General features: G+C 70.2%; 50 protein-coding genes and 3 rRNA genes (2 of these 53 cut by a window edge). 34 read left to right on the top strand and 19 right to left on the bottom strand.

Features of this window, described 5'->3' with window-relative positions; translation table 11 throughout:
• The 3 genes from BJ965_RS16815 to BJ965_RS16805 all read left to right on the top strand — a co-directional run.
• Nucleotides 1–1469 carry the 3' portion of an MDR family MFS transporter gene (locus BJ965_RS16815; RefSeq protein ID WP_184909421.1) on the top strand. The gene continues 115 nt to the left of window position 1, outside the view, so only the last 1469 of its 1584 coding nucleotides appear in the window; the start codon falls outside the window, past its left edge; its stop codon occupies nucleotides 1467–1469.
• A gap of 117 nt (nucleotides 1470–1586) precedes the next feature.
• The gene (locus tag BJ965_RS16810) at nucleotides 1587–2021 is read left to right on the top strand and encodes a helix-turn-helix transcriptional regulator (protein WP_184909420.1); all 435 of its coding nucleotides are present in this window, start codon (nucleotides 1587–1589) and stop codon (nucleotides 2019–2021) included.
• 137 nt (nucleotides 2022–2158) lie between these two features.
• Nucleotides 2159–2605, top strand: a complete 447-nt coding sequence (locus BJ965_RS16805; RefSeq protein ID WP_184909419.1) for a VOC family protein — start codon at nucleotides 2159–2161, stop codon at nucleotides 2603–2605.
• Between the two features lie 15 nt (nucleotides 2606–2620).
• Here the strand turns inward: BJ965_RS16805 and cseC are convergent, their stop codons facing one another.
• The 5 genes from cseC to BJ965_RS16780 form a co-directional block, all read right to left on the bottom strand.
• Entirely contained in the window at nucleotides 2621–3970 is a 1350-nt protein-coding gene (gene cseC / locus BJ965_RS16800; RefSeq protein ID WP_184909418.1) for a two-component system sensor histidine kinase CseC, read from the bottom strand.
• Between the two features lie 14 nt (nucleotides 3971–3984).
• Nucleotides 3985–4686 (bottom strand): two-component system response regulator CseB, encoded by a 702-nt coding sequence (cseB, locus tag BJ965_RS16795; RefSeq protein ID WP_184909417.1) that lies wholly within the window; start codon nucleotides 4684–4686, stop codon nucleotides 3985–3987.
• A gap of 127 nt (nucleotides 4687–4813) precedes the next feature.
• A complete protein-coding gene (locus tag BJ965_RS16790) occupies nucleotides 4814–5467 on the bottom strand; it encodes a hypothetical protein (protein ID WP_184909416.1) in 654 nt (217 codons plus the stop codon).
• Nucleotides 5455–5994 (bottom strand): SigE family RNA polymerase sigma factor, encoded by a 540-nt coding sequence (locus tag BJ965_RS16785; protein WP_184594831.1) that lies wholly within the window; start codon nucleotides 5992–5994, stop codon nucleotides 5455–5457. Before BJ965_RS16785 ends, BJ965_RS16790 begins: the two co-directional genes overlap by 13 nt.
• Nucleotides 5995–6277: 283 nt before the next feature.
• Nucleotides 6278–7219, bottom strand: a complete 942-nt coding sequence (locus BJ965_RS16780) for an A/G-specific adenine glycosylase (RefSeq protein ID WP_184909415.1) — start codon at nucleotides 7217–7219, stop codon at nucleotides 6278–6280.
• Between the two features lie 396 nt (nucleotides 7220–7615).
• Here BJ965_RS16780 and BJ965_RS16775 point away from each other — a divergent pair, with 396 nt between their 5' ends.
• Complete coding sequence (locus tag BJ965_RS16775) at nucleotides 7616–8473, top strand: hypothetical protein (protein WP_184909414.1); 858 nt, start codon at nucleotides 7616–7618, stop codon at nucleotides 8471–8473.
• Nucleotides 8474–8627: 154 nt separating this feature from the next.
• Here the strand turns inward: BJ965_RS16775 and disA are convergent, their stop codons facing one another.
• Together disA and radA are read right to left on the bottom strand one after the other, a co-directional pair.
• Complete coding sequence (disA, locus tag BJ965_RS16770) at nucleotides 8628–9752, bottom strand: DNA integrity scanning diadenylate cyclase DisA (RefSeq protein WP_062928382.1); 1125 nt, start codon at nucleotides 9750–9752, stop codon at nucleotides 8628–8630.
• Nucleotides 9753–9832: 80 nt separating this feature from the next.
• Nucleotides 9833–11242 carry a DNA repair protein RadA gene (gene radA / locus BJ965_RS16765; protein WP_184909413.1) on the bottom strand — a complete coding sequence of 470 codons (1410 nt, stop codon included), beginning with the start codon at nucleotides 11240–11242 and terminating at the stop codon, nucleotides 9833–9835.
• Between the two features lie 196 nt (nucleotides 11243–11438).
• On the opposite strand from radA, the gene BJ965_RS16760 reads away from it, so the two are divergent.
• The gene (locus BJ965_RS16760) at nucleotides 11439–13169 is read left to right on the top strand and encodes a BACON domain-containing protein (RefSeq protein ID WP_184909412.1); all 1731 of its coding nucleotides are present in this window, start codon (nucleotides 11439–11441) and stop codon (nucleotides 13167–13169) included.
• Between the two features lie 8 nt (nucleotides 13170–13177).
• On the opposite strand, the gene BJ965_RS16755 is transcribed toward BJ965_RS16760, so the two are convergent.
• On the bottom strand, nucleotides 13178–13996 hold the full coding sequence (locus BJ965_RS16755; protein ID WP_184909411.1) for a hypothetical protein: 819 nt from the start codon (nucleotides 13994–13996) through the stop codon (nucleotides 13178–13180).
• 71 nt (nucleotides 13997–14067) lie between these two features.
• Here BJ965_RS16755 and BJ965_RS16750 point away from each other — a divergent pair, with 71 nt between their 5' ends.
• The 4 genes from BJ965_RS16750 (at nucleotide 14068) to ilvD (ending at nucleotide 18599) form a co-directional block, all read left to right on the top strand.
• The gene (locus BJ965_RS16750; RefSeq protein WP_184909410.1) at nucleotides 14068–15000 is read left to right on the top strand and encodes a Ppx/GppA phosphatase family protein; all 933 of its coding nucleotides are present in this window, start codon (nucleotides 14068–14070) and stop codon (nucleotides 14998–15000) included.
• A gap of 82 nt (nucleotides 15001–15082) precedes the next feature.
• Nucleotides 15083–15907: a sugar phosphate isomerase/epimerase family protein gene (locus tag BJ965_RS16745; protein ID WP_030845804.1), complete on the top strand. Its 825-nt coding sequence runs from the start codon at nucleotides 15083–15085 to the stop codon at nucleotides 15905–15907.
• Nucleotides 15904–16536: a TetR/AcrR family transcriptional regulator gene (locus BJ965_RS16740; protein WP_184909409.1), complete on the top strand. Its 633-nt coding sequence runs from the start codon at nucleotides 15904–15906 to the stop codon at nucleotides 16534–16536. Before BJ965_RS16745 ends, BJ965_RS16740 begins: the two co-directional genes overlap by 4 nt.
• 209 nt (nucleotides 16537–16745) lie before the next feature.
• The gene (gene ilvD, locus BJ965_RS16735; protein WP_184909408.1) at nucleotides 16746–18599 is read left to right on the top strand and encodes a dihydroxy-acid dehydratase; all 1854 of its coding nucleotides are present in this window, start codon (nucleotides 16746–16748) and stop codon (nucleotides 18597–18599) included.
• 67 nt (nucleotides 18600–18666) lie between these two features.
• Here the strand turns inward: ilvD and BJ965_RS16730 are convergent, their stop codons facing one another.
• A complete protein-coding gene (locus BJ965_RS16730; protein ID WP_184909407.1) occupies nucleotides 18667–20763 on the bottom strand; it encodes a serine/threonine-protein kinase in 2097 nt (698 codons plus the stop codon).
• A 181-nt stretch (nucleotides 20764–20944) separates the two neighbouring features.
• Here BJ965_RS16730 and BJ965_RS16725 point away from each other — a divergent pair, with 181 nt between their 5' ends.
• Together BJ965_RS16725 and BJ965_RS16720 are read left to right on the top strand one after the other, a co-directional pair.
• Nucleotides 20945–21271: an SH3 domain-containing protein gene (locus BJ965_RS16725; protein WP_184909406.1), complete on the top strand. Its 327-nt coding sequence runs from the start codon at nucleotides 20945–20947 to the stop codon at nucleotides 21269–21271.
• Between the two features lie 42 nt (nucleotides 21272–21313).
• Nucleotides 21314–21814 carry an EamA/RhaT family transporter gene (locus tag BJ965_RS16720; RefSeq protein ID WP_184909405.1) on the top strand — a complete coding sequence of 167 codons (501 nt, stop codon included), beginning with the start codon at nucleotides 21314–21316 and terminating at the stop codon, nucleotides 21812–21814.
• A gap of 25 nt (nucleotides 21815–21839) precedes the next feature.
• Here the strand turns inward: BJ965_RS16720 and BJ965_RS16715 are convergent, their stop codons facing one another.
• Entirely contained in the window at nucleotides 21840–22418 is a 579-nt protein-coding gene (locus BJ965_RS16715) for a TetR/AcrR family transcriptional regulator (protein ID WP_184909404.1), read from the bottom strand.
• Nucleotides 22419–22489: 71 nt separating this feature from the next.
• On the opposite strand from BJ965_RS16715, the gene BJ965_RS16710 reads away from it, so the two are divergent.
• The 5 genes from BJ965_RS16710 (at nucleotide 22490) to proC (ending at nucleotide 26607) form a co-directional block, all read left to right on the top strand.
• Nucleotides 22490–23092 carry a dihydrofolate reductase family protein gene (locus BJ965_RS16710; protein WP_184909403.1) on the top strand — a complete coding sequence of 201 codons (603 nt, stop codon included), beginning with the start codon at nucleotides 22490–22492 and terminating at the stop codon, nucleotides 23090–23092.
• Between the two features lie 77 nt (nucleotides 23093–23169).
• On the top strand, nucleotides 23170–24036 hold the full coding sequence (locus BJ965_RS16705) for a class I SAM-dependent methyltransferase (RefSeq protein WP_184909402.1): 867 nt from the start codon (nucleotides 23170–23172) through the stop codon (nucleotides 24034–24036).
• 32 nt (nucleotides 24037–24068) lie between these two features.
• Complete coding sequence (locus tag BJ965_RS16700; protein ID WP_184909401.1) at nucleotides 24069–24902, top strand: ABC transporter ATP-binding protein; 834 nt, start codon at nucleotides 24069–24071, stop codon at nucleotides 24900–24902.
• The gene (locus BJ965_RS16695; RefSeq protein ID WP_184909400.1) at nucleotides 24899–25678 is read left to right on the top strand and encodes an ABC transporter permease; all 780 of its coding nucleotides are present in this window, start codon (nucleotides 24899–24901) and stop codon (nucleotides 25676–25678) included. Before BJ965_RS16700 ends, BJ965_RS16695 begins: the two co-directional genes overlap by 4 nt.
• 116 nt (nucleotides 25679–25794) lie before the next feature.
• Nucleotides 25795–26607: a pyrroline-5-carboxylate reductase gene (gene proC / locus BJ965_RS16690; protein ID WP_053673892.1), complete on the top strand. Its 813-nt coding sequence runs from the start codon at nucleotides 25795–25797 to the stop codon at nucleotides 26605–26607.
• 43 nt (nucleotides 26608–26650) lie between these two features.
• Here the strand turns inward: proC and trpS are convergent, their stop codons facing one another.
• Entirely contained in the window at nucleotides 26651–27691 is a 1041-nt protein-coding gene (gene trpS / locus BJ965_RS16685) for a tryptophan--tRNA ligase (protein ID WP_184909399.1), read from the bottom strand.
• Nucleotides 27692–28525: 834 nt separating this feature from the next.
• Here trpS and BJ965_RS16680 point away from each other — a divergent pair.
• The 11 genes from BJ965_RS16680 to BJ965_RS16630 all read left to right on the top strand — a co-directional run bounded on the left by BJ965_RS16680 (nucleotide 28526) and on the right by BJ965_RS16630 (nucleotide 40704).
• Nucleotides 28526–30051, top strand: a 16S ribosomal RNA gene (locus tag BJ965_RS16680).
• Nucleotides 30052–30358: 307 nt separating this feature from the next.
• Nucleotides 30359–33478, top strand: a 23S ribosomal RNA gene (locus BJ965_RS16675).
• An 86-nt stretch (nucleotides 33479–33564) separates the two neighbouring features.
• Nucleotides 33565–33681: ribosomal RNA gene (gene rrf, locus BJ965_RS16670) — 5S ribosomal RNA — on the top strand.
• The 16S, 23S and 5S rRNA genes sit together here, the layout of an rRNA operon.
• 62 nt (nucleotides 33682–33743) lie before the next feature.
• A complete protein-coding gene (locus tag BJ965_RS16665) occupies nucleotides 33744–34388 on the top strand; it encodes an HAD family hydrolase (protein ID WP_184909398.1) in 645 nt (214 codons plus the stop codon).
• Between the two features lie 88 nt (nucleotides 34389–34476).
• Entirely contained in the window at nucleotides 34477–35700 is a 1224-nt protein-coding gene (locus BJ965_RS16660) for an MFS transporter (protein WP_184909397.1), read from the top strand.
• Entirely contained in the window at nucleotides 35651–36823 is a 1173-nt protein-coding gene (locus tag BJ965_RS16655) for an acetoin utilization protein AcuC (protein WP_184909396.1), read from the top strand. The genes BJ965_RS16660 and BJ965_RS16655 overlap by 50 nt, the downstream gene beginning before the upstream one ends.
• 110 nt (nucleotides 36824–36933) lie before the next feature.
• Complete coding sequence (locus BJ965_RS16650) at nucleotides 36934–37749, top strand: phosphatase (protein WP_184909395.1); 816 nt, start codon at nucleotides 36934–36936, stop codon at nucleotides 37747–37749.
• Between the two features lie 129 nt (nucleotides 37750–37878).
• On the top strand, nucleotides 37879–38091 hold the full coding sequence (locus tag BJ965_RS16645; RefSeq protein ID WP_004984898.1) for a helix-turn-helix domain-containing protein: 213 nt from the start codon (nucleotides 37879–37881) through the stop codon (nucleotides 38089–38091).
• A 154-nt stretch (nucleotides 38092–38245) separates the two neighbouring features.
• Nucleotides 38246–38344 (top strand): 30S ribosomal protein bS22, encoded by a 99-nt coding sequence (locus BJ965_RS16640; RefSeq protein ID WP_003948845.1) that lies wholly within the window; start codon nucleotides 38246–38248, stop codon nucleotides 38342–38344.
• Between the two features lie 228 nt (nucleotides 38345–38572).
• Nucleotides 38573–39634 carry an NAD-dependent epimerase/dehydratase family protein gene (locus tag BJ965_RS16635; RefSeq protein ID WP_184909394.1) on the top strand — a complete coding sequence of 354 codons (1062 nt, stop codon included), beginning with the start codon at nucleotides 38573–38575 and terminating at the stop codon, nucleotides 39632–39634.
• A 14-nt stretch (nucleotides 39635–39648) separates the two neighbouring features.
• Nucleotides 39649–40704 carry a lysophospholipid acyltransferase family protein gene (locus BJ965_RS16630; RefSeq protein ID WP_184909393.1) on the top strand — a complete coding sequence of 352 codons (1056 nt, stop codon included), beginning with the start codon at nucleotides 39649–39651 and terminating at the stop codon, nucleotides 40702–40704.
• A 111-nt stretch (nucleotides 40705–40815) separates the two neighbouring features.
• On the opposite strand, the gene BJ965_RS16625 is transcribed toward BJ965_RS16630, so the two are convergent.
• The 3 genes from BJ965_RS16625 to BJ965_RS16615 form a co-directional block, all read right to left on the bottom strand.
• Nucleotides 40816–42066 carry a DUF5667 domain-containing protein gene (locus BJ965_RS16625; RefSeq protein WP_184909392.1) on the bottom strand — a complete coding sequence of 417 codons (1251 nt, stop codon included), beginning with the start codon at nucleotides 42064–42066 and terminating at the stop codon, nucleotides 40816–40818.
• A 236-nt stretch (nucleotides 42067–42302) separates the two neighbouring features.
• Complete coding sequence (locus BJ965_RS16620) at nucleotides 42303–43073, bottom strand: ECF subfamily RNA polymerase sigma factor, BldN family (RefSeq protein WP_030840376.1); 771 nt, start codon at nucleotides 43071–43073, stop codon at nucleotides 42303–42305.
• A gap of 349 nt (nucleotides 43074–43422) precedes the next feature.
• On the bottom strand, nucleotides 43423–44340 hold the full coding sequence (locus tag BJ965_RS16615; RefSeq protein ID WP_184909391.1) for an HAD family hydrolase: 918 nt from the start codon (nucleotides 44338–44340) through the stop codon (nucleotides 43423–43425).
• 163 nt (nucleotides 44341–44503) lie between these two features.
• Between BJ965_RS16615 and BJ965_RS16610 the strand changes: the two genes are divergently transcribed.
• From BJ965_RS16610 to BJ965_RS16590, 5 genes are all read left to right on the top strand, one after another.
• The gene (locus tag BJ965_RS16610; protein ID WP_184909390.1) at nucleotides 44504–44782 is read left to right on the top strand and encodes a glutaredoxin family protein; all 279 of its coding nucleotides are present in this window, start codon (nucleotides 44504–44506) and stop codon (nucleotides 44780–44782) included.
• 324 nt (nucleotides 44783–45106) lie between these two features.
• A complete protein-coding gene (locus tag BJ965_RS16605) occupies nucleotides 45107–45871 on the top strand; it encodes a redox-sensing transcriptional repressor Rex (protein WP_030840369.1) in 765 nt (254 codons plus the stop codon).
• Nucleotides 45868–47643, top strand: coding sequence for a glutamyl-tRNA reductase (locus BJ965_RS16600; protein ID WP_184909389.1), 1776 nt, complete (start codon nucleotides 45868–45870; stop codon nucleotides 47641–47643). Before BJ965_RS16605 ends, BJ965_RS16600 begins: the two co-directional genes overlap by 4 nt.
• Nucleotides 47640–48605: a hydroxymethylbilane synthase gene (hemC, locus tag BJ965_RS16595; protein ID WP_184909388.1), complete on the top strand. Its 966-nt coding sequence runs from the start codon at nucleotides 47640–47642 to the stop codon at nucleotides 48603–48605. Before BJ965_RS16600 ends, hemC begins: the two co-directional genes overlap by 4 nt.
• A complete protein-coding gene (locus BJ965_RS16590; protein ID WP_184909387.1) occupies nucleotides 48602–50308 on the top strand; it encodes a bifunctional uroporphyrinogen-III C-methyltransferase/uroporphyrinogen-III synthase in 1707 nt (568 codons plus the stop codon). Before hemC ends, BJ965_RS16590 begins: the two co-directional genes overlap by 4 nt.
• Before the next feature lie 240 nt (nucleotides 50309–50548).
• Here the strand turns inward: BJ965_RS16590 and BJ965_RS16585 are convergent, their stop codons facing one another.
• The 4 genes from BJ965_RS16585 to BJ965_RS16570 all read right to left on the bottom strand — a co-directional run bounded on the left by BJ965_RS16585 (nucleotide 50549) and on the right by BJ965_RS16570 (nucleotide 53406).
• Nucleotides 50549–50950, bottom strand: a complete 402-nt coding sequence (locus BJ965_RS16585) for a hypothetical protein (protein WP_313666902.1) — start codon at nucleotides 50948–50950, stop codon at nucleotides 50549–50551.
• A 1-nt stretch (nucleotide 50951) separates the two neighbouring features.
• Nucleotides 50952–51719: a hypothetical protein gene (locus BJ965_RS16580; protein WP_184909385.1), complete on the bottom strand. Its 768-nt coding sequence runs from the start codon at nucleotides 51717–51719 to the stop codon at nucleotides 50952–50954.
• A gap of 66 nt (nucleotides 51720–51785) precedes the next feature.
• Nucleotides 51786–51980 (bottom strand): hypothetical protein, encoded by a 195-nt coding sequence (locus BJ965_RS16575; RefSeq protein ID WP_184909384.1) that lies wholly within the window; start codon nucleotides 51978–51980, stop codon nucleotides 51786–51788.
• 46 nt (nucleotides 51981–52026) lie between these two features.
• Nucleotides 52027–53406, bottom strand: a complete 1380-nt coding sequence (locus BJ965_RS16570) for an FAD-binding oxidoreductase (RefSeq protein WP_184909383.1) — start codon at nucleotides 53404–53406, stop codon at nucleotides 52027–52029.
• Nucleotides 53407–53685: 279 nt separating this feature from the next.
• On the opposite strand from BJ965_RS16570, the gene hemB reads away from it, so the two are divergent.
• Entirely contained in the window at nucleotides 53686–54684 is a 999-nt protein-coding gene (gene hemB / locus BJ965_RS16565; RefSeq protein WP_184909382.1) for a porphobilinogen synthase, read from the top strand.
• Between the two features lie 7 nt (nucleotides 54685–54691).
• Here the strand turns inward: hemB and BJ965_RS16560 are convergent, their stop codons facing one another.
• Entirely contained in the window at nucleotides 54692–55420 is a 729-nt protein-coding gene (locus tag BJ965_RS16560; protein WP_184909381.1) for a DUF4232 domain-containing protein, read from the bottom strand.
• 229 nt (nucleotides 55421–55649) lie between these two features.
• Between BJ965_RS16560 and BJ965_RS16555 the strand changes: the two genes are divergently transcribed.
• Nucleotides 55650–56773 carry the 5' portion of a helix-turn-helix domain-containing protein gene (locus BJ965_RS16555; protein WP_184909380.1) on the top strand. Its footprint extends 334 nt past the window's final position, so 1124 of the gene's 1458 nt are visible here — the first part of the coding sequence; its start codon is at nucleotides 55650–55652; its stop codon lies beyond the right edge, outside the window.

Below are 56773 nucleotides of genomic sequence, written 5' to 3'. Positions count from 1 at the left end.
TGATCATCGGCACCGCGATGCCGACGATCGTCGGTGAGCTGGGCGGACTCGAACACCTCGCGTGGGTCGTCACCGCCTACACGCTCGCCACCGCGGCCTCCACCCCGCTGTGGGGCAAGCTCGGCGACATGTACGGCCGCAAGGGCACGTTCATGACGTCCATCGTGATCTTCCTGGTCGGTTCCGCGCTCAGCGGCATGGCCCAGAACATGGGTGAGCTGATCGGCTTCCGTGCCGTGCAGGGCCTCGGCGCCGGCGGTCTGATGGTCGGTGTCATGGCGATCATCGGTGACCTGATCCCGCCCCGCGAGCGCGGCAAGTACCAGGGCATGATGGCCGGCGTCATGGCGCTGGCGATGATCGGCGGCCCGCTGGTCGGCGGCACGATCACCGACAATTGGGGCTGGCGCTGGGCCTTCTACATCAACCTGCCGCTCGGAGCGGTGGCGCTCGCCGCCGTCGGTGCCGTGCTGCACCTGCCGAAGAAGCGCTCCGAGGCACGGATCGACTACCTCGGCGCCGCGCTGCTGACCGTCGGCATCACCGCGATCGTGCTCGTCACCACGTGGGGCGGCACGGAGTACGCCTGGAGCTCCGCGCGGATCATGGAGCTGATCGGCATCGGCATCGCCGCGCTGGTCGGGTTCGTGTTCTGGCAGACCAGGGCCGCCGAGCCGATCCTGCCGCTGCACATCTTCCGCAGCCTCAACTTCACGCTGATGTCGGTCATCGGCTTCATCACCGGCTTCGTGATGTTCGGCGCGACGCTCTTCCTGCCGCTGTACCAGCAGTCCGTGCAGGGTGCTTCCGCGACCAACTCCGGGCTGCTGCTCCTGCCGATGCTCGGTGCGATGCTCGTGACCTCGATGGTCGCCGGGCGGGTGACCACGAACTCCGGCAAGTACAAGGTCTTCCCGATCGCCGGCAGCGCGCTGATGATCGTCGGCCTGTACCTGCTGTCCACGATGGACACCGGCACCTCCCGACTGACCTCCGGTGTCTTCATGGCCGTGGTCGGACTCGGCATGGGCTGCCTGATGCAGATCACCATGCTGGTCGCGCAGAACAGCGTGGAGATGAAGGACATGGGCGTCGCGTCCTCGTCGTCCACCCTGTTCCGTACGCTCGGCTCCTCCTTCGGCGTCGCGATCATGGGCGCGCTGTTCAACAACCGCGTCCAGGACGTCATGAGCGAGCGGGCCGGGGCGCTGGGCTCCAAGGTGACCGAGCAGTCGGCACAGCTCGACGCCAAGAGCCTGGAGAAGCTCCCGGTGCTGATCCGGGAGGCGTACCAGCACGCGGTCTCCGCCGGCACGCACACGGCGTTCCTGCTCGGAGCCGTGGTGGCGGTGGTCGCCCTCGTGGCGGCCGTGTTCGTCAAGGAGGTGCCGCTGAAGGGAGCGGGACCGAAGGAGGACGGCAAGCCGGACACCCCGGCGGCGCAGCCGCCCATGGTCGAGGCCGTCTGACCGCACCGTACGAGGCCCCCGGGAGTGTCCGCCCGGGGGCCTTCGTCATGCCCGGCCGCGAACTGCCCGGCCACCGGCGAGGGGCCGCTGTCACACCCCCGTGCCACCATCGGTCCCATGGACAGGACGCGGCGGATGCGGCTCGCCAAGGACGTCATGGACCGGGACTGGGCCGACCCCGAGCTGGACCTGGACACCGTCGCCGCACACGCCGGGTACTCGCGGTATCACTTCATCCGTGCCTTCAGGGAGGCCTACGGTGAGACCCCCGGCCAGTACCTGACGCACCGCCGCATCGAGCGCGCCGAGGACCTGCTGCGCACCGCGAACCTGTCGGTGACGGAGATCTGCCACCTGGTCGGCTTCAGCAGCGTGGGCACGTTCTCGGCCCGCTTCAAGGCCTGGACCGGGCTGACACCGAGCGAGTACCGCACGAAGCACGTGGGCCGGGGGGCCGCCCTCATACCCGGCTGCTACGCCATGCTCTGGGCCGGCGGCTTCCGTTCCGCGCCCGGCACCGGCGAGAAGCGCAATTCCGGAGAAGCGGGCTGACACCCCCGCTGCCTACCGTGGCAGGGCGGGCACAACCGGCCGCAGCCGCAGCCGCAGCTACAGCCACCGCCACCGCCACCGCCACCGCCACCGCCACCGCCACCGCCACCGCCACAGAGTCAGAGCAGGAGCACGCCATGATCAAGGGTCTCGCCATCTCGACCGTCTGGGTCCTCGACCAGGACCGCGCCAAGGAGTTCTACACGGAGAAGCTGGGCCTGGAGGTCCGTACGGACATGACCATGGGCGAGGGCGGCATGCGCTGGCTCACGGTCGGCTCGCCGAACCAGCCCGACGTCGAGCTGACACTGATGGTGCCCGGCGGGCCCGCGATGGACCCCGAGTCCGCCGAGATGGTCCGCAAGCTGGTGACGAAGGGGGTGCTCGGCGCGGGCGTGCTGACCACCGACGACATCCAGGGCGACTACAAGAAGCTCAAGGACCGCGGCGTGGAGTTCCTCCAGGAGCCGCAGGAGCGCCCGTACGGCACGGAGGCGCTGTTCCGCGACGACTCGGGCAACTGGTTCTCGTTCACACAGCCCCGCGAGGGCGGACTCGACATGGACCAGGACTGGTCCTGCTGATCCGCCGCGCCACCCTCACGACCCCGGCAGCATCGGGTAGCTCCCGGTGTTCGTCGGCGCGTGCTCCGGCAGCCACAGCACGGCGACCGCACCCTCGGCCGGGAGGTGCTCCGGCGTGCCGGGGGTGCGGACGTTGCGGAAGGTCAGCCGGGCGCCCAGCACCCGGGCCTGCCCGGCCGCGATGGTCAGGCCGAGACCGTGGCCGTGCCCGGCCCGGTCCGCGCTGCCGGTGCGGAAGCGGCTCGGCCCCTCGGCGAGCAGGTCCTCGGGGAAGCCGGGTCCGTGGTCGCGCACGCGGATGACCCGGCCCTCGACGCTGACCTCGATGGGCGGCTTGCCGTGCCGGGCCGCGTTGGCCAGCAGGTTGAACAGGACGCGCTCCAGGCGTCGCGGGTCGGTGGTGACCTCCGACTCGTGCACGATGCGCACCTTGATCGCCGGATCCTTGGCCGCCACCCGCCGGGCGACGAACTCCCCCAGCATGATGTCCTGAAGCTCCGCCCGCTCGGAGGCCCCGTCCAGCCGGGCCACCTCCAGCACGTCCTCTACCAGCGTGCGCATGGCCTTCGCCCGGTCCAGCACCAGCTCGGTCGGGCGTCCGGGCGGCAGCAGTTCCGCCGCGGTCAGCAGCCCGGTCACCGGGGTGCGCAGCTCGTGCGCGATGTCGGCGGTGACCCGCCGCTCGGCCTCGATGCGCTGCCGCAACGCGTCCGCCATGGCGTCCACCGCGCTCGCCAGATCGTCCGTCTCGTCCCGTACGACCCCGCCCATGGCGTCCCGCACGCGCACGTCCGTCTCGCCGCCGGCGAGCTGGCCCGCGGCGATGGCCGCCTTGCGCAGCCGCCGCGACAGGTGCCCGCCGATGAGCACCCCGAGCGCGCTGCCGCCGAGGACGACGGCGATGGACCCGATGAGCAGGGCCTGGTCGAGGTCCTGGAGGATGTCCGAGCTGCGGTCGGTGAAGCCCGAGTGCAGCGACATGACCTGCCCGTTCTTCAACGGCACGGCGGCCCATATGTCGGGCACCTCGCCCGGCCGGTCCGCCACGTAGGTCGCCCGCTGGCCCGCCTCGACCCGGTCCCGCAGCGCATGGGGCAGATCCGGGTCGTTGATCTTGGTGTTGGGGAAGTTCATCCGCCCGGACAGCTCGAAGTTGCGCTGGGCGATCATGATCCGCTCGTCGGCGAGGTCCCGCGCGTTGTCCAGCATCGAGACCCGGGCGGCGTTGTGCACGACGAGGCTCAGCGCGATCGCCACCAGCGCGCCCACCAGCGCGATGGCCGCGCTCAGCTTCCATCTGAGGCCCGTGCGGATGCCCGCCCGCTCCAGACCAGCGGCGACCAGGCGCCGGAAGTGCCCCCTCATACCCCTGCCCCTGCTCAGGCCTTCAACTTGTAGCCGAACCCGCGGACCGTCTCGATCCGGTCCTGGCCGATCTTCTGCCGCAGCCGCTGCACGTGCACGTCGACGACGCGGGTGTCCCCGCCCCAGCCGTAGTCCCACACCCGCTCCAGCAGCTTGTCGCGGGAGAGCACCGTGCCCGGCGCGGAGGAGAACTCCAGCAGCAGCCGCATCTCGGTCGGCGTCAGCGCCACCGGCTGACCGGCGCGGCGGACCTCCATGCCCTCGGTGTCGACCTCCAGGTCCCCGAAGACCAGCAGGCCACCGTCGGCCGAGGTCTCCGGCTCCTCGCCCCGGCCGCCGCCGGCGTGCCCGAAGCGGCGCAGCACCGCGCGGATCCGGGCGACCAGGACGGCACCGTCGAACGGCTTGGTCACATAGTCGTCTGCACCCGCTTCCAGGCCCAGCACGACGTCGATGGAGTCGGCCCGTGCCGACAGCATGATGACCGGCACGGTCGACTCGTCGCGGATGCGGCGGCACAGGCTGACACCGTCGAGGCCGGGGAGCATGACGTCCAGCAGCGCGATGTCGGGGCGGTCCGTCCGGAACGCCTCCAGGCCCGACAGCCCGTCGGGCATGGCGGTGACCACGAAGCCGTCCCGTTCCAGGGCGAGCTGCGTGGCCTCGCGGATGACGTCGTCGTCCTCGACGAACAGGACGTGGGTCTGGTCTGCCATCCCGGTGCTCTCAGTCCTCTGTGATCCGTGGGGTGCGTTCTACTGCTGGGACGCACTTTCCCGGCGTTGCGTTCACCGGGGGATCGGTCCGAACGGCCCGATCGGTTCACGCGGCCTTGGCCCGCGTTCAGCTCGCGGGCACCGGCGTGGCGCTGTCGCCGACGACCTTCCCGTAGTCGTTGTGCGTGCGGTACTTCTCGGCGAAGTGGCCGGCGGTCCATCTGTACGTGATCACGTTCTCCCCGGAGGGACTCGACACCGGGTCGCCCTTCTCGTACACCTGCTTGGTCACCACCAGGTCCCCGCGGTCGATCTCCGCGTAGACCGGAGGCTCCTCCGCCGTGAACACGTTCTCGTACGAGCCGTCCTGCTCGCGGTACACGTAACTGCCGACTCCGACCGCGTCGCCGCAGGTCAGCACGTTGACGACGACGTCGTCCGACGAGCCTTTCGTCAGATTGCCGTAGGAGACGTCGACCGGGTACTCGTCGGCGACGCACGGTTTCAGCTCGCGCTTCACCTCGGGTGCGACCTTCGGATCGTCCTTGACGAGCTTGACCGCGTTCACGGTGTCGGGCGACTTCGACGGCGCGGCGGACGGTGTGGCGGCGGCGCCGGCCACCGAGTCGGCGTGCGCCGGGCCCTCGTCACGGGCGCCGGTGCCGCCGGCACCGCACCCGGACACCAACAGGGCGAGGGCGGTGGGCACGGCCAGTGCCGCGCTCACCGCCTGGATACTGCCCCGGGTCCGTGCAGAACCCTCGCCGGTCAGGCCGCGCACCGCTCCCGCTCCTCACGCTCCAGCGCGCGTGCGTCCAGATCGCGGGACTCCAGCTCCTCACGGAGCCGGGCGAGCGCCCGGTGCAGCGTGCTCTTGACCGTTCCGGCCGACATGCCGAGGGCGGCGGCCGTCTCCTCCGTGGACATCTGCTCCCAGTGTCGCAGCACCACGACACTGCGCTGCTTCGGGGCGAGCACCTTCAGGATGTCCATCAGCAGGGCGCGGTCGGCGTGCTGCTCGGTGGCGTCGTCGACCGAGGCGTCCGGCAGCTGCTCGGTCGGGACCTCTTCCAGCTTCCGCGCCCGCCACCACTCCGTGCGGGTGTTGATCATCACCCGGCGCAGGTAGGCGTCCGCCAGCCGCTTGTCCTCGATGGTCTCCCACCGGCGGTACGTCCGTACCAGTGCCGTCTGCAGCAGGTCCTGTGCATCCGTCGGGTCCGGGACCAGGCGGCGGGCACTGCGCAACAGCGCGTCCTGCCGGGTGCGGACGTACTCCTCGAACTCGAGCACCTCGCCCTGCGCCATGGTGAACCGCCTCCCGTTTCCCCGTTCGGGCCGGCTCCCCGCCGCCCGTGTACTGCCTGTGGTCTTCAGTCGTCCCGTGTCTTCCGGGAACGCATCTGAAGGTACGGAGGCGTTGTCACGGCGCTGTCCGAAGCAGCCTTCGGCCAGCGCTCGGCTGTCCGTCGGTTGTGTAACGGACGCCCGAACAGGGCCAAGCGATGGGGGCGTTGAGGCTAGTTTGGGGTGATTTGTCCACCCTGACTCTGTGACGGACGGTGGCCCGCGGCTGTGACCTGTCCGTGTGTCAGGTCAGCGGCAGCCGGTACGAGCCGCCCGCGAGCGGCTCCACCAGACCGTCGGCGACGAGGCCGTCCAGGGCGCGGGCCCGCTGCACCGGCTCGTGCCACACCCGGTCCAGCGCCGCCTGCGGAACGGCCCCGTGGGCCTCCCGCAGCACGGCGAGCAGCCGCCCGCGCACCTGCCGGTCGGTGCCCGCGTAGGTCTGGCCGCGGCGCGGCGGCCCGTCGTGCTCCGGCTTGCCCGCCAGCCGCCACGCGCACAGCGCGGCGATCGGGCAGCGGTGGCACGACTCGCTCTTCGCCGTGCACACCAGCGCCCCCAGCTCCATGGAGGCGGCGGCCCAGCGAGCGGCGGTCGGTTCGTCCTCGGGCAGCAGTGCGCGGGCCAGCTTGCGCTCGGCGGCCGTGGTGGCGTTCGGCGGGTACTGCACGCCGGTGACCGCGCGGGCGAAGACCCGCCGCACGTTGGTGTCGAGCACCGGGTGCCGCTGGCCGTAGGCGAAGGAGGCGACGGCGGCGGCCGTGTACTCCCCGATGCCGGGCAGCGCCAGCAGCTGGGCGTGGTCGGCCGGTACGTCACCGCCGTGCCGTTCCGTTATGGCGACGGCGGCGCCGTGCAGCCGCAGCGCGCGGCGCGGGTAGCCGAGCCGCCCCCAGGCGCGGACGGCCTCGCCGGGCGCGTCCTTGGCCAGGTCGGCAGGGCGCGGCCAGCGCTCCAGCCACTGCTCGTAGACGGGCAGGACGCGGCTCACCGGCGTCTGCTGGAGCATGAACTCACTGACCATCACCCCCCACGCCCCGGCCTCGGGGCGCCGCCACGGCAGGTCACGGGCGTGTTCGCCGAACCAGTCGATGACGGGGGAGTGCAGATTCTCTCCGAGGGGCGGCCCGGAGGGGGCGTCGGCGGGGGCGTCGGCGGGGCGCGGGGGCTTCGTGGGAGCAGTCATGGCCCTTTGATGGTGCCACGCAGAGGTGCCGAATCGGGCACACCACCACCCCGCCGGGGCGGTTACCCGACGATCGGCAGATCTCTGTTCGAGCCGCCGATCGTCAGCGGGCGCTGCCCCGGCCTCCCCTGTTGTCCCCAACGGCCCCTCCGTCGAGGGAGGTTCACCTCACGCATGTGTCCCAGCCTCGCGCTGCACCCGCATCGGGTCGTGCTGTGCGTCATCACGGAGGGTAAGGGGCGGGCCGATACCGTCACGCCCTGCGATCGCCGCGTCCCGTACCCGACGAAAGTCCAGGGTGGGAGCGTCATTTCCGGGATGATGATCTGGAAAAGTTGTCGCTCCGAGCGGCGGGTGGGACGGGCGAACGCGTCGATCTCTCGTAAGGTTTGAGCCGTGGGATCTCTGCGCAATCCGGTCGGGCCGCTTCCCTCCTCCATCTATTGGCGTCGGAGGGTCGTACTGGTGTCTGTGGTCGCCGTGTTGGCGCTGCTGACCCTCTGGATCGTGACCATGGGCGGCGGAGGCGGCAAGGACGGCGACAACGGCGCCAACGGCAAGAATCCCGCGCCCTCCATCACGCCCGGCCCGTCGAGTTCGGGCCCTGCCATCAGCCAAGCGCCGGGCGGACGTGACGAGTCGGGGGACGAGGGCTCCGGCGGTTCGGGAGACGGCTCCGGGAACGGCTCGGGAGACGGCTCCGAGGACGGTTCCGGCTCGGGATCCGGCGACGGTTCCGGGTCCGGCGGCTCGGGCGGTTCCGAGGGTGCGGGCGGCAGCGGCGGCTCCGGGGGTGGTACCGCCGCGGGCGGCGTGGGCGCGGGCGACACACTGCCGGCCGGCTCCACCCTGCCCAACTGCACCGCGAGCGCCGTGAAGTTCAGCCTGCGCAGCCGCCACAACACCTACGACCCCGAGCAGACGCCCACGTTCCTGCTGGCCGCGCGGAACGTCTCCGGCAGCGACTGCAAGATCGATCTCGGGCCGAAGAACGCGGTGTTCACGATCGCCCCCGCGAGCAGCGACGACGACTACTGGTCCTCCGAGGACTGCCCCAAGGCCGCCGCGCACCAGCTGTACCGGGTCGCCGCCGGCAGCGGCATCACTTACACCGTGAAGTGGGACCGCAAGCCGAGCGCCCCCGAGTGCGCCACACCTCCCGCGGGCTCGGCCGGGTCGGGCACGTACCTGGTGGAAGCCAAGGCTCCGGGCTTCGCGAAGGTGCAGACGTCGTTCGTGCTCTCGGCCGACTAGGGCCGCGACGCCTGGGACGACGTCCGAGAGAACGCCCAAGAGAAGGCCGAGAGAACGCCCGAGAGAAAGACTGACGGAACGCCCGGAGAACGGCTGAGGGCGGCACCCCTTCCCGGGTGCCGCCCTCAGCCGTTCCAGCCGCTGTCCCTGCGCGCTAGACGTACCGCTCCAGAATCGACGACTCCGCCAGCCGCGACAGCCCCTCGCGGACGCTGCGGGCCCGGGCCTCGCCCACGCCGTCCACCGTCTGGAGGTCGTCGACGCTCGCGGCGAGCAGCTTCTGCAGTCCGCCGAAGTGCTCGACCAGGCGGTCGATGATCGCGCCGGGGAGCCGGGGCACCTTGGCGAGGAGGCGGAAACCGCGCGGGGACACCGCCGAGTCCAGCGTCTCGGGCGCGCCGGTGTAGCCCAACGCCCGGGCCACCGTGGACAGTTCGAGAAGCTCGGCGTGGGTGAGGGCGTCGAGTTCGGCGAGGGCCTCGTCGACCGTGCGGGAGCGTTTGGCCGTGGGCTCGGGGACGTAGTCCCGCACGACCAGCTCGCGCTCGGGTTCCACGCCCGCGATCAGCTCGTCGAGCTGGAGGGCAAGGAGCCGGCCGTCCGTGCCGAGCTCCACCACGTACTCGGCGATCTCCGTGGCGATGCGCCGCACCATCTCCAGGCGCTGGGCGACCGCCGAGACGTCCCGGACGGTCACCAGGTCCTCGATCTCCAGCGCCGACAGGGTGCCCGCGACCTCGTCGAGGCGGAGCTTGTAGCGCTCCAGGGTGGCGAGCGCCTGGTTGGCGCGGGACAGGATCGCCGCCGAGTCCTCCAGGACGCGGCGCTGGCCGTCGACGTACAGGGCGATCAGCCGCATCGACTGCGACACGGAGACCACCGGGAAGCCGACCTGCTTGCTGACGCGGTCGGCCGTGCGGTGCCGGGTGCCCGTCTCCTCCGTCGGGATCGTCGGGTCCGGGACCAGCTGCACGCCCGCCCGCAGGATCTTCGACAGGTCGGAGGACAGCACGATGCCGCCGTCCAGCTTGCACAGCTCGCGCAGACGGGTCGCGGTGAACTCGACGTCCAGCACGAAACCGCCGCTGCACAGCGTCTCGACCGTCTTGTCGAAGCCGAGCACGATGAGTCCGCCTGTGTTGCCGCGGAGCACGCGCTCCAGGCCGTCACGCAGGGCGGTGCCGGGTGCCACGGCGCTCAGCGAGGCGCGCATCAGGCCATCGGTACCGGCGCTCCCGCCGGATTTTCCGGGAGCAGATGCCCGGTCGTTGGCTGCCACTGCACTCCTCCGGTCGCAGGTTCTGGGCGCCCCCGTGTCGCGCGCTCGGTTCGCACGGACGGGCGAGACCAGGGCAAAGTCTACCGGCGACCCTCCTCGTCCCGTGGGGCCTCTCTGCGACGGGAGCGGGGAAGGACCCGCAGGGCGTCCCCTATGTCCGCGACCTCCAGGACCTTCATGCCCGCCGGGACCTTGCCCGGGTCCCCCGGGACCAGCGCGTGCGTGAAGCCCAGACGGTGGGCCTCGGCCAGTCTGCGCTGCACTCCGGTGACCCGTCTCACCTCGCCCGCGAGGCCCACTTCGCCGATCGCGACGAGGTTCTTCGGGAGAGGTGTGTCACTCGCCGCGCTCGCCAGGGCGAGGGTGACGGCCAGGTCCGCGGCCGGCTCGGTGAGCTTCACCCCGCCGACCGTCGCGGAGTAGATGTCCCTTTTGCCCAAGGCGCTGATCCGCCCCCGCTGTTCCAGCACCGCGAGCATCATCGAGACGCGGGAGGTCTCCAGACCCGAGGTGGTGCGGCGCGGGGAGGGGATCTGCGAGTCGACCGTGAGCGCCTGGACCTCGGCGACCAGCGGGCGGCGGCCCTCCAGGGTGACGGTCAGGCAGGTGCCCGGGACCGGTTCGGCCCGGCGGGTCAGGAAGAGCCCGCTCGGGTCGGCGAGGCCCGTGATGCCCTCGTCGTGCAGCTCGAAGCAGCCGACCTCGTCGGTGGTGCCGTAGCGGTTCTTGACGCCTCGCACGAGACGCAGGCGGGCGTGCCGGTCGCCCTCGAAGCTCAGGACGACGTCCACCAGGTGCTCCAGCAGGCGCGGGCCCGCGATCGCGCCGTCCTTGGTGACATGGCCCACCAGCAGCGTGGACATGCCCCGTTCCTTGGAGGCGCGGATGAGGGCTCCGGCGACCTCCCGCACCTGGGCCATGCCGCCGGGCGCGCCGTCGATCTCGGGGGAGGCCACCGTCTGTACGGAGTCCATGATCAGCAGCGACGGTTTGACCGCGTCCAAGTGGCCCAGCACCGCGGCCAGATCCGTCTCGGCCGCCAGATACAGGTGGTCGTCGATGGCGCCGATGCGGTCGGCGCGCAGCCGGACCTGGCTCGCCGACTCCTCGCCCGTGACGTACAACGTGCGGTGCTCGTCGCTCGCGGACTTGGCCGCCACGTCCAGCAGGAGCGTGGACTTGCCGACGCCCGGCTCGCCCGCGACCAGCACCACCGCGCCGGGGACCAGCCCGCCGCCGAGCACGCGGTCAAGCTCGGGAACGCCGGTGGGGCGGGCGGTGGCCTGGCGGCCGTCCACCTGGCCGATGGGCAGGGCGGAGGTGGTGACCCGGCCCGGTGCCGTCGTACGCACCGCGGGCGCGCCGTACTCCTCGACCGTCCCCCAGGCCTGGCACTCGGGGCAGCGGCCGAGCCACTTCGCCGTCTGCCAGCCGCATTCCGTGCAGCGGTAGGACGGGCGGTCCTTGGTGGTCTTCGTACGGGCAGCCATGGACGAAACCGTAGCCGCCGGCACTGACATCGCGGGACCGGCCGACGGCGGCCGCCTGCGCGCCAGGGGTTCGCCACCCCGCGCCAGCCGCGGAACGACCGGTTCGTGTCCCCGATTGAGGGATCGTTTCACCCGTACGGATTAAATGTGCTCAAGCCGCCTGAAGGTGCCACTCCCGGCCCCCTACGGTCGCCGAATGATGAGCAGTACTCCGGAGATCTCGACCCGCTCGGCCCGCACGGCCGGTACCCACCGGGCGCACCGGGAGGCGCGCGACCGCGGGGCGGCGCGCACGCTGGCGCAGCGGCCGCCCGCGCGCTACGAGCCCTACCTGGACGGCCTGTTCACCTACTGCCTCTCCGTGCTGTGCGACCACGAGGCCGCGACCGCCGCCCTGGGCGACGTCCTCGCACTCGCCGAACGCCGCGGCCGGCACGTCCCCCAGGCACCCGCGGACCGCAGGGCCTGGCTGTACGCGCTGGCCCGCTGGGCGTGCCTGCGCAAGCTGGCCGAGGCCAAGCAGAAACGTCAGAGCAGTCATGCCGCGGGCCGCGCCGACCGGCGGCGCGCCGACCGTCCGGCTGCCCCGGCCGCCTCCGAGGAGGTCCAGGAGCGGCGCCGTCGCGAACTGGCCCTGCTGGCCTGGCCGGAGGCCGCCGGCACCACCCCCGAGCAGCGCGAGGCGCTCGAACTGGCCGTACGCCACCACCTCGCCGCCCGCGAGGTCGCCGCAGTCCTCGGCATGGACCCGGCCGCCGCCCGCGATCTGCTCGCCTCCGCCGCCTGCGAGGTGGAACGCACGCGTGCGGCCCTCGCCGTGGTCGAGTCCGGGGCGTGCCCGAGCGTGTCGCGCCTCGCCGGAGACGACCGGCTCGTGCTCGGCACGGCCCTGCGCGGCGAACTCGTCCGGCACGTCGACGACTGCCCCCGCTGCCGCCGCACCGCCGAGCGCGCCATCCCCGGCCGCTGGCCCGGCACCAGCGTCACGCCCGCCGAACTGCCCGTCCTGCCCGCGCCCCGCGCGGCCCTGCACGTGGCGATGGCCCACCACCCGCGCACGCGGAACGCCGCACCGCGCTTCGACCGGCGCGGCTTCCCGATGGACCCCAAGGACCACGCCGCCCGCAGGGACCGCCTGCGCGCGCGTGCCGTCACCACGACCGTCGTCGCCACCGTCGTCGCCGCCCCCGTCCTCGCTCTGTGGGCCGCCTACCGGGGCACCCCGATCGGCGAGGGCCAGGACGGCCGCTCGGCCTCCGCGCGCGAGGCGGACGACCCGTTCGGCCTGGACGGCGAGATGGCGGGCGGCGGCTACGAGAACACCGGCAATGCGAGCACCCGCCCCGGCCCCCGCTTCGGCAAGGACGGCAAGGCCGACGTCTCCGTCGAGGTCATCGGCGTCGCCGGCGCGGGACGCGAGAGCGCCCTGGAGGTCACGGCCGACAACAGCGGCGACACCACCCTGGTCACGCTGACCGCGAGCGGCCCGGCGCCGGTCCGCTGGTCCGCGTCCACGGGAGCTCCCTGGCTCTACCTCAGCCAGTCCTCGGGCACGCTCCGGCCCGGCGAGTCGGTGACGATCAAGGTGTACGTCGACCACCTGCGGGAGCCCGCGGGCCCCTGGCACGCGCAGGTCGCCCTCGCCCCGGTGGGTGCCGTCGTCCACATCGAGGGCTACGGCACCGCGCCCAGCCCCTCCGACCCCGGCCCGGACCCCCGCCCCAGCGGCCCGGGTGACCCGCACCCGACCCACCCCGACCCGACGCCCACGACCTCCGCCCCTGACCCGGACCCGACGCCGACCACCCCGCCCCCGTCGACCGACCCGGACCCCACGCCCACGCCGACGGACCCGGCCCCGACCGACCCCACGGGCTCGACGCCCCCGCCGTCGGACAGCGGCGACCCGAGCCCGGTCACGTCGTAGCCGCGCCCTCAGGCCCCAGGGCTCGCCGGATGCGCGGGATCCGCGGGGTGCGGTGCCAGCAGCGGCAGCTGGGAGGCCAGCCGCTCCTCACACAGCTCGACCAGCCGGTCGTAGCCGGCCTTGCCCATCAGCTCGATCAGTTCGGGCCGGTAGGAGACGTACACGGGATCGCCCGCGCCGTGCGCCGAGGTCGCCGACGTGCACCACCAGTGCAGGTCGTGGCCGCCCGGACCCCAGCCCCGGCGGTCGTACTCACCGATCGACACCTGAAGGACGCGGGTGTCGTCGGGCCGGTCGATCCACTCGTACGTCCGCCGCACCGGCAGCTGCCAGCACACGTCCGGCTTGGTCTCCAGCGGCTCGCGGCCCTCCTTCAGGGCCAGGATGTGCAGCGAGCAGCCCATGCCGCCCTTGAAGCCGGGCCGGTTCTGGAAGATGCACGAGCCCTGGAAGGGCCGCGTCTGCCGCTCGCCGTCCTCGTCCTCGGAGACCCAGCCGCCCCGCGTGCCCTCGGCGTGGTGCTGCCAGATGTCCGGCGTGAGCCTGGCCACATACCCGGCGACGCGCTTCTCGTCGTCCTCGTCGGAGAAGTGGGCACCCAAGGTGCAGCACCCGTCGTCCGCGCGGCCCGCCTGGATGCCCTGGCAGCCGCTGCCGAAGATGCAGTTCCAGCGAGAGGTCAGCCATGTCAGATCGCAGCGGAAGACCTGCTCGTCGTCCGCCGGATCAGGAAACTCCACCCATGCGCGAGCGAAGTCGAGGCCCTTCTCGTCGGATTCCACGACAGCCGGTGATTTGTCGCGCTTCGCCTTTTTCGTCTTTGGCACGAGTCCAGGGTACGGGCCTCGTGCCCGCACCGAGGACGGCGGAGGGCCCGGCGGGCAGTAGCGTTCCGTACATGAGACTCGGTGTCCTCGACGTGGGATCGAACACGGTGCATCTGCTCGTGGTGGACGCGCACCCCGGCGCGTGCCCGCTTCCCGCCCACTCGCACAAGGCGGAACTGCGCCTCGCCCAGCTCCTCGACGACGACGGCGCGATCGGCCCCCACGGCGTCGACCGGCTGATCTCGGTGATCAAGGAGGCGCTCCAGGCCGCCGAGGACAAGGGTGCGGAGGAGGTCCTCCCGTTCGCGACCTCCGCCGTACGGGAGGCCCGCAACGCCGATGACGTCCTCGAACGCGTACGCGCCGAGACCGGCGTCGAGCTCCAGGTCCTCACCGGCTCCGAGGAGGCCCGGCTCACCTTCCTCGCCGCCCGCCGCTGGTTCGGCTGGTCGGCCGGGAAGCTGCTGGTCCTGGACATCGGCGGCGGCTCCCTGGAGGTCGCCTACGGCATCGACGAGGAGCCCGACGCGGCCGCCTCGCTGCCGCTGGGCGCCGGACGCCTCACCGCCGGCTGGCTGCCCGGCGACCCGCCCGATCCGGACGACGTCCGCGCCCTGCGCCGCCATGTGCGGACCGAGATCGCCCGCACGGTCGGCGAGTTCAGCCGCCTGGGCACCCCCGACCACGTCGTCGCCACATCGAAGACCTTCAAGCAACTGGCCCGCATCGCCGGCGCCGCCCGCTCCGCCGAGGGCCTCTACGTCCAGCGCGAGCTCAAGCGGGAGTCCGTGGAGGGCTGGGTTCCGCGTCTGGCCGCCATGACCGAGCGGGAGCGCGCGGAGCTGCCGGGCGTCTCCGAGGGCAGGGCCGGCCAGCTCCTGGCGGGCGCCCTGGTCGCCGAGGCCGCGATGGACCTGTTCGGCGTGGAGCGCGTGGAGATATGCCCCTGGGCGCTGAGGGAAGGCGTGATCCTGCGTCGCCTGGATCACATGGAGTCCGTGTAGGAGCCCGCTCGTCTATGGCAAACACCACAACCGCCAAGAGGCCCCCCACGCCACCCCGACCACACCCCGTAATCTGTCCTGCATGGCAGAGCCAGCCGTGAAGATCCCGGACGCGAAGGTCGCCCTGTCGACGGCCTCGGTCTACCCGGAGTCGACGGCCACGGCCTTCGAGATCGCCGCGCGCCTCGGCTACGACGGAGTCGAGGTCATGGTCTGGACCGACCCGGTCAGCCAGGACATCGAGGCCCTGCGCAGACTCAGCGACTACCACCGGATCCCGATCCTGGCCGTGCACGCCCCCTGCCTGCTCATCACGCAGCGCGTCTGGTCCACCGACCCGTGGACCAAGCTCCAGCGGGCCCGCGCGGCGGCGGAGAAGCTCGACGCGAGCACGGTCGTGGTCCACCCGCCGTTCCGCTGGCAGCGCCAGTACGCCCGGGACTTCGTCACCGGCATCTGGCGCATGGCCAACGAGACGGACGTACGGTTCGCCGTCGAGAACATGTACCCCTGGCGCTACCGCGACCGCGAGATGCTCGCGTACGCACCCGACTGGGACGTGACGAAGGACGACTACCGGCACTTCACGATCGACCTCAGCCACACCGCGACGGCCCGCTCCGACGCGCTGGACATGGTCGACCGCATGGGGGACCGGCTCGGCCACGTCCACCTGGCCGATGGCCGGGGTTCCGCCAAGGACGAGCACTTGGTGCCCGGCCGCGGCACCCAGCCCTGCGCCGAGGTGCTGGAGCGGCTCGCCCTGACCGGCTTCGACGGGCACGTCGTCATCGAGGTCAACACCCGCCGCGCGATGTCGAGCGCGGAGCGCGAGGCCGATCTGGCGGAGGCCCTGGCCTTCACCCGCCTGCACCTGGCCTCGGCGGTGAAGGTGCCCCGGTCGTGACCGGCCGGCCCCCGGCCGGCAGCGGGTCCGGCACCGCCGCCCGCCGTCGCGGCCGCCCCCCGCGCACGGAGTCGGCGGACACCCGAGACCGCATCCTGACCGCCGCCCGCGACGAGTTCTCCGAGCGCGGCTACGAGAAGACGTCCGTGCGCGGCATCGCCAAGTCCGCCGGCGTCGATCCGGCCCTCGTGCACCACTACTTCGGCACGAAGGAGCAGGTCTTCGAGGCGGCGATCACCCTGTCCTTCGGACCCGCCCTGCAGGCGCCGAAGGCCATCGAGGAGGGCCCGCTGGACGGAGTGGGGGAGCGCCTGGCCCGCTTCTTCTTCGGCGTCTGGGAGAACCCGGCGACCCGCGCGCCGCTGCTCGCCATCGTCCGGTCCGCCCTCACCAACGAGACCGCGGCCGCCGTCTTCCGGCGGATCATCGCCACTCAGGTGCTGCGCCGCATCGCGGTACGACTGGAGCTGCCGGACGCCGAGCTGCGGGCCGAGCTCGCCGCGGCACAGCTCGTGGGCACCGCGATCCTGCGGTACGTCCTCAAGATCGAGCCGCTGGCCTCGGCGGACCCGGAGCAGGTCATCGCGCGGCTGGCGCCCGTCGTACAGGGCCATCTGACCGATCCGTAAGGCGGGCGGGTGCCCGATCCGCAGGGCGTACGGGTGCCGTTCCGCAAGGCGTACGGTGCCCGATCCGCAAGGTGTACGGGTGCCGTCGCCCGAGACGGCTGTCCCGCATTCCGGACGCACCGTCCCGCCCACTGGATGACCGGCGTACGCTCGGTAGCAGTCAGAAATCTCCGAATCCTCTGACGCAGTCTCTGAAGGAGCGAGCGACGATGCCCGAGCTGAGGTCCCGCACAGTCACCCACGGCCGCAACATGGCGGGCGCCCGCGCCCTTATGCGCGCCTCCGGTGTACCGGGTGGGGACATCGGCCGCAAGCCGATCATCGCGGTCGCCAACAGCTTCACCGAGTTCGTCCCAGGGCACACGCACCTGGCGCCGGTCGGCCGGATCGTCAGCGAGGCGGTCGTCGCCGCCGGCGGCATCCCGCGCGAGTTCAACACGATCGCCGTCGACGACGGCATCGCCATGGGTCACGGCGGCATGCTGTACTCCCTGCCCTCCCGCGACCTGATCGCGGACAGCGTGGAGTACATGGTCGAGGCGCACTGCGCCGACGCCCTGATCTGCATCTCCAACTGCGACAAGATCACCCCGGGCATGCTGAACGCCGCCCTGCGGCTGAACATCCCCACGGTCTTCGTCTCCGGCGGCCCGATGGAGTCCGGCCGTGCCACCCTGGTCGACGGCACGGTCCGTACGCTCGACCTGGTCGACGCGATCTCCGACGCCGTGAACGACAAGATCTCGGACGAGGACATCCTCCGTATCGAGGAGAACGCCTGTCCGACCTGTGGCTCCTGTTCCGGCATGTTCACCGCCAACTCGATGAACTGCCTGACCGAGGCCATCGGCCTCTCCCTGCCGGGCAACGGATCGGTGCTCGCCACGCACACGGCCCGCAAGCAGCTGTACGTGAACGCTGCCCATACGGTCATGGACATCACCCGCCGCTACTACGAGCAGGACGACGAGACGGTCCTGCCCCGCAGCGTGGCGTCCGTCGCGGCGTTCGAGAACGCCATGGCCCTCGACATCGCCATGGGCGGCTCGACCAACACGATCCTGCACCTGCTGGCCGCCGCCCAGGAGGCCGGCGTCCCCTTCGGCCTGGACGAGATCAACGCGGTCTCGCGCCGTGTGCCGTGCCTGGCCAAGGTCGCCCCGAACGTCGCCAAGGACCGCACGTACTACATGGAGGACGTGCACCGCGCCGGCGGCATCCCCGCCCTGCTCGGCGAGCTGCACCGGGCCGGCCTGCTCAACGAGGACGTGCACTCCGTGCACAGCCCGTCCCTCGCGGACTGGCTGAAGACCTGGGACGTGCGCGGCGGTTCCCCCTCCGCCGAGGCGATCGAGCTGTGGCACGCGGCCCCCGGCTGCGTCCGCTCCGCCGAGGCCTTCTCCCAGTCCGAGCGCTGGGAGGCCCTGGACGAGGACGCCGAGGGCGGCTGCATCCGCTCCGCGGAGCACGCCTACTCCAAGGACGGCGGCCTCGCGGTCCTCAAGGGCAACCTGGCCGTGGACGGCTGCGTCGTGAAGACGGCCGGCGTCGACGAGTCCATCTGGACCTTCGAGGGCCCGGCGGTGGTCTGCGAGTCGCAGGAGGAGGCCGTCCAGAAGATCCTCACCCAGCAGGTCAAGGACGGCGACGTCGTCGTCATCCGCTACGAGGGCCCCAAGGGCGGCCCCGGCATGCAGGAGATGCTCTACCCGACCTCGTACCTGAAGGGCCGCGGCCTCGGGAAGACCTGCGCGCTGGTCACCGACGGCCGCTTCTCCGGCGGCACCTCGGGTCTGTCCATCGGCCACGCCTCGCCCGAGGCGGCCGCGGGCGGCACCATCGCCCTGGTCGAGGACGGCGACCGCGTCCGCATCGACATCCCGAACCGCTCCATCGAGCTGCTGGTGGACGACGCCGAGCTGGCCCGCCGCGAGCAGGCGCTGAACGGCGTGTACGCCCCGAAGAACCGCGACCGCAAGGTCTCGGCGGCGCTGCGGGCCTACGCGGCGATGGCGACGAGCGCGGACAAGGGCGCGGTGCGGGACGTGTCGAAGCTGGGCTGATCCGGTTCGTCCGCCGAGTCCGAGTCCGAGTCCGAGGGGCCGCCAAGGGTGCGGCCCCTCAGCCGTGTCACCAGGCGGCGGGGTTGCCCGCGGGGACGGAGAAGACGGTCCCGTCGGGCGCGGTGGCGTAGAGGCGGGCGTCGGCGAGCACGGGGGCGGGCACCGCGTCGGCGACCCGGTCCGCGTTGGTCCCGAGCCGTGGACGTGTCTGCCCGAGAAGGCGGCCGTCGCGCGCGTCCACGCCGAGCAGTCGCCCGTCGGGAGCGGAGAGGCAGACGTACCGGCCGTCGGTCACCGGCGCGGAACCCCGTGTCACCGCGGTCTCCAGGCTCCACATCTGCTTCCGCGCGTCCATGTCGACCGCCACCAGCGATCCGCCGCTCCCCACGAGGTACACGAGGTCGCCGCGCACCGTTGCCTGCGGCTGCTCGAGCGGGACGGGCAGCGCCACCCGGCGGGAGACCCCGTCGTCCGGCGTGTAGCGCACCACGGCCCTCGCCTCTCCGTAGACCGCGTCGACGGAGACGAAGAAGACCGAATCGCCGGCCGTGCCGACGGGTTGCAGTGATCCCTTCAGCCGTACGTCCCAGCGCACCTTGCCCGTATCCGGGGCGACCGCGGTGACCCGTGTACTCGCCCCGTCTTCCGACGTGCTCGTGACGTAAGCCAGCGGGTCTCCGGCGAAGGAGGTGAAGTACGGGCTCCGGTGGCCCTGGATCCGGTGGCTCCATCTCGTCCGCCCCGAAGCGCTGTCCACGCCCGTGACCGAGCCGTCGACGCCCGTGACCAGGAGCGTGGCACCCGCGTACGCCAGCCCGTCGTACGACGGCACGGTCTGCCGCCAACGAGTCCTGCCCGAACCGGGGTCGAGGGCCTCCAGGCGGGTGCTCCGGTCCAGCGCGGGCTGTACGAGTCCACCGGAGAACACGGGCCGTCCACCCTGCGCCTCGGCGACGGTCCGCCGCCACAGCTGACGCCCGTCGGAGGGGTCGAGCGCGAAGACCCGGCCCTTCTGCGCGCAGACCAGTGTCTCTTTCCCGTACGAGCACTGCGGCGTTCCCTTCTCGGGCGCCGACGTCGTCTCCCACGGGCTGAACGCGGCCGGCGTGGTGCGCGGATCGTGGCCGCTCACCGGGGACGGACCGTCACCGCCGAGCACGTACACCGAGCCCAGCGCGACGGCGGTTGCCACGCCGAGGAGCCCCGCCCCGACGAGCGGCCACCTGCCGCGGCGCCTCCTGGGCCGTCGTCGGCTCTCCTCGACGGGCGGCTCCGGTCCGGGGTGCGGAGTCTCCACCGTCCGCTGCGCCGGTATGAACGCCTGCGTGTCGTACGAGGCGGCCACCGACCGCAGCTCCCGCATCAACTCGTCCGGGGTCGGCCGGTCCTCCGGCTCCTTGGCGAGGCACCGCACCACCAGCGGTGCGAGACTCGCGGGCACCCCGGTCAGATCCGGCTCGTCATGCACGACTTGATAGGCGACGACGTACGGGCTGTCCGAGTCGAACGGCCCGCGGCCCGTGGCGGCGTGCACCATCACCGACCCGAGCGCGAAGACGTCGGCGGCGGGCCCCACCTCGCGGGGCTTGCGGAACTGCTCCGGTGCCATGAAGGGCGGAGTGCCTATCAACTTGCCCGTCTCGGTGCGCAGTTCGCTGTTCTTGGGCCGGGAGATACCGAAGTCGATGACCTTGGGGCCGTCCTCGGCGAGGAGCACGTTGCTCGGTTTGAGGTCCCGGTGCACCACGCCGACCCGGTGGATGTCACGCAGCGCCTCGGCCAGTCCGGCCATCAGGCGGCGCAACTCGGCGGGACTCATGGCCCCGTTCCGCTTCACATGGCCGGAAAGGGTCGGCCCGGGGATGAACAGGGTGGCCATCCAGGGCCGTTCGGCCTCCGAGTCGGCGTCGACGACGGACGCGGTGAAGGCACCGCTGACCTGTCGCGCGGCCGCCACCTCCTGTCTGAAGCGCCCTCTGAACTCGGGATCCCTGGCGAACGCGGCGTGGACGACCTTCACCGCCAGCTTCATCCCCGAAGTGCTGCGCGCGAGATGCACGACGCCCATGCCCCCGGAGCCCAGAACCGACTCCAGCCGATAGTGACCGGCGTAGTCGGGAAGTTCCGCTTCCGCGCCCGCCCCGGTGTTGCTCTGCGGCGCCATGGAACCACCCCCGTGATCTTCGTCCGCGCGCGCGACGCACGGAGCCTAATCGATGACTCGTACGCCACAGAGGCGGCTTGCTAGTCTCCGCGTGCGAGTTACGTACGTGTGTTTTACGACGTGACTCAGGGGAATCAACGGGGCCCATGAAAGTCATGGGGTCCAACGGGGGAGGTTTTCCATGTCTGTCGACCGCGCCGAGGAAACGGTGAGCGGGCAGGGGGCGGAAGCAGTCACCGCAGAGGCCACCACCACGGCTCTGCGCTACTACTCCGTCGCGCCGGGCGTCCGTGTCAACGTCCGCAGCGGCCCCGGCACCAACTACACCGTCGTCCGGGTCCTGCCCGAGGGGGCGAAGGTTTCGATCTTCTGCCAGTCGCCGGGTACCAGGGTGACGGGCCCGTACGGCACGACGAGCATCTGGGACAACATCGACAACGGGCAGTACATCTCGGACGCCTATGTGCAGACCGGCAGCGACGGCTACATCCGCCCGCGCTGCAGCTGAGCCACTCGGAGCCCGCAGCCACCCCGGGGTCATAATCGACGCGTGAGCGACGACACCGGCACCCAGGAAACCCCTGCGGGCTCCACCGGCCCCCGCCCCGAGCCGATCCGCTTCTTCGGCACCACCTGGGTCGACCACGGCAACGGCTACACCGCCCGCCGCATCGCGGTCGCCGCCGGTTCACTGGCCGCCGCCGCCGTCTCCTGCCTCGTCCTCCGCCTCGCCTACCAGGGACTCCAGATCGCCGCGATCGGCGGCTTCGTCACGCTCCTCATGGTCGTGATGTTCGCGATCTGCAGCGCGATGGCCTTCCGCCACACCTGGGACGGCTTCACCCGCCGCCACGACCCGGACCGCCAGGCCTCCCTGCGCGGCCTCCTGGCCGTCGGCTTCGTCGGCTCGCTCCTCGCCCATTTCTTCCGCTCCCTCACCGAGGCCCCCGGGGAGAAGCTGCACCGCGAGGAGTACGAAGAGGCCCGCAAGCAGTACGAGAAGCGCACGACCCGCCGCTCGGGCAACCCGAAGAACCGCCGCCGGGCCTAGCCACCACCGCGAGAGGCCCCGCCGCCTACCGCTCCGCCACGATACGTTCGACCGCCGCCGTCACCAGCTGCTCGCGCTCGGCCTCGCTGAAGACGTCCGGCAGGGTGAGCTGTTCGACGATCAGCCAGTTCAGGGTCAGCATGAGCAGCTTGACGGCCATGGCGTCACCGGGGAGACCGGAGGCCTCATGGTGGGCGACGTTGGCGTCGACATCGGCGCGGACCCGCTCGGTGAGAACCTTGCGCAGTTCGGGACGGCGGGTGGCCTCGAGGCGCAGTTCCAGCAGGGCGAGATAGCCGGTGCGGAACCCCGCGACGCGGCCGACGAGCTCCCGCATCAGCACCGCGTAGGCCTCCCGGTCGCGGCCGGCGGCCTGCCGGCGGGCGATCATCGCGTCGTCGGGCTGGAGCCGCTCGTAGACCCGGGCGCCGGCCTGGGTGAGGACGTCGTCCCGGCTGGCGAAGTAGTTGGACGTGGTCCCGGTCGGTACCGCGGCCTCGGCGTCCACCGCCCGGAACGTCAGACCCCGGGCCCCCTCCCTGGCCAGCACCTCGATCGCCGCGTCGACGAGCGCGGCGCGCCGCTGGTCGTTCCGTCTCACCATTGACACCACTCCAGTTGTAGTACTACTTTCCAACCACTTCAAGGAGAGTACTACGTATGGAGTTATAAGAGATGCGAAAGCTCGTCTACTACATCGCCGTCACGCTCGACGGCCGTATCGCCGGCCCCGGCGGCGAGTACGACTTCTTCCCCGCAGGCGACGAACGGCAGAGCGCCGCCTACAGCGCCTGGGCCAACACCCTGTACCCCGAGACCGTCCCGACCGCCTACCGCGCCGCCGCCGGCCTCGCCGACACCCCCAACCGGTACTTCGACACCGTCGTCATGGGCCTCGGCACCTACCGGGCCCCCTTCGAGCAGGGGGTCACCAGCCCCTACGCGCACCTGCGCCAGTACGTGGTGTCCAGCACGCTCCGGCCCGACGCCGACCCTGCGGTCACCGTCGTTCCGGGCGACCCGCTCGGCCTCGTCCGCGCACTCAAACGGGAGGAGGGAACCGCCCTGAACGTGTGGCTCTGCGGCGGCGGCAAGCTCGCCGGCGCCCTCCTGTCCGAGATCGACGAACTGGTCGTCAAGAGCTACCCGGTGGTCGCCGGCGCCGGAGTCCCGGCCTTCGACGGCGCCTTCGACCCCACCGTCTTCGACGTCGCCGAGCGCACCGCCTTCCCGAACGGCGTCACCCTCACCCGCCTCACCCGCCTCACCCGCCGATAGGACACCCGGGCGCGACCGGCCGCCGGTCTCACCGAAATCTCACCGCACCCCACCCCGCCCCCGGCCACCATGGCCGTATGACCACACCTCCCGCCGCCCACCACCGCACCGGAGCCGACCCCGCCCCCGAATCCCCTGCCGGGCACCCCGCCCCCGAGCCCGCCCGAACCGCCCGAGCCCACTCCTTCAACGCCGCGGCGGCCCAGTACGCGGCCAACCGCCCCTCCTACCCCCCGGCCCTCTTCGACGCGATAGAGGACCTGACCGGCCGGCCGCTCACCGGCAGCCGCGTCGCGGACATCGGTGCCGGCACCGGTATCGCCACCGCCCTCCTGCACGCCAGGGGCGCGAACGTCATCGCCGTGGAACCCGGCGACGGCATGGCGGCCCAGTTCCGCCGCGCCCTCCCCGGTGTCCCGGTCATCCGAGGCACGGGGGACGACCTCCCCCTCGCCGGCGACTCCGTCGACCTCGTCACCTACGCCCAGGCCTGGCACTGGACCGACCCCGTCCGCGCCGTCCCGGAAGCCCTGCGCGTCCTGCGTCCCGGAGGCGCCCTCGCCCTCTGGTGGAACACCGACGCCCTCGACGTCCCCTGGATCGCCGAGGCCGCCGCCCGCACCGAACGCCACTTCGGCATCGACGTCTCCGCAGAGAAGCGCAACGTCAACGCCCGAGCCGCCGACCCCACCGGCCGCCTCGACTTCACCCGCCGCACGGTCCGCTGGAGCCGCCGGGTCCCGGTCGACACCCACCTCGCCAATATCGGCAGCCACTCGGTCTTCCTCGTCCACGGCGCCGAACACACCGCGGCGTTCCTGGCCGCGGAACGCGAGCACCTCCTCCGGGCCTTCCCGGACGGTTTCGTGGAGGAGGTCTACGAGGTCGTCCTGCTCCTCGCCGAGACCCCGGTCCGACGCACACGACCCGACGGGGCCGCTTGACGCGTCCGACCCTCGGGAGCATTATTCATCGCATGATGAATAATGCTCCCGGCTCGCCACGTCCGGGCCCGGCACCCACCCCCGGCCCAGGCCCGGACCCGCACACCCCAGCCGTCCACGCCGAGAACCTCACCGTCGTCCGCGGCCCCCGCACGGTCCTGCGCGACCTCGGCTTCACCGTCCCCCGCGGCCGGATCACCGGCCTCCTCGGCCCCTCCGGCTGCGGCAAGTCGACCCTGATGCGCGCCCTCGTCGGCACCCAGGCCAAGGTCACCGGCACCCTCGACGTCCTCGGCCACCCCGCCGGCCACCCCGCCCTGCGCACCCGCATCGGCTACGTCACCCAGGCCCCGTCCGTCTACGACGACCTGACCGTCCGCCAGAACCTCGACTACTTCGCCGCGATCCTCGACCCCGGCCGCACGGCAGCCGACCGCCGCGACGCAGACGTCACCCGCGCCATCGCCGACGTCGACCTCACCACCCACGCCGACGCCCTGGCCGGCAACCTCTCCGGCGGTCAGCGCAACCGCGTCTCCCTTGCCGTCGCCCTCCTCGGCTCCCCGGAACTTCTCGTCCTCGACGAACCCACCGTCGGCCTCGACCCGGTCCTGCGCCGCGACCTGTGGAACCTCTTCCACGACATCGCGACCGGCCGCGGCGCCACCCTCCTCGTCTCCTCCCACGTCATGGACGAGGCCGAGCGCTGCCACCGCCTCCTCCTCATGCGCGAGGGCGAACTCCTCGCCGACGACACCCCCGACGCCCTGCGCGCCCGCACCGGCGCCGACACGGTCGAGGAGGCCTTCCTGCACCTGGTGGACGCGGCAAAAGCAGCGGCCCGCACGAAGGAGACGACCCGATGACCACCACCCCGACCAGGACGATCACCCCACCGAGGGCCCTGAACGCCTCCCGCACCACCGCCACCGCGGCCCGGGTCCTGCGCCAGCTCACCCACGACCCCCGCACCATCGCACTGATGATCCTCGTCCCCTGCGTGATGTTGTTCCTGCTGCGCTACGTCTTCGACGGCAGCCCGCGCACCTTCGACAACATCGGCGCGTCCCTCCTGGGGATCTTCCCGCTGATCACGATGTTCCTGGTGACCTCCATCGCCACCCTGCGCGAACGCACCTCGGGCACCCTCGAACGCCTCCTCGCCATGCCCCTCGGCAAAGGCGACCTCATCGCCGGCTACGCCCTCGCCTTCGGCACCCTCGCGATCATCCAGTCCGCCCTGGCCACGGGCCTCGCGGTCTGGTTCCTCGACCTCGACGTCACCGGCAGCCCCTGGCTCCTCCTCCTGGTGGCCCTCCTCGACGCCCTCCTCGGCACGGCCCTCGGCCTCTTCGTCTCGGCGTTCGCGGCCTCGGAGTTCCAGGCGGTCCAGTTCATGCCGGCGGTGATCTTCCCCCAGCTGCTCCTGTGCGGCCTGTTCACCCCGCGCGACACCATGCACCCGGCCCTGGAGGCCGTCTCCGACGTCCTGCCCATGTCCTACGCCGTCGACGGCATGAACGAGGTCCTCCGCCACACGGACATGACCGCCACGTTCGTCCGGGACGCCCTGATCGTCGCGGGCTGCGCACTCCTGGTCCTGATCCTTGGCGCCGCGACCCTCAGGCGCCGGACGGCATAGCCCCCGGCGGACGACCCGCCCCGGACATCCCGCCCACCGGACACGCCCCACGCCCACCACCCCCGAGTGGGAGGATGAACCCGGACGACGCGCAACCCCCGGAGGGCACCTCAGCCATGACCCAGAAAGTCGCAGTCCTCGGCACCGGCAAGATCGGCGAAGCCCTGCTCAGCGGAATGATCCGCGCCGGCTGGACCCCGTCCGACCTCCTGGTCACCGCCCGCCGCCAGGAACGAGCAGAGGAACTCCGCAGCCGCTACGGCGTCACCCCGGTCACCAACCCCGAGGCCGCCAAGACCGCCGACACCCTGATCCTCACGGTCAAGCCGCAGGACATGGGCACCCTCCTCGACGAGCTCGCCCCCCACGTCCCCGCCGACCGCCTGGTCATCAGCGGCGCCGCCGGAATCCCCACGGCCTACTTCGAGGAGCGCCTGGCCCCCGACACTCCCGTCGTCCGCGTCATGACGAACACCCCCGCTCTCGTCGACGAGGCGATGTCCGTCATCTCCGCCGGCACCCACGCCACCGCCGACCACCTCGCCCACACCGAGGAGATCTTCGGCGCCGTCGGCAAGACGCTCCGCGTCCCCGAGTCCCAGCAGGATGCCTGCACGGCCCTCTCCGGCTCCGGCCCGGCCTACTTCTTCTACCTGGTCGAGGCCATGACCGACGCCGGCATCCTCCTCGGCCTGCCTCGCGACAAGGCCCACGACCTCATCGTCCAGTCCGCCATCGGCGCCGCGACGATGCTCCGCGACAGCGGCGAACACCCGGTCAAGCTCCGCGAGAACGTCACGTCCCCCGCCGGCACGACGATCAACGCCATCCGCGAACTCGAGAACCACGGCGTGCGGGCCGCCCTCATCGCCGCCCTCGAAGCCGCCCGCGACCGCAGCCGCGCCCTGGCCTCCGGCAACAACAGCTGACCACTGGGGGCGGGCCCGACCCCGCCCCCGCAGCCACCTCACCTCACACCGTCACCACGGCCCCGGCACCGGCCGTCTCCGCCTCCGCCACAGCCGGCAACAACCCGATCGCCCTATACGCGGCATCCACCGTCGGCCGTGCCATCCCCCGGGCCCGCTCCGCTCCGGCCCGCAGCACCCCTTCCACATGGCCGGGATCAGCGCACAACTCCTTGTGCCTCTCCTGCAACGGCCGGAGCACCTCGACCACAGCCTCGGCGGTGTCCTTCTTCAGAGCCCCGTACGACGTGTACGCACCACTGAGCGCCTCGGGCTCGTCACCCGTGCACGCCGCGAGGATCTCCAGCAGATTCGCGAGTCCCGGCCGGGACTCCCGGTCGTACACGACCTCCTGCCCGCTGTCGGTCACCGCCCGCATGACCTTCTTGCGCACCACGTCCGGCTCGTCCAGCAGATAGACGATCCCCGGCCCGACGTCATCGCTCTTGCCCATCTTCGACGCCGGGTCCTGCAGGTTCATCACCCGCGCCGCCACCCCCGGCCGCGTGGCCCGAGGCACCACGAACGTATGCCCGTACCGCTGGTTGAACCGCACGGCGAGATCCCGGGCGAGTTCCACATGCTGGCGCTGATCGTCCCCGACCGGCACCTCACCGGCCCCGTACGCCAGGATGTCCGCCGCCATCAGCACGGGATACGTCAGCAACGACAGCCGCACACTCCCGCCCCGTTGCCGCTCCCGCGCGGCCTTCTCCTTGTACTGGATCATCCGCCGCATCTCACCGTCGGTGGCCACGCACTCCAGCACGTACGACAGCCGGGCGTGCTCGTCCACGTGGCTCTGCACGAACACCGTGCAGAGCTCCGGATCCAGCCCGGCCGCCAGCAGCAGCGTCGCCGACTGCCGGCTCAGCCTGCGCACCCGCGCGGGATCGTGGTCCACGGTCAGAGCATGCAGATCGACGACGCAGAACAGGGCGTCGGCCTCGTGCTGGTCGACCGCGGCCCACCGCCGCATGGCCCCCAGGTAGTTCCCCAGCGTCAGATGCCCCGTCGGCTTGACCCCGCTGAAGACCCGTGTCATCTCTCCACCTCCTGGTCGGGACCGCCGCCCCGGGCGGCCGCCCCTCCGTGGTTCCGGGAGGGAGAAACGAAAACGGCCGCCGAAGCGGCGGCCGTCGAGTGCATACGTGAGGACGGCCGCCGTCAGGCGGCCCACCACAGCTGGGTGCACGTACGCGTTGTCATGAGCCCCAGGCTACGCCCCCGGAGGGCCGTCCGCCCTTGAGTTGACACGCCCAGACCCCGTCCGTAGTGTTCTCCGAGTTGCCCGACGTGAGCGCCGACTCCGGTCGGTCCCCGGGCAGCCAATCCGCAGGTAACCAGCCACTATTCGACGTGCAGTACATCTGTCGTCGCTTCATTGGTATGTGTATTTACGGAATGAGGAATCCCCGTTCGAAAGGACGAGGCGCCCGATTGGCTCGGGAGCCGGGGAATCCGCTAAAGTCTCACTCGTCGGAACGGCCCAACAGCCGCAAAGACAAACCCCGCTGACCGGGGATCAGGCCCGAAAGGATCTGATAGAGTCGGAACCGCCGGAAAGGGAAACGCGGAAGCGGAAACCTGGAAAGCACCGAGGAAATCGGATCGGAAAGGATCTGATAGAGTCGGAAACGCAAGACCGAAGGGAAGCCCGGAGGAAAGCCCGAGAGGGTGAGTACAAAGGAAGCGACCGTTCCTTGAGAACTCAACAGCGTGCCAAAAGTCAACGCCAGATATGTTGATACCCCGTCCATCGGATACCCGATGGTCGAGGTTCCTTTGAAGAAAACACAGCGAGGACGCTGTGAACGGTCGGGCCTATTCCGCCTGACTGTTCCGCTCTCGTGCGTGTCATCCCGATTACGGGAAAACATTCACGGAGAGTTTGATCCTGGCTCAGGACGAACGCTGGCGGCGTGCTTAACACATGCAAGTCGAACGATGAACCACTTCGGTGGGGATTAGTGGCGAACGGGTGAGTAACACGTGGGCAATCTGCCCTGCACTCTGGGACAAGCCCTGGAAACGGGGTCTAATACCGGATACTGACCACCTTGGGCATCCATGGTGGTCGAAAGCTCCGGCGGTGCAGGATGAGCCCGCGGCCTATCAGCTTGTTGGTGAGGTAGTGGCTCACCAAGGCGACGACGGGTAGCCGGCCTGAGAGGGCGACCGGCCACACTGGGACTGAGACACGGCCCAGACTCCTACGGGAGGCAGCAGTGGGGAATATTGCACAATGGGCGAAAGCCTGATGCAGCGACGCCGCGTGAGGGATGACGGCCTTCGGGTTGTAAACCTCTTTCAGCAGGGAAGAAGCGAAAGTGACGGTACCTGCAGAAGAAGCGCCGGCTAACTACGTGCCAGCAGCCGCGGTAATACGTAGGGCGCGAGCGTTGTCCGGAATTATTGGGCGTAAAGAGCTCGTAGGCGGCTTGTCACGTCGGTTGTGAAAGCCCGGGGCTTAACCCCGGGTCTGCAGTCGATACGGGCAGGCTAGAGTTCGGTAGGGGAGATCGGAATTCCTGGTGTAGCGGTGAAATGCGCAGATATCAGGAGGAACACCGGTGGCGAAGGCGGATCTCTGGGCCGATACTGACGCTGAGGAGCGAAAGCGTGGGGAGCGAACAGGATTAGATACCCTGGTAGTCCACGCCGTAAACGGTGGGCACTAGGTGTGGGCAACATTCCACGTTGTCCGTGCCGCAGCTAACGCATTAAGTGCCCCGCCTGGGGAGTACGGCCGCAAGGCTAAAACTCAAAGGAATTGACGGGGGCCCGCACAAGCGGCGGAGCATGTGGCTTAATTCGACGCAACGCGAAGAACCTTACCAAGGCTTGACATACACCGGAAACGTCTGGAGACAGGCGCCCCCTTGTGGTCGGTGTACAGGTGGTGCATGGCTGTCGTCAGCTCGTGTCGTGAGATGTTGGGTTAAGTCCCGCAACGAGCGCAACCCTTGTCCCGTGTTGCCAGCAGGCCCTTGTGGTGCTGGGGACTCACGGGAGACCGCCGGGGTCAACTCGGAGGAAGGTGGGGACGACGTCAAGTCATCATGCCCCTTATGTCTTGGGCTGCACACGTGCTACAATGGCCGGTACAATGAGCTGCGATACCGCGAGGTGGAGCGAATCTCAAAAAGCCGGTCTCAGTTCGGATTGGGGTCTGCAACTCGACCCCATGAAGTCGGAGTCGCTAGTAATCGCAGATCAGCATTGCTGCGGTGAATACGTTCCCGGGCCTTGTACACACCGCCCGTCACGTCACGAAAGTCGGTAACACCCGAAGCCGGTGGCCCAACCCCTTGTGGGAGGGAGCTGTCGAAGGTGGGACTGGCGATTGGGACGAAGTCGTAACAAGGTAGCCGTACCGGAAGGTGCGGCTGGATCACCTCCTTTCTAAGGAGCACTTCTTACCGAGTCCTTCGGGATGAGGTCAGAGGCCAGTACATCGGCGAATGTCTGATGCTGGTTGCTCATGGGTGGAACGTTGACTATTCGGCATACTTGATCGTCTTCTCCTTCTAGTACTGCTCTTCGGAGTGTGGAACGTTGAGGGGAGCGGGGAGTGTGTCGGGCACGCTGTTGGGTGTCTGAGGGAATGGTTTTCCTCAGTCGCCGGCCCCAGTGAACTCGAACCGGTTGGTTCGGGGTGATGGGTGGCTGGTCGTTGTTTGAGAACTGCACAGTGGACGCGAGCATCTGTGGCCAAGTTTTTAAGGGCGCACGGTGGATGCCTTGGCACCAGGAACCGATGAAGGACGTGGGAGGCCACGATAGTCCCCGGGGAGTCGTCAACCAGGCTTTGATCCGGGGGTTTCCGAATGGGGAAACCCGGCAGTCGTCATGGGCTGTCACCCATGCCTGAACACATAGGGCATGTGGAGGGAACGCGGGGAAGTGAAACATCTCAGTACCCGCAGGAAGAGAAAACAACCGTGATTCCGGGAGTAGTGGCGAGCGAAACCGGATGAGGCTAAACCGTATACGTGTGAGACCCGGCAGGGGTTGCGTATGCGGGGTTGTGGGATCTCTCTTCTGTTGTCTGCCGGCAACAGGACGAGTCAGAAACCGTTGATGTAGGCGAAGGACATGCGAAAGGTCCGGCGTAGAGGGTAAGACCCCCGTAGTCGAAACATCAGCGGCTCGTTTGAGAGACACCCAAGTAGCACGGGGCCCGAGAAATCCCGTGTGAATCTGGCGGGACCACCCGCTAAGCCTAAATATTCCCTGGTGACCGATAGCGGATAGTACCGTGAGGGAATGGTGAAAAGTACCCCGGGAGGGGAGTGAAATAGTACCTGAAACCGTGTGCCTACAAGCCGTGGGAGCGTCGGAATGAAGCTTGCTTCATTCTCGTGACTGCGTGCCTTTTGAAGAATGAGCCTGCGAGTTTGCGGTGTGTTGCGAGGTTAACCCGTGTGGGGAAGCCGTAGCGAAAGCGAGTCCGAATAGGGCGTTTCAGTAGCACGCTCAAGACCCGAAGCGGAGTGATCTAGCCATGGGCAGGTTGAAGCGGAGGTAAGACTTCGTGGAGGACCGAACCCACCAGGGTTGAAAACCTGGGGGATGACCTGTGGTTAGGGGTGAAAGGCCAATCAAACTCCGTGATAGCTGGTTCTCCCCGAAATGCATTTAGGTGCAGCGTCGTGTGTTTCTTGCCGGAGGTAGAGCACTGGATAGGCGATGGGCCCTACCGGGTTACTGACCTTAGCCAAACTCCGAATGCCGGTAAGTGAGAGCGCGGCAGTGAGACTGTGGGGGATAAGCTCCATGGTCGAGAGGGAAACAGCCCAGAGCATCGACTAAGGCCCCTAAGCGTACGCTAAGTGGGAAAGGATGTGGAGTCGCAGAGACAACCAGGAGGTTGGCTTAGAAGCAGCCACCCTTGAAAGAGTGCGTAATAGCTCACTGGTCTAGTGATTCCGCGCCGACAATGTAGCGGGGCTCAAGCGTACCGCCGAAGTCGTGTCATTCACACAATAGGGCCAACGCCTGTGTGGATGGGTAGGGGAGCGTCGTGTGCCGGGTGAAGCAGCCGCGGAAGCGAGTTGTGGACGGTTCACGAGTGAGAATGCAGGCATGAGTAGCGATTCACACGTGAGAAACGTGTGCGCCGATTGACTAAGGGTTCCTGGGTCAAGCTGATCTGCCCAGGGTAAGTCGGGACCTAAGGCGAGGCCGACAGGCGTAGTCGATGGATAACCGGTTGATATTCCGGTACCCGCTGTGAAGCGTCAAACATCGAGCATCGTGATGCTAAGGCCGTGAAGCCGCCCTGGAGCCTTCGGGCAAAGGGGAGTGGTGGAGCCGCCGAACCAAGCGGTTAGTAGGTGAGTGATGGGGTGACGCAGGAAGGTAGTCCATCCCGGGCGGTGGTTGTCCCGGGGTAAGGGTGTAGGCCGTGATCTAGGCAAATCCGGATCACATGAGGCTGAGACCTGATGCCGAGCCGATTGTGGTGAAGTGGATGATCCTATGCTGTCGAGAAAAGCCTCTAGCGAGTTTCATGGCGGCCCGTACCCTAAACCGACTCAGGTGGTCAGGTAGAGAATACCGAGGCGTTCGGGTGAACTATGGTTAAGGAACTCGGCAAAATGCCCCCGTAACTTCGGGAGAAGGGGGGCCACGTCTGGTGATCCGTTTTACACGGTGAGCTGGGGGTGGCCGCAGAGACCAGCGAGAAGCGACTGTTTACTAAAAACACAGGTCCGTGCGAAGCCGTAAGGCGATGTATACGGACTGACGCCTGCCCGGTGCTGGAACGTTAAGGGGACCGGTTAGCTCCATTTCGGTGGGGCGAAGCTGAGAACTTAAGCGCCAGTAAACGGCGGTGGTAACTATAACCATCCTAAGGTAGCGAAATTCCTTGTCGGGTAAGTTCCGACCTGCACGAATGGCGTAACGACTTCTCGACTGTCTCAACCATAGGCCCGGTGAAATTGCACTACGAGTAAAGATGCTCGTTTCGCGCAGCAGGACGGAAAGACCCCGGGACCTTTACTACAGTTTGATATTGGTGTTCGGTTCGGCTTGTGTAGGATAGCTGGGAGACTGTGAACTCTGGACGCCAGTTCAGGGGGAGTCGTCGTTGAAATACCAGTCTGGTCGTGCTGGATGTCTAACCTGGGTCCGTGATCCGGATCAGGGACAGTGTCTGATGGGTAGTTTAACTGGGGCGGTTGCCTCCTAAAGAGTAACGGAGGCGCCCAAAGGTTCCCTCAGCCTGGTTGGCAATCAGGTGTTGAGTGTAAGTGCACAAGGGAGCTTGACTGTGAGACCGACGGGTCGAGCAGGGACGAAAGTCGGGACTAGTGATCCGGCGGTGGCTTGTGGAAGCGCCGTCGCTCAACGGATAAAAGGTACCCCGGGGATAACAGGCTGATCTTCCCCAAGAGTCCATATCGACGGGATGGTTTGGCACCTCGATGTCGGCTCGTCGCATCCTGGGGCTGGAGTCGGTCCCAAGGGTTGGGCTGTTCGCCCATTAAAGCGGTACGCGAGCTGGGTTTAGAACGTCGTGAGACAGTTCGGTCCCTATCCGCTGTGCGCGTAGGAATATTGAGAAGGGCTGTCCCTAGTACGAGAGGACCGGGACGGACGAACCTCTGGTGTGCCAGTTGTTCTGCCAAGGGCATGGCTGGTTGGCTACGTTCGGGAGGGATAACCGCTGAAAGCATCTAAGCGGGAAGCCTGCTTCGAGATGAGTATTCCCACCTCCTTGAGAGGGTAAGGCTCCCAGTAGACGACTGGGTTGATAGGCCGGATATGGAAGCACGGTAACGTGTGGAGTTGACCGGTACTAATAGGCCGAGGGCTTGTCCTCAGTTGCTCGCGTCCACTGTGTTGGTTCTGAAACCACGAACAGCCCCACGTTGCCACAGCGTGGTGCGGCTGACAGTTTCATAGTGTTTCGGTGGTTATAGCGTAGGGGAAACGCCCGGTTACATTCCGAACCCGGAAGCTAAGCCTTACAGCGCCGATGGTACTGCAGGGGGGACCCTGTGGGAGAGTAGGACGCCGCCGAACAATTTTTGGGAAAACCCCCGCATCTTCGGATGCGGGGGTTTTCTGCGTTTAAGCTCGAATCTATGCGCTATGACCTAGTGATTTTCGACAATGACGGCGTCCTCGTCGACAGTGAGCCCATTTCCAACCGGTTGCTCGCCGCGTACCTCACCGAGCTGGGGCACCCCACCTCCTACGAGGAGTCCATTCGGGACTACATGGGATCGGCGATGCACCGCATTCATGAGCTGGTCCTCGAGCGGACCGGACAGCGGTTGCCGGAGGACTTCGACGACGTCTTCCACACACGGGTGTTCACGGCCTTCGAACAGGAACTCGTGGCCGTGGACGGGGCCTCCGAGGTGCTGGAGAAGCTGGCCGCGGACGGGGTGCCGTACTGCGTGGCCTCCTCCGGGAGCCATGAGCGCATTCGCGTGGGGCACCGGACGACCGGGCTCGACCGGTGGTTCGACGAGGGGCGGATCTTCAGTTCGCAGGACGTCGGGCGGGGGAAGCCGGCCCCCGATCTCTTCCTGTACGCGGCGGAGCGGATGGGGGTCGCGCCGGAGCGGTGCGTCGTCGTCGAGGACAGTCCGCTGGGGGTGCGGGCGGCCGTCGCAGCCGGCATGGACGTGTACGGGTTCACCGCCATGACGCCGGCGGAGAAGCTGGCCGGCGCCACCCGGCTCTTCTCCGACATGGGGGAGCTGGCCGACCTGCTCGTGTGAGCCGTACCCGAAGAGCCGCGGAAGCTGAGGCAAATTCATCTTTGGCTGGATCTACCCACGGGTAGGCCGGGGCCCTACGCTCGCCGCCATGACTGATGTGCTGCGGCGCGGCAGGGGCTCGTTGGCGTTCAGCTTCCTGGTGCAGGGTGTCGCCTTCGCTCTGCTCGTGACGAGGATCCCCGCCATCCAGGACCGGTACGGGGTGTCCGACGCGCTGCTGCCCGCGTTCCTGGCCGCCGTGCCGATCCTCGCCGGGGTCGGGAGCGTGACCACCGAGCGGCTGGTGAAGAGGGTGCGGCCGAGCCTGTTGCTGCGGTGGTCCCAGCCCGTGGTGCTGCTGGCGCTGCTCGGCGTCGGGGCCGGGGAGCGGATGGTGGAGCTCGGGGTCGCGCTCGCGGCGTTCGGTCTCGCCGTCGGGGTGCTGGACGCGTCGATGAACATGCTCGGGGTGAGCCTGCAGCGGTCGTACGGGCGCAGCATCATGCTCAGCTTCCACGCGGCGTACAGCCTGGGCGGGATCGTCGGGGCCTCGCTGGCGTGGGTGGGGGCGCACTGGCAGTTGGCGTTGTGGGTGTCGTACCTGCCGGTCGTGCTGGTACTGCTGCCGGCCGTGCTGGTGGGGAGCCGGTGGTACGCCGACCACCGGGGCGGTGCGGCGGCGGGCGAGGCGGAGAAGCCGACCGGGGAGGGCCAGGTCCTCGTCTTCAAGTGGCTGCTGCCGCTGTGTCTGGTGATGACGGTCGCGTACATCGGGGACTCCACGGTCTCCAACTGGAGTGCCAAGTACCTTCAGGACGTGCTCGGGAGTTCGGAGCAGATGGCGACGGTGCCGTACAACGTCTACATGGTCACCACGCTGCTGGGGCGGGCTATCGGGGACCTCGGGGTGCGGCGGTTCGGGGCGGTCGCGGTGGTGCGGGGCGGGGCGCTGGTGGCGGCGGGTGGGTTCGCCGTGGTGGCCGCGGCGCCCGGGGCGTGGGTCGGGATGCTGGGGTTCACGCTGCTGGGGCTGGGATTGTGCGTGCTGGTGCCGCAGACGTTCGCGGCGGCCGGGCGGCTGTTCCCGGGGGCGTCGGACGCGGCCGTCGCTCGGCTCAACGTCTTCAACTATGTGGGGTTCTTGATCGGTTCGCCGTTGGTCGGGGCGCTCGGCGATCTGTGGAGCTACCGCGGGGCCATGCTCGTGCCGATGGTGTTGGTGCTGGTGACACTGCTGTACGCCCGGTCGTTCGAGGCTCAACCGGACCGATACGGTGGCGGGCATGAGCGGCCGCGCACAGCTGATGTGGGACGAGGCAGTAACGGGCTATGACTTCGGTCCGGGGCATCCGATGGACCCGGTCCGGCTCGCCCTGACCCGGAGACTGGTCGATGCCTTCGGGCTGGACCGTGAGGTGGAGGTCGTCGCCGCGAAGGCGGCCGGGGAGTCGACGCTGCGGCTCGTCCACCGCCAGGACTACATCGGGGCGGTGAAGGCCGCGTCGGCGGATCCGGCGGCGGCGGACCAGGCGTACGGACTGGGGACGATGGACGATCCGGCGTTCGCCGGGATGCACGAGGTGTCGTCGCTGATCGCCGGACAGTCGGTGGGGGCGGCGGAGGCCGTGTGGCGCGGTGAGGCGCTGCACGCGGTGAACTTCGCGGGCGGGCTGCACCACGCGATGCCCGGCGGTGCGTCCGGGTTCTGCATCTACAACGACGCCTCGCTGGCGATCGCGCGGCTGCTGGAGCTCGGGGCGGAGCGGGTCGCGTACGTCGACGTCGACGTGCATCACGGGGACGGGGTCCAGGCGGCGTTCTGGGAGGACCCTCGGGTGCTGACGATCTCGCTGCACGAGCATCCCCGGACGCTGTTCCCGCAGACCGGGTGGCCGGAGGAGACCGGGGCGGAATCCGCGGAGGGCTCGGCGGTGAACGTGGCGCTGCCGGCCGGGACGGGCGACGCGGGATGGCTGCGGGCGTTCCACGCGGTCGTGCCGGAGCTGATCGCCGACTTCCGGCCGCAGGTGCTGGTGACGCAGCACGGGGCCGACACGCACTTCGAGGATCCGCTGGCGCACCTGGCGGTGTCGCTGGACGCGCAGCGGGCGGTGCAGGTGGCCTGTCACGACCTGGCGCACGAGTACGCCGACGGGCGGTGGGTGGCCCTCGGCGGGGGCGGTTACGCGGTCGTGGACGTGGTGCCGCGCTCCTGGACGCACCTGGTCGCGATCGCGGCCGGGCGGGCCGTGGAGCCCGAGGCGACGATCCCCGAGGGCTGGCGGCAGGAAGTGTTCGCGCAGACGCGGCAGTTGGCCCCGGCGCGGATGACGGACGGGCGCTGGCCCGTGGCCTGGTCGGCCTGGGACGAGGGCTACGACCCGGCGGACCGGCTGGACCAGGCGGTGCTGGCGGCCCGGCGGGCGGTGTTCCCGCTGCGGGGGCTGCTGGCGTGAGGGCGTGAGCGGGTGACGCCGGGCCTGGGTCGCGGACACGACCTAGGCCGACCGTGCGGTGTTCGCGGGTTCTCGGGACAGGGGAAGTTCCGGTCACGCACGATCTTCTTGTGCTGACCACCGAAGCCCTGCGCGCGCATCTGGTGGGCGCTCGGCTCGCCGGGACCGTGGCGACCTCGCGGGAGGAGAGCCTGCGCCGTTACCGGCTCTTCGCCGCCCGGGACCCCCGGGTGCTGCTGGGTATCGATCCCGAAGGTGCCTGGGGACAGCGGGAGTTGATCGAGCTGATGGCGGACCGGTGTGGTGTTTCGGCCGATTCCCGGCTGGTTTCCGGCCAGGACGTGATCGATCCGGAGCGGACCCTGGCGGCTCTGGACGCCTTCGCGGAACGCCTCGCCGAAGCCGCCGGGCGCCGTGCTCCCGTACTCCTCGGGACCGGGCACCCGCACCGGCTGCTCGGTTTCTACGGCGCTCTGGCAGACGCTCTGTCGGCGGCCGGTTGTGCCGTTCTCACCCCGGCGCAGGGTCGTCGTGTCGACATAACGACCCGGTTCGGTCTACGCACGTACAACCTCGACTACGTACGAGGAGTCGCGCTGGTGCGGACCCCGGACGTGGAACGCCCCGGTTGTGAGCCCGGCGCACATACGCACTCACCTCTCCCGGTTCGTACCGTACTGGCCGCTTGTGCGGAGGCCGGCGGGCCCCTTCCCGAGCTGGTGATCGGGGACCACGGGTGGGTCTGCGGGGCAGGTCAGCTGGGGTTCGAGGCCATCGGGCCGGCCGATACGGACGACCCGGCGCTGTTCGTGGGGGAGGCCGAGGGGTCCGTGGCCGTGGCCGTTCCACTTGATGACGGCGTGCGGTCCGATTACTACCTGCCGCTTACCCGCTACGTACTCAATCGGGCGTGTCTGTCACAGTAGGTCGCCGATGGCTGCACCTCTTCCCCACTCGCATCACTGGCACCTACATTGGGGAGTGAGCACGCAGCGACGAAGAGTCACCGGAAGGGGAAGCCGGTGGCCGTCGAGTGCGGAAGGTTCAGGTGTGTCATGGCTGCAGCTGGCGAGAGGCCTCTGAACGAGGTTCAGTTCCTTACCGTGGCGGAAGTCGCCTCGGTGATGCGAGTGTCGAAGATGACCGTGTACCGGCTGGTGCACAGCGGTCATCTGCCCGCGATCCGTGTGGGGCGGTCATTCCGCGTCCCGGAGCAAGCGGTTCACGAGTACCTCCGCGAGAGTTACGTGGGGGTGGAAACCGCCTGACGACAGGGTCGGGGCGATCCCCACAGGGCACTCGGGATCCCCCCGGCCTCCTCGATTACGACCTCAGCGCTCGGACGGGTAGGCTGGCCCCTCGTAGGTCGTATGGGCCCATGGCGCCCAAACACCGAGTGATGAGAAGTGAGCGAGGGTAGTCGTGGGCTCTGTTATCAAGAAGCGGCGCAAGCGGATGGCGAAGAAGAAGCACCGCAAGCTGCTCAAGCGCACGCGCGTTCAGCGTCGCAACAAGAAGTAAGTTCGCGACGCGCGAGCCGCGAAAGCGTTGCTGTGGCCCCCCACCCACCGGTGGGGGGCCACACGCATATCCGTGTCAGGCCGGCGGCCGCGGCCCGGCGCTCCTGCGTCCGGCTGCTTCGGTCACTTCGCGCATCGGGCGGTCATCACAGCGCAACGACAACCCGCTAAGTTGGCCCCACGGGGGAACGCGGCGGGGGCAAGACGTTCTGGAAGGAAGGCGCTGATCTTGGGCAAGGTCGTGCTCGTGACCGGAGTGGCCCGCCAGCTGGGGGGCCGGTTCGTCCGGCGGATCCAGCGGGACCCCGAGGTGGACCGGGTCGTCGCCGTGGACGCGGTGCCGCCCGAGCACCATCTGGGCGGTGCGGACTTCATCCAGGCCGACATCCGGCAGCCCGGGATCGCGCGGGTGCTCGCGGAGACGGGCGCCGACACGATCGTCCACCTGGACGTGACGGGCACGCCCCTGGGCAGCGGCAACCGGGCCTCCCTGAAGGAGACCAACGTCATCGGCACCATGCAGCTGCTCGGTGCCTGCCAGAAGTCCCCGTCCGTGCAACGGCTGGTCGTGAAGTCCAGCACCAACGTCTACGGCTCCGCGCCCCGCGACCCGGCCGTGTTCACCGAGACGACCCCGCCCAAGTCCCTGCCCAGCGGCGGCTTCGCCAAGGACACCGTCGAGGTCGAGGGCTATGTCCGCGGCTTCGCGCGCCGTCGGCCCGACGTGGCCGTGTGCGTGCTGCGGTTCGCCAACATCCTGGGCCCGACCGCGGACACCCCGCTCGTCTCGTACTTCGCGCTGCCGGTCCTGCCGACGGTCTTCGGCTACGACCCGCGGCTGCAGTTCGTGCACGAGGACGATGTGGTCGAGGTGCTGCGGATCGGCTCGCACGAACCCCGGCGGGGCACGCTCAACAGCGGCACCTTCAACATCGCCGGCGACGGTGTGCTGCTGCTCTCCCAGTGCTCACGGCGCCTCGGGCGGCCCACCGTGCCCCTGCTGCTGCCGGCCGTCACCTGGGCGGGCTCGCTGGTGCGTACGCTGGGCATGACGGACTTCTCGCCCGAGCAGATCCGGCTGCTCACGCACGGCCGGGTGGTGGCCACGGGCCAGATGCGCGAGACGCTGGGATTCCAGCCCAAGTACACGACCGCGGAGACGTTCGCGGACTTCGCCCGCAGCCAGGGCCCCGGACTTCTTCCGCCGGAGGCCCTTGCGGGGGCCGTCGACCGGATCGCCGACTCGCCTCTCGCGGGCGGCGGACACTCCCCGACGCAGAGCGCCAACTGAGGAGCGCATCAACGATGGCGGACGCCAAGGTCATTCCGTTCGACGACGACCGGTCCCGGGGGAGCGCCGTGCAGCGTCCCCAGCGGCGCCGGGGTGCCGGGAACCGCCGCTCGGGCGCGGAGTCCGTGCCGGTACGTGAGGTGCAGCCCCTGCCCACCAGGGCTGTTCCGCAGGATGATGTTCCTGTGACTTCCGATGAACAGCCGCCGGAGCCTTCCCGGGACGGCGAGGGCGGGCTGGAACGGCGGATCGCGGGCGGCCTGGCCTTCCTGCGGCGCCGCCTCACCGGGGACTACGAGGTCGACGACTTCGGCTACGACGAGGAACTCACCGACCAGGTCCTGATGTCCCTGCTGCGCCCGCTGTACGACACGTACTTCCGGGTCGAGGTGAAGGGCATCGAGAACATCCCGTCCGAGGGCGGCGCCCTGATCGTCGCCAACCACTCGGGCACGCTGCCGATGGACGGCCTGATGATGCAGGTCGCCGTGCACGACAACCACCCGGCGGGCCGGCATCTGCGGCTCCTCGCCGCGGACCTGGTGTTCATGCTGCCGGTGGTCAACGAGCTGGCCCGCAAGCTGGGTCACACCCTGGCGTGTGCCGAGGACGCGTCCCGGCTGCTGGAGCAGGGCGAGCTGGTCGGGGTGATGCCGGAGGGCTTCAAGGGTCTCGGCAAGCCCTTCGCGGACCGCTACAAGCTCCAGCGCTTCGGCCGCGGCGGTTTCGTCTCGACGGCGCTGCGCGCGGGGACGCCGATCGTGCCCTGCTCGATCGTCGGGGCGGAGGAGATCTATCCGATGATCGGCAACGCCAAGACGGTCGCGCGGCTGCTGGGCTTCCCGTACTTCCCGATCACGCCCACGTTCCCGTGGCTCGGGCCACTCGGGGCGATCCCGCTGCCGACCAAGTGGACGATCCAGTTCGGTGAGCCCATCCCCACGGACGGCTATCCGCCGGAGGCGGCCGAGGACCCGATGCTGATGTTCAACCTGACCGACCAGGTCAGGGAGCAGATCCAGCACACGCTGTACAAGTTGCTGGTGCAGCGGCGGTCGGTGTTCTTCTGAGGTCGGTGTTCTTCTGAGGTCGGTGTTCTTCTGAGGTCGGTGGGCTGCTGAGCCCGCCGGCGTACGACGACGGGGGCGCCCCTTGCCGAAGGGGCGCCCCCGCTGTCGTATCTAGTCCGCGTCCTCGCTGTCGATGCCCAGGCCGGGCAGCAGACCGGGCAGGAGCGGCGGGAGCGTCACATCCGGCTCGGGGACGGGTGTGTTGCCTTCCGCCGACGGGGAGGTGCTCGTCTCGCCGTCCTTGTCCTTCGGCGGGTCGAGCAGGCCGCCGGTGTTGCCGCCGAGCAGGCCGTCACTGTCGCTGCCGGAGCCGGCCGAGCGGCTGGGGCTGCCACTGCCGGTGCGGCCCTCGTCGCTGTGCCTGCCGCCGCTGTCGCCGGGGCGGGCCGAGCGGTCGGTGCCGGAGGAGCCGCTGGGGGCCGACTCGGAAGCGCCTCGCCGCTTGCCGTCGCCGCCGCTGGTGGCCGGGGGCTCGGGCAGCAGGGACTGAAGCGGAGCGACGTCCTCGTCTATGGCGTCGAACACGGACGACACCTGCTCGCTGACGTCCCCGAGCTGGACGGGCAGTCGCTCGCGCAGCTCGCCCCAGGCCTCGCGGTGGGAGCTGGAGAACGCGGACAGGGCCTGGATGGGGCCCAGCGAGTCCGGGTCGCGCTCGTACGCCTCGCTCAGCAGCCGGTGGCCCTCCGACGCGTCGTGCCGCATGCCGGACAGGGCGCGGCGGATCTCGCCGAGGGACTCGTGATCCAGGGGGCCGCTGCGGCCGCGCTCCATCAGGCGGCGTGCTTCGCCGAGCCGGGTGGAGGCGTGGTCGAGGTAGACCCGGCCCCGCTCGTCAGAGCCGTCGGCAAGGCCGAGGGTGACGTCCTCGATGCCGCGCTTGAGGCCGTAGAGCGAGTCGCCGGGCAGGGCGTCCGAGCTGGCGGCGGAGACTCCGCCGAAGGCGCTCGCGGCCACTCCGACGCTGAGTCCGCCCGCGGTGAGGCCCTTGGCGAGCCGGGATCGCGGCCGGAACTTCTTCAGTGAACTCGCGCGGTGCGCGCCGCGAGCCCGGGATCGCTGCTCGGGGACCGCGCTGTCCGTCGCCCCGCCGCCCGCGGTGCCCTCCTGGAGCATGGCCTCGAAAGCCGCCACCAGCTGGGCCCGCTGGACGACCTTGACCTCCGGGTCGAGCTCCGGCTTGGGCAGCGCGCCGAGCCCCGAGGCGAGCGCCAGATGGCGGTCCTGCTCGCTCGGTTCCGAGGCTGCCGGGGCCGGTGCCGAACCTTCGGGCTGCTCGGCCGCCGTGCCCTGCTCGGGCTGCTCCTCCAGGGCCTGGGCGAAGGCGTTCGCCCGCCGGTGCGCCGATACGTTCGCGATCACTGGCGGCACCTCCTCTCGTCATGACGGTCGACTCCCCAGGGGGTCCTGAGGGTTGCACACCCTGACCACGACCACACGATCGAGTGATCGGAGTCGGCCAGGGGGTGACCACAGGGAGCCTGCATCCCGCACAACGAGCGGCGTGGCACTTGGGTTACGGACGTCGGCTGATCGGATGCCGAACCCAACGGGCCGTCACGGACCGTGAGTTGAATGTCGCCATGCGTGCGGGGCGGTCAGCGGGCGTCTTCCGGGAGGAGCCGGGCGAGGGTGCGGACGGCCCGGTACTGGAGGGTCTTGATGGCGCCCTCGTTCTTGCCCATCACCCGGGCGGTCTCGGCGACGGAGAGGCCCTGGAGGAAGCGGAGCGTCACACACTCCTGCTGTTGCGGGTTGAGCCGCCGTACGGCGTCGAGCAGGGCGGCGTTGGAGAGGGACTCCAGGACGGAGTCCTCGGGGGAGCGCTCGACCTCGTTGGCGTCGAGCATCTCGCCGGTGGTGACCTCGAGGCGGAAGCGGCTGGACTTGAAGTGGTCCGCGACGAGGTTGCGGGCGATGGTCACGAGCCAGGCGCCGAAGTCGCGGCCCTGCCAGGTGAAGGTGCCGATGCGGCGCAGGGCACGCAGAAAGGTCTCGCTGGTGAGGTCTTCGGCGGTCGCTTTTCCTCCGACCCGGTAGTAGATGTACCGGTAGACAGTGTCGCTGTACTGGTCGTAGAGGCGGCCGAAGGCGTCGGACTCGCCGGCCTGGGCACGCTCCACGAGGTCCATCATCCGGGCGCTGTCGCTGTCCGCGGCCGGCCGGCGCGCGGTGGCCGCCCCGGACGGGCGGCCTCGTCTGCCGACCGCGGCGCTGCCGTCGGCCAGTGCGTAGCACGGGCCGACGGGCGCGGCGGTGGCGAATGCGGGGACGGCGTACGCGGTGGGGACGAAGCCGCGCAACAGGTCTTGGACCGTTGCGCGCAGCGTAGCCAGGCCCGAGGCGTCAACCCCGACGTGTGGGTACACGGGACTCCCAGAGGCAGAGCTTCCATCACGTGCAGTGCGGGACCTTTCACCCGTCGTAGCGACGGAGGGGTACCGGTTTGCGTCTGAGGAGAATAACGCTTCGTGCAGGCGCTGCTACACCGAGTTGCTCAAATCATCGATTACGTCGCTTCCGTAACCGATTGACGCCGCATCAAGTGCCGCAGGGTGAGCGGTTGTTGATCGAAAAGGTTCGGATTGCGGCTGAGCCCGGGGCGTGTTGTGGCCGTGTCCAGCCAAGAGGACTGCATACGGGGTTGTGGGGGTACGCCAGTTGGATTTACGGCGATTGTCAGGCCGTAAACGATGGTGTCCCGGTTTGATCGGATGGTCAGCGGCGTCGGCGGTGCATGGCGATGGCGGCCGCGGTGCCGCCGGCGACCGCACCGACGCCCGCCGCGGCCGGGATGCCGACCTTGGCGGCCTTGCGGCCCGTGCGGTAGTCGCGCAGGCGCCAGTCCAGCCGGCGGGCGTGCTTGCGCAGCTTGCTGTCCGGGTTGATGGCGTAGGGGTGGCCGACCAGGGAGAGCATCGGGATGTCGTTGTGCGAGTCGCTGTAGGCGGCGCAGCGGCCGAGGTCCAGGCCCTCGGCGGCGGCCAGGGCGCGGACGGCCTCGGCCTTCGCGGGCCCGTGCAGCGGTTCGCCGACGAGTTTGCCGGTGTAGACGCCGTCGACGGACTCGGCGACCGTGCCCAGGGCGCCGGTCAGGCCGAGGCGGCGGGCGATGACCGTGGCGATCTCGACGGGGGCGGCCGTGACCAGCCACACCTTCTGGCCGGCGTCCAGGTGGGCCTGGGCGAGGGCGCGGGTGCCGGGCCAGATGCGCTCGGCCATGTACTCGTCGTAGATCTCCTCGCCGATCGACTGGAGTTCGGCGACGCGGTGGCCCTGGACGATCGAGAGGGCCGAGTCGCGGGCCTCCTGCATGTGTTCGGGGTCCTCGACCCCGGCGAGGCGGAACCACGCCTGCTGCCAGGCGAACTTCGCGAGGTCGCGCGTCTCGAAGAACTTCCGTTTGTACAGGCCGCGTCCGAAGTGGAAGAGGGCCGCGCCCTGCATGACGGTGTTGTCCAGGTCGAAGAAGGCGGCGGCCTGGTCGTCGCCGTGCACCGGGAACTGCGGTTCCTCGGTCGTGCCGGCGGCTTCCTGCGTGGACTTGCGGGCTGCCTCCGCCGAGGCCTCGCCTGCCAAAACGCTCCGCGCCGTGGCGGAGCGCCTACGGGGGGTGAGCCATCCTAGAGCGGCCATGGCGTGAGCATAGCCAGTTTGTTCGGGGGTTCCGGAGTCGGAAGGTTGGGAGCCTGTGAACTCTCGGCGAGCGTGTCGTCAAAGACGCCGCGCGGGACGGGGTGCGGTCGGCGCGTCCCCTGGAGCTTTCGCGGGTGTTCCGCCCGGGCGTGGCCGCGCGACAATGGCCGACATGAGTCCCCTCTTCCGTCGCAGGCCCCCTCGGGACCGGCTCGTCACCCTGATCCGCAAGCCCGGCTGTCATCTGTGTGATGACGCACAGGTCGTTGTGGAGAAGGTGTGCGGTGATCTCGGAGTCCCCTGGGAGCAGAAGGACATCACCGAGGATCGGGAACTGCACGACCAGTACTGGGAGCAGATCCCGGTGGTGCTGGTGGATGGCAGGCAGCACACGTTCTGGCGCGTGAACGAGGACCGTCTGCGCAAGGCGCTGGCCGACTGATCCCGCCATGCTCCCGCCCGGGGGGCGACTGACCGATCAGTCCAAAGCGGCCGTCGAGTCGCTTAGGATCGATGGTGACTTGGTCTCGGGGGCGGGATTCACTGAGGAGAGTGTGCGGTTTTGCCCCCGAAAGACAAGGAACGGTGGTGCGTATGCGCCGGTTCCCTGCGCGTGCGCCGGGGGCGCGTGACCCCGGTCACGTTGGCCGGGCAAATCGGACACCATCTTTGTGCACGCGTTCACAAAGACATAGCCTGCATTCGACGGGGCGGTCATGTAGGGACGTATGACCGCCTACAGCCCCGCTCTACCCGCAGGAGCACCGTGGCAACTGGCCGAACTCACCGACCGGCGACCCGCAGCCGAGGGATTCCCGAGGCCACCGTCGCCCGGCTTCCGCTGTACCTCCGCGCTCTGACCGCGTTGTCGGAGCGCTCGGTGCCCACGGTCTCCTCCGAGGAGCTCGCGGCCGCGGCGGGAGTCAACTCCGCGAAGCTGCGCAAGGACTTCTCCTACCTCGGGTCGTACGGGACCAGGGGTGTCGGCTACGACGTCGAGTATCTCGTGTACCAGATCTCCCGCGAACTGGGGCTCACCCAGGACTGGCCGGTTGTGATCGTCGGTATCGGCAACCTCGGCGCCGCCCTCGCCAACTACGGCGGGTTCGCCTCCCGCGGATTCCGGGTCGCCGCGCTGATCGACGCCGACCCGGCCATGGCCGGCAAGCCCGTCGCCGGGATCCCGGTGCAGCACGCCGACGACCTGGAGAAGATCATCCAGGACAACGGTGTGTCCATCGGTGTCATCGCCACCCCCGCCGGTGCCGCCCAGGCGGTCTGCGACCGGCTCGTGGCCGCCGGTGTCACCTCCATCCTGAACTTCGCGCCGACCGTGCTGTCCGTCCCCGAGGGCGTCGACGTGCGCAAGGTCGACCTCTCCATCGAGCTGCAGATCCTCGCCTTCCACGAGCAGCGCAAGGCCGGGGAGGAGGCCGCCGCGTCCGACGGTGGCGTCCCCACCGCCGCCGCGCGCAGCGACTCCACCGACCAGGGGCCCGACGGGGACATGCCCGCCGTGATGCCGGCATGAGCCTCCTCGTCGTCGGACTCAGCCACCGCAGCGCCCCGGTCAGCGTGCTGGAGCGGGCCGCGCTGAGCGCGGACGCGCAGGTCAAGCTGCTCCAGGACACGGTCGCCGCCGAACCGGCCACCGAGGCCGCGGTGCTCGCCACCTGCAACCGCATCGAGCTCTACGCCGACGTGGACAAGTTCCACGCCGGTGTCGCCGAGCTGTCCACGCTGCTCGCCCAGCACAGTGGCGTCGGCCTGGAGGAGCTCACTCCTTATCTCTACGTGCACTACGAGGACCGGGCCGTCCACCATCTGTTCTCGGTGGCCTGCGGGCTGGACTCGATGGTCGTCGGCGAGGGGCAGATCCTCGGCCAGATCAAGGACTCCCTGGCCCGGGCCCAGGACCTGCACTCCGCCGGCCGGCTCCTGAACGACCTGTTCCAGCAGGCCCTGCGGGTCGGCAAGCGCGCTCACTCCGAGACCGGCATCGACCGCGCCGGCCAGTCCCTGGTCACCTTCGGCCTGGAGCAGCTGGCCCGGGGCGGGGACGTACAGCAGTGGGCGCGGGGCAAGAAGGCCCTGGTCATCGGGGCCGGGTCGATGTCCTCCCTGGCCGCCGCCACGCTCGCGCGGGCCGGGGTCGCCGAGATCGTCGTCGCCAACCGCACCCTGGACCGCGCCGAGCGGCTCGCCCAGATCCTCATGGACGGCGACGACACGGACGTGGCGGCCCGCGCGGTACCGATGGAGTCGGTGCCGGGCGAGCTGACACGTGCCGACGTCACCGTCTCCTGCACCGGTGCGACGGGCCTGGTCCTGACGGCCGAGTCGGTCGCCGAGGCGGTCGAGGGCCGTACGCCCGCGCCGGCCGCCGGGCCCGGCGAGGACGGACCGGGGGCGCCGGGCGGCGAGCCCGGCCCCGCGGCCGGTTCCGGGGCGCAGCGCAGCGGTCCGTCGGGCACCGGTCTCGGCAGCGAGGACGGCTGCCCGCTGGAGCTGTCCTCGGTGCAGGGCACCGCCGGATTCTCCGTGCAGGGCGAGGCCGCCGTGGCCGGGATGGCCGCCGCCGACCTCGAACAGCACGCGGCGTGGGTGGACAACGGCTCGGTGGGCGGCGCCCAGCGGGCGGCGGGCGGTACGGCGCGGCAGGGGCAGACCGGCACGCTCGACCCGGCCGCGGACACCGACGCCATCGCCGCGCTCGCCGCGACCGTCGCCACCGTCGGGCGGATCCCCGAGCGGCGCCGGCCCGAGCCGGTCGAGGAGCCGCAGCGGCCCGAGCCCGTGCTGTTCCTGCTGGACCTGGCGATGCCGCGCGACATCGACGCGGCCGTGCACCGGCTGGCCGGGGTACGGCTGGTGGACATCGAGTCGCTGGCGGAGGCCTCCGCGGGCGCTCCGATGGCTGCCGATGTGGACCAGGTACGGCGTATCGTCTCCGACGAGGTCGCGGCCTTCGGGGCAGCACTGCGGGCCGCGCACATCACACCGACCGTGGTCGCTCTGCGCACCATGGCCGCCGATGTCGTGGCCGGCGAGATCGCCCGGCTGGACGGTCGGCTGCCCGGTCTCGACGACAAGCACCGAGCGGAGATCACCCAGACCGTGCGGCGCGTGGTCGACAAACTGCTTCACGCGCCGACCGTGCGGGTCAAGCAACTCGCGGCCGAACCCGGCGGCGCCGGGTACGCGGACGCGCTGCGGACCCTGTTCGACCTCGACCCCGAGACGGTGGCCGCCGTCTCCCGGGCCGAGGACAGCACCACTGAGAAAGACCGAGGGCCGGCATGACTGATACGCGTGAGCCACTGAGGCTCGGTACCAGGCGCAGCAGGCTCGCCATGGCCCAGTCCGGGCAGGTGGCGGAAGCCGTGAGCCGGGTGACCGGGCGGCCCGTCGAGCTCGTCGAGATCACCACGTACGGCGACGTCTCGCGCGAGGCGCTGGCCCAGATCGGCGGCACCGGCGTGTTCGTGACCGCCCTGCGCGACGCGCTCCTCAAGGGCGAGGTCGACTTCGCGGTGCACTCGCTGAAGGACCTGCCGACCACGCAGCCCGACGACCTGGTCGTGGCCGCCGTGCCGGTGCGCGAGGACCCGCGGGACGTGATCGTCGCCCGGGACGCGCTGAAGTTCACCGACCTGCCCTCCGGGGCCCGCATCGGTACGGGTTCGCCGCGCCGCATGGCGCAGCTCAACGCGTACGCCCGCAGCCACGGCCTGGACATAGCGACGGTCCCGATCCGCGGCAACGTCGACACCCGCATCGGGTTCGTACGCAGCGGTGAGCTCGACGCCGTCGTGCTGGCCGCCGCCGGACTGAACCGGATCGGCCGCGGCGACGAAGTGACCGACTTCCTGTCGGTCGACACGGTTTTGCCCGCCCCCGGCCAGGGGGCCCTGGCGATCGAGTGCACCGCGGGCAACGCGGACCTCATCGCCGCGCTCGGCGAGCTCGACGACCCGTTCACGCGGATCGCCGTAACGGCCGAGCGATCACTGCTCGCCGCCCTGGAAGCCGGTTGCAGTGCCCCTGTGGGGGCGCTGGCCGACTTGCTGGCCGACGGGCAGATTGTCAAGGAAATGCGCCTGCGCGCCGTCGTCGGGACCACCGACGGCACGCGCATGGTGCAGCTGTCCACCACCGGTCCCGTGCCCGAGACGCACGACGGGGCAATGGCGCTCGGTCGCGAACTCGCGGCCGAGATGCTCGCCCAGGGCGCGGCCGGTCTGATGGGGGAGCGAGCACAGTGAGCCCCACCACCCTTTCCGCCGGTCCTGAACACGGGCACGTCACCTTCCTGGGTGCCGGACCCGGAGATCCGGGACTGCTGACTCTGCGCGCCGTGGAGGCGCTGGCGAGCGCCGACGTCCTTGTCGCCGAGCACGAGGTGCTCGACGTCGTACGTCAGCACGCCAGGCAGGGCGTGTCCGAAGTGCACACGGACCCGGATCCTTCCCAGGATCCGGCGCCGGGCACAGGAGCGCCCCAGCTGACGGTAGTTGACGGCACGTCAACCACCGTCGCCGCCCCCGCGGTGCGGGATGCCGCACATCTTGTCATGGAGGCCGCACGGGGCGGCAGGCGGGTCGTGCGTGCGGTGTCCGGGGACCCGGGCCTCGACACCTACGCCGCCGAGGAGATGCTGGCGTGCGCCGCCGCCGGGGTGCCCTTCGAGGTCGTCCCCGGCATCGCGAGCGCCGTCGGTGTGCCCGCGTACGCCGGTGTGCCGCTGCGCGACGCGCAGGGCGCGGACGTGCGGTTCGTGGACGCGCGGACGGCGTCGGACCGGTGCTGGACGGAGGTCGGGGCGTCGGACGGCACGGTCGTCGTGTCCACGACGCTGGACTCCGTCGCCGCGGCTGCCGGTGAGCTCGTCTCCGCCGGGCGCAAGCCGGACACCCCGATGACGGTCACCGTCGCCGGCACCACCACCCGGCAGCGCACCTGGACCGCCACGCTCGGCACGATCGCGCAGACGCTGAAGCAGCTCAAGGTGCTGCCCTCGCCCGAGGGCGGCCGGCCGGTGATAGCCGTGGTCGGTGAGCGTTCCGCCGCCGCCCAGCGCGACCAGCTCGCGTGGTTCGAGTCCAAGCCGCTGTTCGGCTGGAAGGTGCTCGTGCCGCGGACCAAGGAGCAGGCGGCGTCGCTCTCCGACCAACTGCGGTCGTACGGGGCCGTGCCGCACGAGGTGCCGACGATCGCCGTCGAGCCGCCGCGCACGCCCCAGCAGATGGAGCGCGCGGTCAAGGGGCTCGTCACGGGCCGCTACGAGTGGATCGCCTTCACCTCGGTGAACGCGGTCAAGGCCGTGCGGGAGAAGTTCGAGGAGTACGGGCTCGACGCGCGTGCCTTCGCGGGCATCAAGGTCGCGGCCGTCGGCGAGCAGACGGCGAAGGCGCTGATCGCGTTCGGCGTGAAGCCGGACCTGGTGCCGAGCGGTGAGCAGTCGGCCGCGGGTCTGCTGGAGGACTGGCCGCCCTACGACCCGGTCTTCGACCCGATCGACAGAGTGTTCCTGCCGCGTGCCGACATCGCCACGGAGACGCTGGTCGCCGGGCTGATCGAGCTCGGCTGGGAGGTCGACGACGTCACGGCCTACCGGACCGTTCGGGCCTCGCCGCCGCCGGCGGAGACACGTGAGGCGATCAAGGGCGGGGGCTTCGACGCCGTTCTCTTCACCTCGTCGTCCACCGTGCGGAACCTGGTCGGCATCGCCGGCAAGCCGCACAACGTCACGGTGATCGCGTGTATCGGCCCGGCCACGGCGAAGACCGCCGAGGAGCACGGGCTCCGGGTGGACGTCATGGCTCCCGAGCCGTCCGTCCACAAGCTGGCCGAAGCCCTGGCCGACTTCGGCGCGAAGCGCCGGGCGTCGGCGGTGGAGGCCGGCGACCCGGTGACGCGGCCGAGTGAGCGGCGGCCGGGGGCGCGGCGGCGGCGTTCGACGACCTGACCTTCTGCGCATACCGGCTCAGGGGTGCCCGCTTTCTCGGGCACCCCTGAGCCGGTTCTGTCACAGGACACGGGCACCTGTGAAGCGCGTGCCGCGGTCATGGTGCCGGAGGATGCGGGCCTGACCGGTCCGGGAAGTCCGCGTCGGGTGCCCGGCCCGGCCTCGAGGTCCTCGACGGCCCGGCGTGACGGGAACGGGTCCCGGTGGCAGCCACCGGGACCCGTTCCGAGGGCCGGATCGTCAGACCAGGCCCACCGACACGAAGCCGCCGCCCGCGGCGACCGCGAAGGCGAGTCCGCGTCGGCCCGCGGTGACCGCGCCGGGGTTGCCCCGGGTCATCAGCACGAGCACGGCGTTCGCGGCGAACGCCGGGAGCAGGACGCCGAACAGGGCGAACGTACCGACCGACTTGAGGGTCAGCTCGACCGGTGCGGCGACCGCACCCGCGACCATCGCGGCCGCGGCGATCGCGTACAGCGTCCCCGAGGCGAGCGTGATGTCGTCCCTCTTCAGCGGAGCGGGACCGCGCCCCCTGGAGTGGTTCCAGTGGCGCCGCTCGGTGCCGACCCGCGCCAGCACCAAGATCACCACCTCGACCGCCAGGGCGATCACGGCGACATGCTCGATCGTCAATGCACTCACCTCACTTGCTGCACGCGGACGAGATGGCGGAGATGCCGATGAACGCCTTCACGGCCTCGCGCTCCTTGGAACCGACGTGCTTGCCGTTGACGAAGCGCCAGATGATGTTCGCCGTCTTCTTCGCGCCGTACCGCTTGAACAGCGCCACCGCGCGGGCGACCTTGATGCTGGAACCGGCCGGCGCGAAGCTGATCAGGACGGCGGCGACGGCGGCACTGCACTTGACGACGAACTTCGTCTGGTCCCACCACCCCATCGCAGCCATCATGGGCTTCTTCCCGCCGGGGGCGGGAGCGGCGGAGGCGGGGGCGAGCTGGGCCAGGGCGGCGGCGCGTACCTCCTCCTTGGCGAAGACGGGCAGCAGCGCGGCCTGGGCCTCGCCGTCCCCGGGATAGGCGGCCTGCGCGAGCTGTTCGGCGGTCGGCTGCGCCGGTAGCGCGGCGAGGCGCGTGCGCAGGGCCTCCGCATCCGGAGCCGGCCTGGTCAGGGCCACTTCCAGTGCGGCGGCGAACTGGTCCTCGGTGACGCCGAGTTCGGCTATCCCCTCAGCGAGCGCCGCACCCTGTGCCTGCTCCGCCGCGGTGAACTCCGGGACGTCGACGGCCGAGGTACTGCTCGCCGAGACGGTCCGCTGTGCCGCGGGGTCCGCGGCCTGGGCGCCGGTGGCGGTCGCGAAGAGGGCGCCCGCGGTGACGGCGGCGACGATCATGGCGCTGGCGCGCCGGGTGGCACCGCGTCGCTCGGTGTACTTGCTGATTCCGGCAGTCATGCCAGATTCCCCCTGCTTTATTCAGTTGAGAGGCGATATCCACCTCCGTGGTCGGTACGAACGTAGCTACCGGCCGGTAGCAAAGTAAAGGATCTTGAGCAGGATCAGAGCCTTCTTCAGGTGCGGCGATGCCGCTGCTCGGCGCGGAGTGGCGGGCGGCGAACTGACGGCGTGGCGCGCGGCGAGCGCGCCGGCGTGGTCCTGAAGGGTGGAGGCGAAGGAGACGGAGCGGTCGCTGTGGCCGGGCGCGGCGCTGTGCACGGTGTGATTCCCCCGGTGGCGTGATCGCGCCGGAGGAGGACGGTGCTCACACTGTGTGGCCGAAGCGCAGGAGACCGGACGGGTCGTAGCTCTCCTTGACCCTGCGCAGCCGTTCGTGGACCTCCGGGGTCCATGCCCGGGCCCGGTCGGCCGCGTCGCCCGGGGTGCCGTGGATGTTGACCATGGTGCGGCCCGTTCCGTACGGGGCCATGGCCGTGTAGAGGCGGCGTGTCGCCTGTTCCACGGCCTCGGCGACGGGTGGGGCGGGCATGATGCCGACCGACTCCATGAAGTAGCGGGCGTCGCGGGAGCAGACGGCGTCCTCGACGGCGGGCGGGCGGGACAGTGCGCCGCCCATGTGCCGCACGGAGGCTACGAGGAGCGGGTGCTCGACGCCTGCTGCGGGGCCGACCTGCTCCAGGAACGTGCCCATGGCGTCGGGGGTCAGGTCGCGCAGGAGCATGCAGCACTCGCGTGCCGGAAGCGGGTCCTGGGGCTCCATGTGGATGCGGTCCAGATCCGCGTAGTCCATCTCCTCGATCGTGTCGACGGCCACGGGTGCGGCTTCGCGCAGCGGCGCGATCAGGGCTTCGCCCTCGGCCGGGGCGCCCGGCCACGCGATCGCGACCCGGGCCCAGAAGCCGCCGCGCAGGGGCTCCGGGATCTGGGGGATCGGCGGCAGCCGCAGGACCGAGAACATGCTGCACATCTCGTCCGGGACGGTGCGGGTCCAGTCCGTCCAGGTCCGCAGCAGCGTCTCCGTGTGTTCGGCGTGGCAGTGGATGCCGCCGCCGTAGAGCCGGGGCAGGGGCAGCAGTTCGGTGACGAGCGAGGTGACGATGCCGACGTTGCCCTTGCCGCCGCGCAGCGCCCAGAACAGTTCCGGTTCGTGCCGGGGGTCCGCCTCGCGCAGGTGCCCGTCCGGGGTGACGACCTGGAGGGAGCGGACCAGGTCGGCGGCGTAGCCGTAGGCCCGGCCGAGGACCGGGAGTCCGCCGCCGAGGGCGTAGCCGACGACGCCCGCGTCCGTGGAGGTGCCGCACAGGCCCGCCAGGCCGTACGGGGCGGCCGCGGCCATGACGTGGCTCCACTTGGCGCCCGCGGCGATGGTGGCGGTGCGGGTGGTGGGGTCGACCTGGACGTCCGTCATACGGGACGTGTTGATCAGCAGGCCGTGTTCGATCGGGAAGTTGGCGCCGTGGCCGGTGGCCTGGACGGCGACGGGGGTGCGGGTGGCGTGTGCCCAGCGCATGGCGGTGACGACGTCGTCGGGGCCGGTGGCGCCTATGGCCACGTCCGGGGTGTGCAGGGAGGCCAGGTTGAAGCCGGTTACCTCGTCGGCGTAGGCGCGTTCGCCGGGGCGTAGGACGGGGCCGTGGATCTCCGAGAGGGCGAAGAGGCCGGGGATTTGGTGGGGGGCTGTCATCGCGTCCTCCGTGGGGGTGTACGGAGGGACGGCGGCGGTGTGGGGGCCGTCGGGGTCCTTGTTGTTTCAGGATGGACCTGGGGGGTGTCGGGCGCATTGCGGGGCGGTGGGCTGCGGGGTGCTCGGCGTGGGGGCTGTGGGCGGGGCGTTTCGCAGCCCGGCGGAGCGGGGTGCCGCTCTCTTTGGGTCGGGGGCCGCCCCTAGCGGCACGCATGCCCGCAGCGGGGGGCCGACAGGGCGTCGGTATCGGGGGGTTTGGGGCGGGCGTAGCGTAGGGGCATGACGACGTACGGATCATTTCCCGGTACTCGGCCGCGGCGGTTGCGGACCAACCCCGTGATGCGTCGGATGGTCGCCGAGACCCGGCTCCACCCCGCCGATCTCATTCTTCCGGCCTTCGTGCGGGAGGGCGTCAGCGAGCCCGTGCCGATCACCGCCATGCCGGGGGTCGTGCAGCACACCCGGGACAGTCTGAAGAAGGCCGCCGCGGAGGCGGTCGCGGCGGGGATCTCCGGGATCATGCTGTTCGGCGTGCCGGAGGAGTCGAAGAAGGACGCGCTCGGCACGCCGGGGACCGACCCGGACGGGATCCTCCAGGTCGCCCTGCGGGACGTGCGGGCCGAGGTCGGCGACGACCTGCTCGTCATGTCCGACCTGTGCCTCGACGAGACCACCGACCACGGGCACTGCGGCGTCCTCGACGCGCAGGGGCGGGTCGACAACGACGCGACCCTGGAGCGGTACGCCGAGATGGCCCAGGTACAGGCCGACGCCGGCGCCCACGTCGTCGGGCCCAGCGGGATGATGGACGGGCAGGTCGGGGTCATCCGCGACGCCCTCGACCAGATCGGGCGGGAGGACGTCGCCATCCTCGCCTACACCGTGAAGTACGCCTCCGCCTTCTACGGGCCCTTCAGGGAGGCCGTCGGCTCGTCCCTGCGAGGGGACCGGAAGACGTACCAGCAGGATCCCGCGAATGTGCGTGAGTCGCTGCGCGAGCTCGCCCTCGACCTGGAGGAGGGCGCCGACATGGTGATGGTCAAGCCGGCCGGGCCCTACCTGGACATCCTCGCCCGGGTCGCGGACGCCGTGGACGTGCCCGTCGCCGCCTATCAGATCTCCGGCGAGTACTCGATGATCGAGGCCGCCGCCGAGAAGGGCTGGATCGACCGGGACCGGGCGATCATGGAGGCCCTGACCGGCATCCGCCGGGCCGGTGCGCGGAGCATCCTCACCTACTGGGCCACCGAGGTGGCCCAGAAGCTCAAGGATCAGTAGGGGACGCTCAGTAGGTCAGCGCGTCGTCCATGTCGCGCAGCCAGTAGGTGACCGCCAGCGTGCTGTCGTAGTACACGCCCTTGGCCGGCAGGGCCGGGAGCGCCGAGGGGCCGCCGTCGCTGTTCGGCGTGCGGCCCTGGAAGCCGACCGTGAGCTTGTGGCTGGTCGTGCCCCACTCGCCGCTGCCGTCGGCCGCCGACAGCGAGACGCCCGCGTAGCCGGACTCGCCGGGGGCCAGTGTCGTCACCGCCTGCGGCTTGGAGTCCTTGATCGGCCGCGGGACCCACTGCATCTCGTCGAAGCGCAGCACCGGGTAGTAGGTGAGGTCGCACGTCTTCGAGCCGGTGTTCTTCACCGTGAGCAGCATGTGGTTGAGGGGGCGGCGGACCGGCTGGGCGGTGACGGTGGTGTTGGAGCCGTTGCAGGAGACGCGGGGTGCCGTGGTGCCCTTCGCGGCCTTGTCGCCCTTGGTGGGCTTGTCGCCCTCGGCGGGCTGCGTGCCCGTCGTCCCGGACGTGCCTTGTGTGCCGGTTGCCCCGGACGTGCCCTGCGTATCCGTCGTGCCGCCCGTTCCCTTCCCGCTGCCCCCGTCCTCGGCCGGGTGCGTGGCCGTGGCGGTCGCCGAAGCCGGGTCGGCGTGCGCCGCGCCTTCGTCCTTGGTGCCCGTGCCGTTCTGACAGGCCGTCAGAGCGAGGGCGGCCAGGAGGGCGATGGGGAGGGCGTGGTACTTGCGCATATCTTGCGTTTCCTTTCGGACAAAGGCAGTGGGGAAGCGGGACCGGGCGGGTCGCGCCGCCGGTGGGCCGGGAGCGGCGTGCTTGGATGACCAGAGCTTGTGCGGTGGTCCGTCCCGGCCGCCAGACCCGGCGGAGGATCAGGGACGTTGGAACGCCCGCACATGCTGTGACCAGGGAGAACAGTCATTCCCTGGAACGGGGGAACGGGACACGGGGCATGGAGGAGCGGTGTCGGAAGGCACGACCGCGGCGGCATTCGCCGCGCTGTTGGGGGAGTTGAAGGAGCGCTCGGGGCTGAGCTACGGGGTGCTCGCCAAGCGGCTCCACATGAGCACGTCGACGCTGCACCGGTACTGCAACGGGGATGCCCTGCCGACCGATTACGCGCCGGTGGAACGGCTCGCCCGGCTGTGCAAGGCGTCGCCGGAGGAACTCGTCGAGCTGCACCGTCGGTGGGTACTGGCGGATGCGGGGCGGGTGCGCAAGGGGAGTGGCGGTAAGGGGAACGGCGGTACGGGGAACGGCGGTACGGGGGGTGCGGGATCGGGGGGCCCGGCTGCAGGGAGTGGCGCTTCGGAAGTGACCTCCCCGGAGGGGGCATCTGCGGAGGTGAGCTCTCCGGAAGCGGCTTCCGCGCAGGTGCCCCCGGCAGACGTGACGTCGACAGCGGCGCATGCGAAGGCCGGCGTACCCGAACCGTCGGAGCCCGCAGGCCGCCCACGCCCCCGTCGCGCCCTGTTCGTCGGTGTCGCCACGGCCGTGGTCCTCGGCGGGGTCGGTCTCGCCGTGGCCGTTCCCTCCGGTGGGTCGGACGACGAGGGGCGGCGTGGCACGGCGGCGGCCTCCGGCGGTGGCGGCGGGCAGGCGGGGAAGGACACGGCGGCGTCCGTGTCGCCGTCGGCCGGTTCGTCGTCCGCGGACAACAAGGACAAGGACAAGGGGAAGAACAAGGCCGGGAAGGGCAAGGGAGAGGGGCCTGCCGCCGCGTCTCCCACCTCGGCGTCACCCGGCACGGGCACGGGCACCGGCACCGGACCCGGCGCCGGCCGCCCCGGACGGGACACCGCCCCCGCCTCCGCTCCCCTCACAGTGGACACGGAGCCGCACGCCTGGGAAAGTCCCTGCTCCCAGCGCTACTTGATCAATCTGCCGCCGGGACGGGTCGGGCCGCCGCCGCCGGAGCAGGACGCGCCCGGCTGGGTCGCGGCGAACGGGGCGGTGCCGTCGGGGGAGCAGTTCCTGAAGCTGACCGTGCAGGGGAAGGGCCAGGAGACCGTGGTCGTCAAGCGGCTGACGGTCCGTATGGCGGGGAAGCGTGCGCCGCTCGCCTGGAACGACTACGCCATGGGGTA

Origin of the sequence: Streptomyces luteogriseus, assembly GCF_014205055.1 — a bacterium.
GTDB lineage: Bacteria > Actinomycetota > Actinomycetes > Streptomycetales > Streptomycetaceae > Streptomyces > Streptomyces luteogriseus.
The sequence above is the reverse complement of the archived record's forward strand: the minus strand, read 5'-3'. Positions and strand labels throughout refer to the sequence as shown.

Bases quoted from the DNA above. Each gene is read 5' to 3' on its own strand.
- BJ965_RS16805 (WP_184909419.1), top strand. From the start codon at position 2,159: ATGATCAAGGGTCTCGCCATCTCGACCGTCTGGGTCCTCGACCAGGAC.
- BJ965_RS16630 (WP_184909393.1), top strand. From the start codon at position 39,649: ATGGCGGACGCCAAGGTCATTCCGTTCGACGACGACCGGTCCCGGGGG.
- BJ965_RS16710 (WP_184909403.1), top strand. From the start codon at position 22,490: ATGCGAAAGCTCGTCTACTACATCGCCGTCACGCTCGACGGCCGTATC.
- BJ965_RS16655 (WP_184909396.1), top strand. From the start codon at position 35,651: ATGAGCGGCCGCGCACAGCTGATGTGGGACGAGGCAGTAACGGGCTAT.
- cseB (WP_184909417.1), bottom strand. From the start codon at position 4,686: ATGGCAGACCAGACCCACGTCCTGTTCGTCGAGGACGACGACGTCATC.
- hemB (WP_184909382.1), top strand. From the start codon at position 53,686: ATGACGACGTACGGATCATTTCCCGGTACTCGGCCGCGGCGGTTGCGG.
- hemC (WP_184909388.1), top strand. From the start codon at position 47,640: ATGACTGATACGCGTGAGCCACTGAGGCTCGGTACCAGGCGCAGCAGG.
- BJ965_RS16600 (WP_184909389.1), top strand. From the start codon at position 45,868: ATGAGCCTCCTCGTCGTCGGACTCAGCCACCGCAGCGCCCCGGTCAGC.
- BJ965_RS16780 (WP_184909415.1), bottom strand. From the start codon at position 7,219: ATGACTGCTCCCACGAAGCCCCCGCGCCCCGCCGACGCCCCCGCCGAC.
- BJ965_RS16660 (WP_184909397.1), top strand. From the start codon at position 34,477: ATGACTGATGTGCTGCGGCGCGGCAGGGGCTCGTTGGCGTTCAGCTTC.
- BJ965_RS16705 (WP_184909402.1), top strand. From the start codon at position 23,170: ATGACCACACCTCCCGCCGCCCACCACCGCACCGGAGCCGACCCCGCC.
- BJ965_RS16700 (WP_184909401.1), top strand. From the start codon at position 24,069: ATGATGAATAATGCTCCCGGCTCGCCACGTCCGGGCCCGGCACCCACC.
- BJ965_RS16615 (WP_184909391.1), bottom strand. From the start codon at position 44,340: ATGGCCGCTCTAGGATGGCTCACCCCCCGTAGGCGCTCCGCCACGGCG.
- BJ965_RS16725 (WP_184909406.1), top strand. From the start codon at position 20,945: ATGTCTGTCGACCGCGCCGAGGAAACGGTGAGCGGGCAGGGGGCGGAA.
- BJ965_RS16745 (WP_030845804.1), top strand. From the start codon at position 15,083: ATGGCAGAGCCAGCCGTGAAGATCCCGGACGCGAAGGTCGCCCTGTCG.
- BJ965_RS16760 (WP_184909412.1), top strand. From the start codon at position 11,439: ATGATGAGCAGTACTCCGGAGATCTCGACCCGCTCGGCCCGCACGGCC.
- BJ965_RS16750 (WP_184909410.1), top strand. From the start codon at position 14,068: ATGAGACTCGGTGTCCTCGACGTGGGATCGAACACGGTGCATCTGCTC.
- BJ965_RS16810 (WP_184909420.1), top strand. From the start codon at position 1,587: ATGGACAGGACGCGGCGGATGCGGCTCGCCAAGGACGTCATGGACCGG.
- BJ965_RS16610 (WP_184909390.1), top strand. From the start codon at position 44,504: ATGGCCGACATGAGTCCCCTCTTCCGTCGCAGGCCCCCTCGGGACCGG.
- BJ965_RS16715 (WP_184909404.1), bottom strand. From the start codon at position 22,418: ATGGTGAGACGGAACGACCAGCGGCGCGCCGCGCTCGTCGACGCGGCG.
- radA (WP_184909413.1), bottom strand. From the start codon at position 11,242: ATGGCTGCCCGTACGAAGACCACCAAGGACCGCCCGTCCTACCGCTGC.
- cseC (WP_184909418.1), bottom strand. From the start codon at position 3,970: ATGAGGGGGCACTTCCGGCGCCTGGTCGCCGCTGGTCTGGAGCGGGCG.
- BJ965_RS16665 (WP_184909398.1), top strand. From the start codon at position 33,744: ATGCGCTATGACCTAGTGATTTTCGACAATGACGGCGTCCTCGTCGAC.
- BJ965_RS16645 (WP_004984898.1), top strand. From the start codon at position 37,879: ATGGCTGCAGCTGGCGAGAGGCCTCTGAACGAGGTTCAGTTCCTTACC.
- BJ965_RS16560 (WP_184909381.1), bottom strand. From the start codon at position 55,420: ATGCGCAAGTACCACGCCCTCCCCATCGCCCTCCTGGCCGCCCTCGCT.
- proC (WP_053673892.1), top strand. From the start codon at position 25,795: ATGACCCAGAAAGTCGCAGTCCTCGGCACCGGCAAGATCGGCGAAGCC.
- BJ965_RS16570 (WP_184909383.1), bottom strand. From the start codon at position 53,406: ATGACAGCCCCCCACCAAATCCCCGGCCTCTTCGCCCTCTCGGAGATC.
- trpS (WP_184909399.1), bottom strand. From the start codon at position 27,691: ATGACACGGGTCTTCAGCGGGGTCAAGCCGACGGGGCATCTGACGCTG.
- BJ965_RS16695 (WP_184909400.1), top strand. From the start codon at position 24,899: ATGACCACCACCCCGACCAGGACGATCACCCCACCGAGGGCCCTGAAC.
- ilvD (WP_184909408.1), top strand. From the start codon at position 16,746: ATGCCCGAGCTGAGGTCCCGCACAGTCACCCACGGCCGCAACATGGCG.
- BJ965_RS16785 (WP_184594831.1), bottom strand. From the start codon at position 5,994: ATGGCGCAGGGCGAGGTGCTCGAGTTCGAGGAGTACGTCCGCACCCGG.
- BJ965_RS16580 (WP_184909385.1), bottom strand. From the start codon at position 51,719: ATGACTGCCGGAATCAGCAAGTACACCGAGCGACGCGGTGCCACCCGG.
- BJ965_RS16730 (WP_184909407.1), bottom strand. From the start codon at position 20,763: ATGGCGCCGCAGAGCAACACCGGGGCGGGCGCGGAAGCGGAACTTCCC.